Origin of the sequence: Enterobacter cloacae complex sp. P6RS (genome assembly GCF_014982245.1) — a bacterium.
Classification (GTDB): domain Bacteria; phylum Pseudomonadota; class Gammaproteobacteria; order Enterobacterales; family Enterobacteriaceae; genus Enterobacter; species Enterobacter bugandensis.
Genome location: NZ_JADCLB010000004.1, coordinates 173,015 through 227,685 on the forward strand (window position 1 = coordinate 173,015; position 54,671 = coordinate 227,685).

63 protein-coding genes and 1 tRNA gene (2 of these 64 running past the window's edge) are annotated in these 54,671 nt (G+C 56.3%); 21 read left to right on the forward strand and 43 right to left on the reverse strand.

Annotated elements, in window-relative coordinates; genetic code table 11:
- On the reverse strand, window positions 1–717 hold the 5' end (the start) of the coding sequence (gene glnE / locus INF73_RS03100; RefSeq protein WP_193540962.1) for a bifunctional [glutamate--ammonia ligase]-adenylyl-L-tyrosine phosphorylase/[glutamate--ammonia-ligase] adenylyltransferase. 2,139 nt of this gene lie to the left of the window's left edge; only the first 717 of its 2,856 coding nucleotides appear in the window; it begins with the start codon at window positions 715–717; the stop codon falls past the left edge of the window.
- Between the two features lie 21 nt (window positions 718–738).
- Window positions 739–2,040 (reverse strand): inorganic triphosphatase, encoded by a 1,302-nt coding sequence (locus INF73_RS03105; protein WP_193052560.1) that lies wholly within the window; start codon window positions 2,038–2,040, stop codon window positions 739–741.
- A gap of 229 nt (window positions 2,041–2,269) precedes the next feature.
- Here INF73_RS03105 and INF73_RS03110 point away from each other — a divergent pair, with 229 nt between their 5' ends.
- Together INF73_RS03110 and INF73_RS03115 are read left to right on the forward strand one after the other, a co-directional pair.
- Window positions 2,270–2,890, forward strand: coding sequence for a TIGR04211 family SH3 domain-containing protein (locus INF73_RS03110; RefSeq protein ID WP_028014457.1), 621 nt, complete (start codon window positions 2,270–2,272; stop codon window positions 2,888–2,890).
- Between the two features lie 60 nt (window positions 2,891–2,950).
- Complete coding sequence (locus INF73_RS03115; RefSeq protein ID WP_193540964.1) at window positions 2,951–4,192, forward strand: multifunctional CCA addition/repair protein; 1,242 nt, start codon at window positions 2,951–2,953, stop codon at window positions 4,190–4,192.
- 13 nt (window positions 4,193–4,205) lie between these two features.
- Here the strand turns inward: INF73_RS03115 and bacA are convergent, their stop codons facing one another.
- Together bacA and folB are read right to left on the reverse strand one after the other, a co-directional pair.
- A complete protein-coding gene (gene bacA / locus INF73_RS03120; RefSeq protein ID WP_028014459.1) occupies window positions 4,206–5,027 on the reverse strand; it encodes an undecaprenyl-diphosphate phosphatase in 822 nt (273 codons plus the stop codon).
- 107 nt (window positions 5,028–5,134) lie between these two features.
- Window positions 5,135–5,503 (reverse strand): bifunctional dihydroneopterin aldolase/7,8-dihydroneopterin epimerase, encoded by a 369-nt coding sequence (gene folB, locus INF73_RS03125; RefSeq protein ID WP_193540966.1) that lies wholly within the window; start codon window positions 5,501–5,503, stop codon window positions 5,135–5,137.
- 107 nt (window positions 5,504–5,610) lie between these two features.
- On the opposite strand from folB, the gene plsY reads away from it, so the two are divergent.
- Window positions 5,611–6,225 (forward strand): glycerol-3-phosphate 1-O-acyltransferase PlsY, encoded by a 615-nt coding sequence (plsY, locus tag INF73_RS03130; RefSeq protein ID WP_014833311.1) that lies wholly within the window; start codon window positions 5,611–5,613, stop codon window positions 6,223–6,225.
- Between the two features lie 92 nt (window positions 6,226–6,317).
- On the forward strand, window positions 6,318–7,784 hold the full coding sequence (locus INF73_RS03135; RefSeq protein WP_049000600.1) for an MFS transporter: 1,467 nt from the start codon (window positions 6,318–6,320) through the stop codon (window positions 7,782–7,784).
- A gap of 41 nt (window positions 7,785–7,825) precedes the next feature.
- Here INF73_RS03135 and INF73_RS03140 read toward each other — a convergent pair whose 3' ends face one another.
- The gene (locus INF73_RS03140; protein ID WP_193540968.1) at window positions 7,826–8,248 is read right to left on the reverse strand and encodes a MarR family winged helix-turn-helix transcriptional regulator; all 423 of its coding nucleotides are present in this window, start codon (window positions 8,246–8,248) and stop codon (window positions 7,826–7,828) included.
- Between the two features lie 143 nt (window positions 8,249–8,391).
- On the opposite strand from INF73_RS03140, the gene INF73_RS03145 reads away from it, so the two are divergent.
- The 9 genes from INF73_RS03145 to ureG all read left to right on the forward strand — a co-directional run bounded on the left by INF73_RS03145 (window position 8,392) and on the right by ureG (window position 15,022).
- Window positions 8,392–9,405: an alpha/beta hydrolase gene (locus INF73_RS03145; protein WP_193540970.1), complete on the forward strand. Its 1,014-nt coding sequence runs from the start codon at window positions 8,392–8,394 to the stop codon at window positions 9,403–9,405.
- 137 nt (window positions 9,406–9,542) lie between these two features.
- Window positions 9,543–10,370, forward strand: coding sequence for an urease accessory protein UreD (locus INF73_RS03150; RefSeq protein WP_193540972.1), 828 nt, complete (start codon window positions 9,543–9,545; stop codon window positions 10,368–10,370).
- A gap of 10 nt (window positions 10,371–10,380) precedes the next feature.
- Window positions 10,381–10,683, forward strand: a complete 303-nt coding sequence (locus tag INF73_RS03155; RefSeq protein WP_003862556.1) for an urease subunit gamma — start codon at window positions 10,381–10,383, stop codon at window positions 10,681–10,683.
- Between the two features lie 10 nt (window positions 10,684–10,693).
- Window positions 10,694–11,008 (forward strand): urease subunit beta, encoded by a 315-nt coding sequence (locus tag INF73_RS03160; protein ID WP_049000594.1) that lies wholly within the window; start codon window positions 10,694–10,696, stop codon window positions 11,006–11,008.
- Window positions 11,001–12,704, forward strand: coding sequence for an urease subunit alpha (ureC, locus tag INF73_RS03165; protein WP_193540973.1), 1,704 nt, complete (start codon window positions 11,001–11,003; stop codon window positions 12,702–12,704). The genes INF73_RS03160 and ureC overlap by 8 nt, the downstream gene beginning before the upstream one ends.
- A 9-nt stretch (window positions 12,705–12,713) precedes the next feature.
- Window positions 12,714–13,172: an urease accessory protein UreE gene (gene ureE / locus INF73_RS03170; RefSeq protein ID WP_045261142.1), complete on the forward strand. Its 459-nt coding sequence runs from the start codon at window positions 12,714–12,716 to the stop codon at window positions 13,170–13,172.
- Window positions 13,173–13,181: 9 nt separating this feature from the next.
- Entirely contained in the window at window positions 13,182–13,721 is a 540-nt protein-coding gene (locus INF73_RS03175; RefSeq protein WP_028014468.1) for a HupE/UreJ family protein, read from the forward strand.
- Window positions 13,721–14,395 carry an urease accessory protein UreF gene (locus INF73_RS03180; RefSeq protein ID WP_193540975.1) on the forward strand — a complete coding sequence of 225 codons (675 nt, stop codon included), beginning with the start codon at window positions 13,721–13,723 and terminating at the stop codon, window positions 14,393–14,395. The genes INF73_RS03175 and INF73_RS03180 overlap by 1 nt, the downstream gene beginning before the upstream one ends.
- Before the next feature lie 9 nt (window positions 14,396–14,404).
- The gene (gene ureG, locus INF73_RS03185; protein WP_022651876.1) at window positions 14,405–15,022 is read left to right on the forward strand and encodes an urease accessory protein UreG; all 618 of its coding nucleotides are present in this window, start codon (window positions 14,405–14,407) and stop codon (window positions 15,020–15,022) included.
- Between the two features lie 47 nt (window positions 15,023–15,069).
- Here the strand turns inward: ureG and tsaD are convergent, their stop codons facing one another.
- Window positions 15,070–16,083 carry a tRNA (adenosine(37)-N6)-threonylcarbamoyltransferase complex transferase subunit TsaD gene (gene tsaD / locus INF73_RS03190; protein ID WP_028014471.1) on the reverse strand — a complete coding sequence of 338 codons (1,014 nt, stop codon included), beginning with the start codon at window positions 16,081–16,083 and terminating at the stop codon, window positions 15,070–15,072.
- Window positions 16,084–16,319: 236 nt separating this feature from the next.
- Between tsaD and rpsU the strand changes: the two genes are divergently transcribed.
- The 3 genes from rpsU to rpoD all read left to right on the forward strand — a co-directional run bounded on the left by rpsU (window position 16,320) and on the right by rpoD (window position 20,394).
- The gene (rpsU, locus tag INF73_RS03195; RefSeq protein ID WP_001144069.1) at window positions 16,320–16,535 is read left to right on the forward strand and encodes a 30S ribosomal protein S21; all 216 of its coding nucleotides are present in this window, start codon (window positions 16,320–16,322) and stop codon (window positions 16,533–16,535) included.
- A 115-nt stretch (window positions 16,536–16,650) separates the two neighbouring features.
- Window positions 16,651–18,396: a DNA primase gene (dnaG, locus tag INF73_RS03200; RefSeq protein WP_028014472.1), complete on the forward strand. Its 1,746-nt coding sequence runs from the start codon at window positions 16,651–16,653 to the stop codon at window positions 18,394–18,396.
- A 153-nt stretch (window positions 18,397–18,549) separates the two neighbouring features.
- Window positions 18,550–20,394, forward strand: a complete 1,845-nt coding sequence (gene rpoD / locus INF73_RS03205; RefSeq protein WP_028014473.1) for an RNA polymerase sigma factor RpoD — start codon at window positions 18,550–18,552, stop codon at window positions 20,392–20,394.
- Between the two features lie 103 nt (window positions 20,395–20,497).
- Here the strand turns inward: rpoD and mug are convergent, their stop codons facing one another.
- Window positions 20,498–21,004 (reverse strand): G/U mismatch-specific DNA glycosylase, encoded by a 507-nt coding sequence (gene mug, locus INF73_RS03210; protein WP_023333460.1) that lies wholly within the window; start codon window positions 21,002–21,004, stop codon window positions 20,498–20,500.
- Window positions 21,005–21,128: 124 nt separating this feature from the next.
- Between mug and INF73_RS03215 the strand changes: the two genes are divergently transcribed.
- Window positions 21,129–21,204: transfer RNA gene (locus INF73_RS03215), tRNA-Ile, on the forward strand.
- Between the two features lie 181 nt (window positions 21,205–21,385).
- On the opposite strand, the gene INF73_RS03220 is transcribed toward INF73_RS03215, so the two are convergent.
- The 29 genes from INF73_RS03220 to INF73_RS03355 all read right to left on the reverse strand — a co-directional run bounded on the left by INF73_RS03220 (window position 21,386) and on the right by INF73_RS03355 (window position 42,655).
- The gene (locus tag INF73_RS03220) at window positions 21,386–22,072 is read right to left on the reverse strand and encodes a hypothetical protein (protein WP_193540977.1); all 687 of its coding nucleotides are present in this window, start codon (window positions 22,070–22,072) and stop codon (window positions 21,386–21,388) included.
- Between the two features lie 106 nt (window positions 22,073–22,178).
- Window positions 22,179–22,694: a terminase small subunit gene (locus INF73_RS03225; protein WP_193540979.1), complete on the reverse strand. Its 516-nt coding sequence runs from the start codon at window positions 22,692–22,694 to the stop codon at window positions 22,179–22,181.
- Between the two features lie 165 nt (window positions 22,695–22,859).
- Complete coding sequence (locus INF73_RS03230) at window positions 22,860–23,165, reverse strand: major capsid protein (protein ID WP_370551783.1); 306 nt, start codon at window positions 23,163–23,165, stop codon at window positions 22,860–22,862.
- A 762-nt stretch (window positions 23,166–23,927) separates the two neighbouring features.
- Window positions 23,928–24,419, reverse strand: coding sequence for a hypothetical protein (locus INF73_RS03235; protein WP_193031397.1), 492 nt, complete (start codon window positions 24,417–24,419; stop codon window positions 23,928–23,930).
- Between the two features lie 1,207 nt (window positions 24,420–25,626).
- Window positions 25,627–25,827 (reverse strand): ogr/Delta-like zinc finger family protein, encoded by a 201-nt coding sequence (locus INF73_RS03240; RefSeq protein WP_045631357.1) that lies wholly within the window; start codon window positions 25,825–25,827, stop codon window positions 25,627–25,629.
- Between the two features lie 66 nt (window positions 25,828–25,893).
- Window positions 25,894–27,042 carry a phage late control D family protein gene (locus tag INF73_RS03245; protein WP_193540981.1) on the reverse strand — a complete coding sequence of 383 codons (1,149 nt, stop codon included), beginning with the start codon at window positions 27,040–27,042 and terminating at the stop codon, window positions 25,894–25,896.
- Complete coding sequence (locus INF73_RS03250; protein ID WP_041908056.1) at window positions 27,039–27,503, reverse strand: phage tail protein; 465 nt, start codon at window positions 27,501–27,503, stop codon at window positions 27,039–27,041. Before INF73_RS03250 ends, INF73_RS03245 begins: the two co-directional genes overlap by 4 nt.
- Before the next feature lie 11 nt (window positions 27,504–27,514).
- Window positions 27,515–29,788, reverse strand: coding sequence for a phage tail tape measure protein (locus INF73_RS03255; protein ID WP_193540983.1), 2,274 nt, complete (start codon window positions 29,786–29,788; stop codon window positions 27,515–27,517).
- Window positions 29,781–29,900 carry a GpE family phage tail protein gene (locus INF73_RS03260; protein WP_041908052.1) on the reverse strand — a complete coding sequence of 40 codons (120 nt, stop codon included), beginning with the start codon at window positions 29,898–29,900 and terminating at the stop codon, window positions 29,781–29,783. Before INF73_RS03260 ends, INF73_RS03255 begins: the two co-directional genes overlap by 8 nt.
- Before the next feature lie 32 nt (window positions 29,901–29,932).
- A complete protein-coding gene (locus tag INF73_RS03265; protein ID WP_041908050.1) occupies window positions 29,933–30,235 on the reverse strand; it encodes a phage tail assembly protein in 303 nt (100 codons plus the stop codon).
- A gap of 56 nt (window positions 30,236–30,291) precedes the next feature.
- The gene (locus tag INF73_RS03270) at window positions 30,292–30,810 is read right to left on the reverse strand and encodes a phage major tail tube protein (protein ID WP_023309235.1); all 519 of its coding nucleotides are present in this window, start codon (window positions 30,808–30,810) and stop codon (window positions 30,292–30,294) included.
- Between the two features lie 11 nt (window positions 30,811–30,821).
- Window positions 30,822–32,009: a phage tail sheath protein gene (locus INF73_RS03275; protein WP_193540985.1), complete on the reverse strand. Its 1,188-nt coding sequence runs from the start codon at window positions 32,007–32,009 to the stop codon at window positions 30,822–30,824.
- 153 nt (window positions 32,010–32,162) lie between these two features.
- Window positions 32,163–32,783: a tail fiber assembly protein gene (locus tag INF73_RS03280; RefSeq protein WP_226839418.1), complete on the reverse strand. Its 621-nt coding sequence runs from the start codon at window positions 32,781–32,783 to the stop codon at window positions 32,163–32,165.
- Entirely contained in the window at window positions 32,771–34,444 is a 1,674-nt protein-coding gene (locus INF73_RS22015; RefSeq protein ID WP_227412996.1) for a phage tail protein, read from the reverse strand. The genes INF73_RS03280 and INF73_RS22015 overlap by 13 nt, the downstream gene beginning before the upstream one ends.
- Window positions 34,445–34,455: 11 nt before the next feature.
- Window positions 34,456–34,986, reverse strand: coding sequence for a phage tail protein I (locus tag INF73_RS03290; RefSeq protein ID WP_193540988.1), 531 nt, complete (start codon window positions 34,984–34,986; stop codon window positions 34,456–34,458).
- A complete protein-coding gene (locus tag INF73_RS03295) occupies window positions 34,979–35,887 on the reverse strand; it encodes a baseplate assembly protein (protein WP_136343796.1) in 909 nt (302 codons plus the stop codon). Before INF73_RS03295 ends, INF73_RS03290 begins: the two co-directional genes overlap by 8 nt.
- 5 nt (window positions 35,888–35,892) lie before the next feature.
- On the reverse strand, window positions 35,893–36,243 hold the full coding sequence (locus INF73_RS03300; RefSeq protein ID WP_045260135.1) for a GPW/gp25 family protein: 351 nt from the start codon (window positions 36,241–36,243) through the stop codon (window positions 35,893–35,895).
- Window positions 36,240–36,881: a phage baseplate assembly protein V gene (locus INF73_RS03305; RefSeq protein ID WP_193540990.1), complete on the reverse strand. Its 642-nt coding sequence runs from the start codon at window positions 36,879–36,881 to the stop codon at window positions 36,240–36,242. Before INF73_RS03305 ends, INF73_RS03300 begins: the two co-directional genes overlap by 4 nt.
- Before the next feature lie 103 nt (window positions 36,882–36,984).
- The gene (locus tag INF73_RS03310; RefSeq protein WP_136343798.1) at window positions 36,985–37,452 is read right to left on the reverse strand and encodes a phage tail protein; all 468 of its coding nucleotides are present in this window, start codon (window positions 37,450–37,452) and stop codon (window positions 36,985–36,987) included.
- Window positions 37,415–37,660 carry an Rz1-like lysis system protein LysC gene (gene lysC / locus INF73_RS22020; RefSeq protein ID WP_075202980.1) on the reverse strand — a complete coding sequence of 82 codons (246 nt, stop codon included), beginning with the start codon at window positions 37,658–37,660 and terminating at the stop codon, window positions 37,415–37,417. The genes INF73_RS03310 and lysC overlap by 38 nt, the downstream gene beginning before the upstream one ends.
- Window positions 37,548–37,973, reverse strand: coding sequence for an Rz-like lysis system protein LysB (gene lysB / locus INF73_RS03315; protein WP_045260133.1), 426 nt, complete (start codon window positions 37,971–37,973; stop codon window positions 37,548–37,550). The genes lysC and lysB overlap by 113 nt, the downstream gene beginning before the upstream one ends.
- Window positions 37,970–38,479: a lysozyme gene (locus tag INF73_RS03320; protein ID WP_193540992.1), complete on the reverse strand. Its 510-nt coding sequence runs from the start codon at window positions 38,477–38,479 to the stop codon at window positions 37,970–37,972. Before INF73_RS03320 ends, lysB begins: the two co-directional genes overlap by 4 nt.
- Window positions 38,463–38,684, reverse strand: coding sequence for an HP1 family phage holin (locus INF73_RS03325; RefSeq protein ID WP_045260131.1), 222 nt, complete (start codon window positions 38,682–38,684; stop codon window positions 38,463–38,465). The genes INF73_RS03320 and INF73_RS03325 overlap by 17 nt, the downstream gene beginning before the upstream one ends.
- Window positions 38,675–38,878, reverse strand: a complete 204-nt coding sequence (locus INF73_RS03330; RefSeq protein ID WP_193357149.1) for a tail protein X — start codon at window positions 38,876–38,878, stop codon at window positions 38,675–38,677. The genes INF73_RS03325 and INF73_RS03330 overlap by 10 nt, the downstream gene beginning before the upstream one ends.
- A 180-nt stretch (window positions 38,879–39,058) precedes the next feature.
- On the reverse strand, window positions 39,059–39,499 hold the full coding sequence (locus INF73_RS03335) for a DinI-like family protein (protein WP_041908026.1): 441 nt from the start codon (window positions 39,497–39,499) through the stop codon (window positions 39,059–39,061).
- A 109-nt stretch (window positions 39,500–39,608) separates the two neighbouring features.
- Entirely contained in the window at window positions 39,609–41,798 is a 2,190-nt protein-coding gene (locus tag INF73_RS03340) for a replication endonuclease (protein WP_193540994.1), read from the reverse strand.
- A gap of 1 nt (window position 41,799) precedes the next feature.
- Window positions 41,800–42,021, reverse strand: a complete 222-nt coding sequence (locus INF73_RS03345; RefSeq protein WP_193050875.1) for a TraR/DksA family transcriptional regulator — start codon at window positions 42,019–42,021, stop codon at window positions 41,800–41,802.
- Window positions 42,021–42,248, reverse strand: coding sequence for a DUF2732 family protein (locus INF73_RS03350; protein WP_193540996.1), 228 nt, complete (start codon window positions 42,246–42,248; stop codon window positions 42,021–42,023). The genes INF73_RS03345 and INF73_RS03350 overlap by 1 nt, the downstream gene beginning before the upstream one ends.
- 68 nt (window positions 42,249–42,316) lie before the next feature.
- A complete protein-coding gene (locus INF73_RS03355; protein WP_048958928.1) occupies window positions 42,317–42,655 on the reverse strand; it encodes a DUF5347 domain-containing protein in 339 nt (112 codons plus the stop codon).
- Window positions 42,656–42,882: 227 nt separating this feature from the next.
- Between INF73_RS03355 and INF73_RS03360 the strand changes: the two genes are divergently transcribed.
- Window positions 42,883–43,458 (forward strand): phage repressor protein CI, encoded by a 576-nt coding sequence (locus tag INF73_RS03360; RefSeq protein WP_193540998.1) that lies wholly within the window; start codon window positions 42,883–42,885, stop codon window positions 43,456–43,458.
- Window positions 43,459–43,651: 193 nt separating this feature from the next.
- On the forward strand, window positions 43,652–44,821 hold the full coding sequence (locus tag INF73_RS03365; RefSeq protein ID WP_041908017.1) for a DNA repair protein: 1,170 nt from the start codon (window positions 43,652–43,654) through the stop codon (window positions 44,819–44,821).
- Here INF73_RS03365 and INF73_RS03370 read toward each other — a convergent pair whose 3' ends face one another.
- Complete coding sequence (locus INF73_RS03370) at window positions 44,822–45,586, reverse strand: siderophore-interacting protein (RefSeq protein WP_193541000.1); 765 nt, start codon at window positions 45,584–45,586, stop codon at window positions 44,822–44,824. It lies immediately after the preceding gene.
- A 147-nt stretch (window positions 45,587–45,733) separates the two neighbouring features.
- On the opposite strand from INF73_RS03370, the gene INF73_RS03375 reads away from it, so the two are divergent.
- Window positions 45,734–46,228 (forward strand): PadR family transcriptional regulator, encoded by a 495-nt coding sequence (locus INF73_RS03375; protein ID WP_193541002.1) that lies wholly within the window; start codon window positions 45,734–45,736, stop codon window positions 46,226–46,228.
- Here the strand turns inward: INF73_RS03375 and INF73_RS03380 are convergent.
- Entirely contained in the window at window positions 46,225–47,784 is a 1,560-nt protein-coding gene (locus INF73_RS03380; RefSeq protein ID WP_028014479.1) for a methyl-accepting chemotaxis protein, read from the reverse strand. The two genes, INF73_RS03375 and INF73_RS03380, sit on opposite strands and share 4 nt — an antisense overlap.
- 336 nt (window positions 47,785–48,120) lie before the next feature.
- The gene (locus INF73_RS03385; RefSeq protein ID WP_193541004.1) at window positions 48,121–49,641 is read right to left on the reverse strand and encodes a PAS domain-containing methyl-accepting chemotaxis protein; all 1,521 of its coding nucleotides are present in this window, start codon (window positions 49,639–49,641) and stop codon (window positions 48,121–48,123) included.
- Window positions 49,642–50,076: 435 nt separating this feature from the next.
- On the opposite strand from INF73_RS03385, the gene ygjG reads away from it, so the two are divergent.
- Window positions 50,077–51,456, forward strand: a complete 1,380-nt coding sequence (ygjG, locus tag INF73_RS03390) for a putrescine aminotransferase (protein WP_052682963.1) — start codon at window positions 50,077–50,079, stop codon at window positions 51,454–51,456.
- 96 nt (window positions 51,457–51,552) lie between these two features.
- Here the strand turns inward: ygjG and lsrG are convergent, their stop codons facing one another.
- The 4 genes in view from lsrG to lsrD are tightly spaced (at most 11 nt apart) and all read right to left on the reverse strand, a layout consistent with a single transcriptional unit that may run on beyond the window.
- Complete coding sequence (lsrG, locus tag INF73_RS03395) at window positions 51,553–51,846, reverse strand: (4S)-4-hydroxy-5-phosphonooxypentane-2,3-dione isomerase (protein ID WP_047734751.1); 294 nt, start codon at window positions 51,844–51,846, stop codon at window positions 51,553–51,555.
- Entirely contained in the window at window positions 51,843–52,730 is an 888-nt protein-coding gene (gene lsrF / locus INF73_RS03400; protein WP_193541006.1) for a 3-hydroxy-5-phosphonooxypentane-2,4-dione thiolase, read from the reverse strand. Before lsrF ends, lsrG begins: the two co-directional genes overlap by 4 nt.
- Before the next feature lie 11 nt (window positions 52,731–52,741).
- The gene (gene lsrB / locus INF73_RS03405; protein ID WP_193541008.1) at window positions 52,742–53,743 is read right to left on the reverse strand and encodes an autoinducer 2 ABC transporter substrate-binding protein LsrB; all 1,002 of its coding nucleotides are present in this window, start codon (window positions 53,741–53,743) and stop codon (window positions 52,742–52,744) included.
- Between the two features lies 1 nt (window position 53,744).
- Window positions 53,745–54,671, reverse strand: partial view of an autoinducer 2 ABC transporter permease LsrD gene (gene lsrD / locus INF73_RS03410; protein ID WP_059358399.1) — the 3' portion only. 51 nt of this gene lie beyond the right edge of the window; only the last 927 of its 978 coding nucleotides appear in the window; its start codon lies beyond the right edge, outside the window; the stop codon is at window positions 53,745–53,747.

The following is a 54,671-nucleotide window of genomic DNA, read 5'->3' on the forward strand; positions in this document are numbered from 1 at the left end:
GGCGAAGCTCAGCACCAGCGGGCCGCTGTCGCCAAACGGGCGCAGGCGCATGTCCACGCGGTAAACAAAGCCGTCCTGCGTAGGCTGATCCAGCGCCTTAATCAGACGCTGCCCGAGTCGGGTAAAGAACTGGGCGTTATCCAGCTCGCGACGACCGCCTCGCGTGGCGCCATTCTCCGGCCAAGCAAAGATCAGGTCGATATCCGAGGAGAAGTTCAGCTCGCAGCCGCCTAGCTTGCCCATCCCCAGAATCAACAGCGGCTGCGGAACCCCTTCTTCGCTGCACGGCGTGCCCCACTCTTTACAGCAGGCGGCGTAGAGCCAGTCCCGCGCGGCGACAATCAGCGTCTGCGCCAGTTCGCTCAGCTGCTGCAAGGTGCTCTCTTCACTCACCAGCTCCAGCGCCTGCGCCCAGGCAATGTGCACCATCACCCGGCGACGGAACTGACGCAGAACGCGCATCAGCGTGGCTTCATCCGCCACCTCTGCCAGCGCGGTTTGCAGCCAGCCAGCATAGTGCCGCCACTCATCAGCCTGCGGCGGCGCGCTTTCCAGCTCTGCCAGCCAGTCAGGATTGGCGCTGACGCTCTCCTGCACAAAATCACTGAACGTGAGCACGCTTTTCGCCTGCTCGCTTAACGATGACGCGGGTAACGACTCGGGCAGACGTTCGCAAACGGTTTGCCAGTGCTGCTGTAACTGCGAAGAAAGCGGCATATCAGGGGTTCCTTGCCAGAATTAACGTTTTCCGCTGTGCAGCCAGTATGGATCCTGCGAAATGGCTTCGTTGCGGAAATGCTCGATCTCAATCTGCTGACGGGTCTCAATGGCATGCTTAAGCCCCTGCCAGTTCTCCAGCCAGGCCTGCGCCTTCACGCCCTCGTACGCTCCCGACAGAAGCAACATGCTGTCGATATTACGCGCCAGGCGGGGAAGCTGGTCGCCATACTGGTCGCCCAGCGGATGCGCGAAGGTGGTTCTCAGCTCGGCGGCGTGGCGGGAAAGATGGATATCCGCGAAGCGTTTAAAGTTGTCCGCGATTTTGGTCTGCGCTTTTGCATCGAGGAAGACGCGCCAGCCGCGCGTCACCAGAAACTCGGTCAGCGCCAGTTTTGCCGCGGCATTTTGCGGGCTATAAAGCGCGGTTTGCGCCGACACGTCGGAAAGCAGCAGCGTTTCGGTCTGGGTCAGCAGATCGCGTAAGTGAGCGCTAGCTTTACGCGGTACGATACCGCCAAACAGCGTCAGGGTATGACGCACCAGTCCAATAGCGGCCAGCACCTGTTTTTTGGCATTTTTGACGTTACGCGCCCACAGTTCTTCATGGTACTGCCATTGGGAGAGCGCCAGCTCCAGCGCCGCTTCCATGCCCTGCTCAATGCTGGCTTTCGGGACGACGCGCAAAATCGGAGTATCTCTCAGCACGCGTGGCGCATTTCCGGCAGCCAGGTGGTAGCCGCGCGCCGCTTTGCTCAAGCTGCCCTGACGTAAACCCGGCTGGCTTACCAGTTTGCGCGCCAGCTTCAGCACGTCGCTCGCATCCCCTTCCAGAAGTTCCAGCTCCAGCTCGCAGATCGGTTCCTGGAACTCACCCGCCTTCACCTCGCCTAAATCCAGCGCGATTTCAATGCGGCTCTTGCCTTCCGTCACCAGCCATTTCTCGCGAGCGAAATCGGTGCTGAACAGCGGCTGCACCTGCCCAGCCAGCGTGGCGGGCAGTTCGCCTTCCGGCCAGACTTCCGCCGGGAAACGTTCCAGCTCAAGTTCTGGCTTACTGATGTCGATATTGTATTCCGGGCGCTGATGCAAACCGCCGACCACGCGGCCGGCGATTTTCATCGTCATCTCGTAGCGTCCGTTCGCGCCGCGGATACGCAGCCCCATATCGTGGTTGCGCAGCCAGTTGTCCGGCGTTTCGTAGTAGATGTTGAGCAACGGTACGGGTTCATGGTGCTCGCCGGAGAGCGTATTCAGATGCTGACGGAGCGCGTCAACGCTGTCTTTTTCGACGATAAATTTTAATTCGATTTCCTGAGCCATAGCCTTGTACTTTTGCGGGCGTCACAGACGCGTCAATGAGGGCGAACTTCCTCGCCATTTGTTTGTCAGTACATAGTATTTTGCGCCAAATTGCCATGCAATGAGCAATTTGTCGGGCGTAAATGTGTAGAGTCGTGACACAGATGATTCTGATTGCTGATGAATGCTTTGCGTAGAGACACTGTTGCCACTACTATCGTTCCACTTTTTATGAAAATAACGACTAATGATGCTTAAATTACGCCTGATTGGACTTACTTTACTCGCTTTTAGCGCCGCAACCGCAGTGCACGCTGAAGAGAAGCGTTACGTTTCTGACGAACTGAACACCTGGGTGCGCAGTGGCCCCGGAGACAATTATCGCCTCGTGGGCACGGTGAATGCCGGCGAGGAAGTCACCCTGTTGCAGACCAACGCGGAGACCAATTACGGTCAGGTTCGCGACAGTTCCGGCCGTACCTCCTGGATCCCAATGAAAGAGCTGAGCACCGTGCCAAGCCTGCGCACCCGCGTGCCGGATCTGGAAAACCAGGTGAAGACCCTCACCGACAAGCTGAACAACATCGACGGGACCTGGAACCAGCGCACCGCTGAAATGCAGCAGAAAGTGGCGCAGAGCGACGGCGTGATCAACGGTCTGAAAGAAGAGAATCAAAAGCTCAAAAACGAGCTGATCGTCGCGCAGAAAAAAGTGAACGCCGCGAACCTGCAGCTTGATGACAAACAGCGCACCATTATCATGCAGTGGTTTATGTATGGTGGCGGCGTGCTGGGCGTTGGTCTGGTGCTGGGTCTGGTTCTGCCACATCTGATCCCAAGCCGTAAGCGTAAAGATCGCTGGATGAACTAATTCGTCTTCTCTGCCAGACTTACGTATCATTCTGGAAAAGAGAAAACGGGAGAGTTGGGCGTGAAGAGTTATCTGGTCGGTGGTGCGGTACGTGATGCGTTGTTAGGTCTGCCGGTCAAAGATAAAGACTGGGTGGTGGTGGGCGCCACCCCGGAAGAGATGCTCGACGCGGGCTACCAGCAGGTAGGCCGCGATTTTCCCGTGTTCCTGCATCCGAAAAGCCGGGAAGAGTACGCCCTGGCGCGTACCGAACGGAAATCCGGTTCCGGTTATACCGGCTTCACCTGTTACGCCGCGCCGGATGTGACGCTGGAGCAGGATCTGCTGCGCCGCGATCTCACCATTAACGCCCTGGCCCAGGACGAAAACGGCCATATCATCGACGCCTACGGCGGGCAGGACGACCTGCGCGATCGTCTTTTGCGTCACGTCTCCCCGGCATTTTCTGAAGATCCGCTCCGCGTGCTGCGCGTGGCGCGTTTTGCCGCGCGTTACGCGCATCTGAGCTTCCGTATTGCGGATGAGACGATGGCGTTGATGACGGCCATGACCGAGGCGGGCGAGCTGGAACACCTGACGCCGGAGCGCGTCTGGAAAGAGACGGAAAATGCCCTCACCACCCGCAACCCGCAGGTCTTTTTCCAGGTTCTGCGCGACTGCGGCGCGCTGAAGGTGCTGTTCCCGGAAATCGACGCGCTGTTTGGCGTGCCCGCACCGGCGAAATGGCATCCCGAAATTGATACCGGCGTGCACACGCTGATGACGCTGAGCATGGCCGCCATGCTCAGCCCTGAGGTGGACGTACGTTTTTCCACCCTGTGCCACGATCTCGGCAAAGGCTTAACGCCGAAAGAGTTCTGGCCGCGCCATCACGGGCACGGTCCGGCGGGGGTAAAGCTGGTTGACGGGCTCTGCCAGCGTCTGCGCGTGCCGAATGACATCCGCGATCTGGCAAAGCTGGTCGCCGAGTTCCACGACCTGATCCATACCTTCCCGATCCTGAAGCCCGCCACCATCGTGAAGCTGTTCGATAATATCGACGCCTGGCGCAAGCCGCAGCGCGTGGAGCAGATCGCACTCACCAGCGAAGCGGACGTGCGCGGCCGCACCGGGTTTGAAGCGTCCGATTATCCCCAGGGGCGTTTGCTGCGCGAAGCGTGGGAAGTCGCAAAAGCGGTGCCAACGAAAGACGTGGTTGAGGCAGGATTCAAAGGCCCGGACATTCGCGAGGAGCTAACCAAACGGCGGATTGACGCGGTTACCGCGTGGAAGGAAAAGCGTTGCCCTCAGCCGAAAGAGTGAGGGCAATCGGTTATCAGAAGAAGACCACGTACACCGCAGCCGCGACGATAAAGCGGTAGATCGCGAACGGAATAAACGAGATACGCTTAATCAGCTGCAGGAAGGTTTTGATGGCAATCAGCGCCACGATAAAGGCGGTGATAAAGCCCACGGCAAACATCGGAATATCGCCTGTGGTCAGGAAGCCAATGCTTTTGTAAAGGTCCAGCGCGGTGGCACCCATCATCATCGGCACCGCCAGCAGGAACGAGAATTCGGACGCCGCATAGCGGCTCACGCCCATCAGCATCCCGCCTGAAATGGTCGCACCTGAACGGGAGAAGCCCGGCCACAGCGCCAGACACTGGAAGCAGCCAATGATAAACGCCTGACGATAGGTCATATCGTCCAGGCCTTCCGCACGCGGGACTTTTGGCTTCAGCACTTCCGCGGCAATCAGCAGGAAACCGCCCACCACCAGCGCGTACATGACGTTAATCGGGTTAAACAGCGATTTAATGGTGTCGTGGAATACCAGCCCCAATACCACCGCCGGGATCATCCCGAGCAGGATGTGAATCAGCGTCAGGCGGCCTTTGCCCTCTCCTTCACGCTGCGGCAGACGGCCAAAATGGATGCCGATCAGGCCAAACAGGCGACGCCAGAACATCACCACCACCGCCAGAATCGAGCCCAGCTGAATTACCACCTCAAACGTCTTTGCGGTATCGCCTTCGAAGCCCAGCAGATGGCCAACGATAATCATATGGCCCGTACTGGAAACCGGCAAAAACTCCGTCAATCCTTCGACCACACCCAGAATTGCCGCCACCAGCAGCGAGTGCATATCGCTCATCTATAAACCCCTAAAAAAGATATAAAAAAACGGTCGCCCCTAACGGCTACCGTGAAAGATACAGCCTTAAGACCGATATAACCTAAAATGGTTTAGCAATTATGACGTTAAATCTTTCCTTTCAGATTTGTGCCACGCTCGATAATCACGCCTACGTTGGCCGCGCGCGCCACTGCCCCCGGCTTGCTCAGCTTAATGCGTACCCACGGTGAGTTGAATTTGGTCAGCAGCAGATCCGCCACCTCTTCCGCCACCCGTTCCACCAGCGCAAAACGCTTTCCTTCCACGTGGCCGATCACCGCTTCGCTGATGTCGGCATAGCTCAGACAGTCATTCACGTCATCGCTTTTTGCCGATTTGCGGTTATCCCATCCCATTTCGATATCGAACACCAGTTTCTGCTCGATGGTCTGTTCCCAGTCGTAAACACCAATTGTGGTGATTACCGAAAGTTGCTCTATAAATACAATATCCATCACGACCTGCCTGCTTTTTGGCTAAACCGGATACCACTTCCGGCGAATTATGCGTATTATCCACAGATGCTGAGAATACAGATACATTTTCAAAACGGAACAGCGTTATGAGTGCAATCGCGCCTGGAATGATCCTCCTCGCCTATCTTTGCGGCTCAATCTCCAGCGCCATTCTGGTCTGCCGCATTGCCGGGTTACCTGACCCGCGTGAAAGTGGTTCCGGGAATCCGGGAGCGACCAACGTGCTTCGAATTGGCGGCAAGGGAGCAGCCGTAGCGGTTTTGATTTTTGATGTTCTGAAGGGGATGCTACCCGTCTGGGGCGCCTATGCGCTGGGCGTCACGCCGTTCTGGCTGGGGCTCATCGCCATCGCCGCCTGCGTCGGCCATATCTGGCCCGTATTCTTCGGCTTTAAAGGCGGCAAAGGGGTGGCGACCGCCTTTGGTGCCATCGCGCCCATCGGATGGGACTTAACCGGCGTCATGGCCGGGACCTGGCTGCTGACCATTCTGCTGAGCGGCTATTCGTCGCTGGGTGCCATCGTCAGCGCGCTGATCGCCCCGTTTTACGTCTGGTGGTTTAAACCCCAATTCACCTTCCCGGTATCGATGCTCTCATGCCTGATCCTGCTGCGTCATCACGACAATATCCAGCGCCTGTGGCGACGCCAGGAAACGAAGATCTGGACGAAGCTCAAGCGAAAGAAAAAAGATCCCGAGTAGGCGGTTAGTTATGCCTTATAACCAAATGTGATTTTTGTCACCTTCTGCCTGTGGTAACTGTTAGAGACACAACACAACCACACAAAAAGAAAATGGCAGAAATCACAGACACAACTCCCCTTTCAACGGCAGGAATTCCCCCTGATGGCGACATTCAGTGGGTGCGCAGTGCATCGGACGTTTCACGTCTCGTTAATGACGGCTCACAGGGCCGAGCTAACGCCCGGATCGTGGTGGGTATCGCTCTGGGCGGGATTTTCCTCGATGCCTACGATCTGGGCGCGCTGGCGTTCGGCATTAAAGACATTACCCGCGAATTTAACCTGACGCCCGCCGGTACCGGCATGGTGGCCTCGGCGATTACCTTTGGTGCCATTGTCGGGGCGCTGCTCGGCGGTTACCTCACGGATAAAATCGGGCGCTACCGCGTCTTTATGGCCGACATGGTATTCTTTGTCGTCGCCGCTATCGCCTGCGCGCTGGCCCCGAATGAATATGTGCTGGCGGGCGCGCGCTTTGTGATGGGCCTTGGCGTGGGGATCGACCTTCCCGTGGCGATGGCGTTCCTGAGCGAGTTTGCCAGGCTGAAAGGGCCGGGCAATAAGGCCTCCAGCGTCGCGATGTGGTGCCCTACCTGGTATGCGGCGATCAGCATCTCTTACCTTCTGGTTCTCTTTTTCTACGCCGTGCTGCCGGAAAGCCACAGCGACTGGCTGTGGCGTTTGATTCTCGGCTTTGGCGCGGTACCCGCGCTGGTGATTATCGCCATCCGCAGCCGCTATATGAGCGAATCGCCGGTCTGGGCGGCGAATCAGGGCAACCTGAAAGAGGCGGCGTCCATTTTGCGGCAGTCGTACAATATTAACGCCCACGTCCCGCAGGATGCGCTCAGCCAGCCTGCGCCTGTCGTGAATAAAGCCAAATGGTCGAACTATCTGAACCTGTTCCGCGGCATCTATCTGCGGCGTACCACGCTCGCCACGCTGCTGTCCGTCGTCTCCTCGTTCGCCTATAACGCCGTGGCCTTTGGCCTGCCGGTGATTATTTCAAGCTTCTTCGTGCAGTCTATGCTGACCACTATTGTGATCTCGCTGGTGCTGAACCTGCTGTTTGCGTTTATCGGCGGATTACTGGCGGTGCGCTACGTGCCGCGCTTCGGCGCGTGGCGGATGTCGCTGGCGGGTTACGCCTGTCAGCTTGTGGCGCTGCTGGGGCTGGCGCTGATTGGCCGACCGGACGGTGCCTCTGAAGGGGTGCTTGCCGTGGCGATGCTTGCGCTTTTCCTGTTCGGTCAGGGATTTGGTCCGGGCGCGCATACCATGACGTTCGCCTCGCTGAGCTACCCGACCTCGCTGCGCGGCGTGGGCGTGGGTCTCAACCAGACGCTGATGCGCAGCAGCTCCACGCTGTCGCTGTTCCTGTTCCCGCTGCTGGTCGCGTCTCTCGACACCGCCGTGTTCTGGGTGATTGCGCTGGCGCCGTTTATCGGTCTGGCGTCATTGCTGGCGATCCGCTGGGAGCCGTCCGGGTATGATGTGGATGCGGAGGACTACCGGTAACGACACATCGCTTCGGTGGGTTCAGCCCCACCGAAGTGCGCTTACAAATCTTCCAGCAGCGTTCGGGAGAGTTTTTTTAGCATTTCCAGCTCATCATCATTCATCCGCATGCTGCAACGAATCTGGTCCGGCAGCGCCATCACCTGCTTTTTCAGTTCTTTCGCCTTATCGGCCAATACGACATTTTTCATCCTTTCATCCCCCACAACCGCGATACGGTTGAGAAAACCTTTTGCCTCAAGCTTCTGAACCAGCGGGGTCAATGTGCCTGAATCAAAATAGGTTTTATCGCTGAGATCGCGAAGCGGGATGTTGTCTTTCTCATAAAGCGCCATCAAAACAACAAATTGCGGATAGGTCAGATCCATCTCCTGCAGCAGGGGGCGATACTGGCGCACGAACGCATTGGTGACCGAGTACAGCGAGAAGCACAATAAATCATCTAGTGTTTTGTTTTCTTTCATTTTTCTATCAACCCTGAATCTGTTGTCTAAAAAAAATTATAAATAATGTTTGACTAAAAGTATCTTGCGCGCAAGTATTATACCAACAACTAAGTAGCGCACTATTTAGTTATCCAATCAAATACGTTAAAAGGGGTACCACCATGAAAACATTAACCGCCATCCTGATTTCTTCCGTCTTCGCGTCAGCCGCGGCATCCGCTCAAACCACCAATACTCCAGCCCCGACCGCAGGCGTACAGGCATTTATTGATGTCCTGAATGCTGGCAAAGGGAAACCGATGGAACACATGACCCCGCAGGAGGCCCGCCAGGTACTGATCGGCGCGCAGCAAGGAGCAAAATTGCCGCCCGCTCAGGTGACTGAAAAAACGATCCAGGTCAATGGCCAGACGATCGCCCTAAAAATTGTGAAGCCTGAACATGCTGCCGGTACGCTCCCGGTATTTATGTTCTTCCACGGTGGCGGTTGGGTGCTGGGTGATTTTCCAACCCACGAACGTTTAATCCGCGATCTGGTTCGCGCATCAGGCGCCGCAGCGGTTTACGTTGATTACACACCGTCACCTGAAGCCCATTTCCCGGTGGCAATCAATCAGGCCTATGAAGCGACAAAATGGGTAGCCGAGCACGGCCAGGAAATTGGCGTGGACGGCAGCCGTCTGGGCCTGGTTGGTAACAGCGTGGGCGGCAACATGGTGGCTTCAGTGGCGTTGCAGGCCAAACAGTTTAATGGGCCAAAAATTCGCTACAACGTGATGCTCTGGCCAGTGACGGACGCCAGCTTTGATACGGCTTCCTATCACCAGTTCGAAAATGGCTACTTCCTGTCAAAAAACATGATGAAATGGTTCTGGGACAACTACACCACCAGCGCTGCCGATCGTAACAATATCCTTGCCTCTCCGCTTCGCGCCAGCACTGCACAGTTGAAAGGCTTCCCGGAGACGCTGATTCAGACAGCTGAGCTGGACGTTCTGCGGGATGAAGGTGAAGCATTCGGGCGTAAACTGGATGCGGCTGGCGTCCCGGTGACCGTCACGCGCTATAACGGCATGATCCACGATTACGGCCTGCTTAACCCGCTGAGCCAGGAGCCAACGGTTAAAGTCGCCCTTGAGCAGGCAGGTGCAGCATTGCATGACCACCTGAAATAGGATCGTCATGCTTCACACAGAGCACGGCCCCGGGCCGTGCTTTTTAATTTCCTCTATCCATAAGCGACTCATATGACAGCCTTCATTTCCGCCAGGGCATACTGAAACGACCCCGATGATGCGCAGATGGAAGCAGCATGTTAGCAGCTCAGGTCACTGATAATACGTATAAAGGCTGGCAGGCGTCGCTTGCCCTGCAGTTTTGTCACGCCCCTGAGAAAACCCTCCTGCGTTCCGCTCGACACGTCGGGCCGCTCACCGTACAACGTCCGTTTTATCCCGAAGGAAAAACCTGCCACCTCTATCTGCTGCACCCGCCCGGCGGCGTCGTGGGCGGCGATACGCTGGATATTTCCGTTCGGCTCGATGCCAAAAGCCACGCGCTTATCACCATGCCCGGCGCCAGCAAGTTCTACCGCAGCAGCGGCCCGCAGGCGCGTCTGAGCCAGCACTTTTATCTTGATGAAAACGCCACGCTGGAGTGGCTGCCGCAGGACACCATTATCTTTCCCGGCGCGAACGCCGCGCTGCGTTCCATCTTCCACCTTAAGGCCTCCAGCACGCTGCTGGCGTGGGAGCTGTACTGCCTGGGCCGCCCGGTAATCGGTGAGACCTTCAGCCACGGCACGCTGGAGAGCCGCCTTGAAGTGTGGGTGGATGACGAACCGCGCCTGATAGAGCGCCAGCACCTCGGCGACGGCGATCTCACGCCCGTTGCCGGACACCCGTGGATCGGCACACTGCTGTTCTATCCGGCCCGGGAAGATCATCTCGACACGGTGCGCGCGCTGCTCGCGCCTCTGGGCCATTTTGCGGGGGCAACGCTCACCGACGATCTGCTGTCGGTGCGTTTTCTCTCCCACGACAACCTGATTTGCCAGCGGGCGATGCGCGACATCTGGCAGTCGCTTCGCCCGCTTCTTACTACCAAAACCGCCTGTTCGCCGCGCATCTGGCAGACATAAGAGAAACGTTATGGAACTGACCCCCAGAGAAAAAGACAAGCTGTTGCTGTTTACCGCCGCGCTGGTTGCCGAACGCCGCCTTGCGCGCGGGGTAAAGCTCAACTACCCGGAATCGGTCGCGCTGATCAGCGCCTTCATCATGGAAGGCGCGCGCGATGGCGAAACCGTCGCCTCGCTGATGGAGGCGGGCCGCCACGTCCTGACGCGCGATCAGGTGATGGAGGGCGTGCCGGAGATGATCCCGGATATTCAGGTGGAAGCCACCTTCCCGGACGGCTCCAAGCTCGTCACCGTCCACAACCCGATAGTGTAAGGAGCACGTGATGATCCCAGGTGAATACCAGATCCAGCCCGGCACTATTGCGATCAACGTCGGGCGAGACACTCAAAGCGTGATTGTGGAAAACCACGGCGACAGGCCGATCCAGGTCGGATCGCACTACCACTTTTACGAGGTCAACCCGGCGCTGAAGTTTGATCGCGAAGCCACCAGGGGCTACCGGCTGAACATTCCGGCGGGCACCGCCGTGCGCTTCGAGCCAGGCCAGAAGCGAGAGGTGACGCTGGTGCAGGTGACGGGCGCGCAGCGCATTTTTGGCTTTCGCGGCGAGGTCATGGGCGAGGTGAAACATGGCTGAAATTTCACGTCAGGCGTATGCCGACATGTTCGGCCCCACTACCGGGGATAAGGTGCGGCTGGCGGACAGCGAGCTGTGGATCGAAGTGGAAGACGATCTCACGGTCTACGGCGAAGAGGTCAAGTTCGGCGGCGGGAAGGTGATCCGCGACGGCATGGGTCAGGGGCAGATGACCGCTGACGGCTGCGTGGATCTGGTTCTCACCAACGCGCTGATCGTCGACCACTGGGGGATCGTGAAGGCCGATATCGGCGTGAAGAACGGGCGGATCTTCGCCGTCGGCAAAGCCGGGAACCCGGACATTCAGCCTGGCGTGACGATCCCGATCGGCGCCGCGACGGAAGTGATTGCCGCCGAGGGGAAGATCGTCACCGCCGGCGGGATCGACACCCACATCCACTGGATCTGCCCGCAGCAGGCGGAAGAGGCGCTGGTCTCCGGCGTCACCACCATGATTGGCGGCGGCACCGGTCCGGCGGCGGGCACCAACGCCACCACCTGCACGCCGGGGCCGTGGTATATCGCCCGCATGCTGCAGGCCGCCGATACGCTGCCGGTGAATATCGGTCTGCTCGGCAAGGGTAACGGCTCCAACCCGGACGCCCTGCGCGAGCAAATCGCCGCGGGCGCCATCGGGCTGAAGATCCACGAAGACTGGGGCGCGACGCCCGCGGCGATCAACTGCTCGCTGGAGGTGGCCGAAGAGATGGATATTCAGGTGGCGCTGCACAGCGACACGCTGAACGAGTCCGGGTTTGTCGAAGACACGCTGGCGGCTATCGCCGGGCGCACCATCCACACCTTCCACACCGAAGGCGCGGGCGGCGGCCACGCGCCGGATATCATCACCGCCTGCGCGCACCCGAATATTCTGCCCTCTTCCACCAACCCGACCTTGCCCTACACGGTGAACACCATCGACGAGCACCTCGACATGCTGATGGTTTGCCATCACCTCGACCCGGATATCGCCGAGGACGTGGCGTTTGCCGAATCCCGCATTCGCCGGGAGACCATCGCTGCGGAAGACGTGCTGCACGATATCGGCGCGTTCTCGCTCACCTCGTCAGATTCGCAGGCCATGGGCCGCGTCGGGGAAGTGATTATCCGCACCTGGCAGGTGGCGCATCGCATGAAGGTCCAGCGCGGCGCGCTGCCGGAAGAAGTGGGCGATAACGACAACTTCCGGGTGAAGCGCTATGTCGCCAAATACACCATTAACCCGGCGCTGACCCACGGCATCGCCCATGAAGTGGGCTCGATTGAGGCGGGCAAGCTGGCGGATCTGGTGGTCTGGTCCCCCGCCTTCTTTGGCGTAAAACCCGCCACCATCGTCAAGGGCGGGATGATCGCCTGCGCGCCGATGGGCGACATCAACGCCTCGATCCCCACGCCGCAGCCGGTGCATTACCGCCCGATGTTTGGCGCGCTGGGCGCCGCACGTCACGCCACGCGGCTGACGTTTGTTTCTCAGGCGGCCCACGCGAACGGCATCCCGCAGCAGCTTAACCTGCAAAGCGCCACGGCGGTGGTAAAAGGCTGCCGGACGGTGAAAAAGGCGGACATGCTCCACAACGCCCTGCAACCGAACATCACCGTCGATTCGCAAACCTACGAGGTGCGCGTCGACGGTGAACTGATTACCAGCGAACCGGCCGACGTTCTGCCGATGGCGCAACGCTATTTCCTGTTTTGAGGAGTGAAGATGATCTATTTGACCCAACGCCTGGACCACGCGCATCCGACTACCGCCAGCGTCACGCTGCCGATTGACGTGCGGGTGAAAAGCCGCGCTCGCGTGGCGCTTAACGACGGGCGCGAAGCCGGACTGATGCTGCCGCGCGGCCTGCTGCTGCGCGGGGGCGACCTGTTGACCACCGACGACGGCAGCGAAGTGATCGAAGTGATCGCCGCCCCGGAGTCGGTTTCCGTGGTGCGCTGCGCCGATCCGTTCCTGCTCGCCCGCGCCTGCTACCACCTGGGCAACCGCCACGTACCGCTGCAGGTCATGCCCGGCGAGCTGCGTTATCACCACGATCACGTTCTCGACGACATGCTGCGCCAGTTCGGGCTGGAGGTAACCTTCGCCAGCCTGCCGTTTGAACCGGAAGCGGGCGCTTACGCCAGCGATGCCCACAGTCACTCTCACGCTCATTCACATTAAGGATCAATCATGCGTAAGTATTTACCGCTGTTACTGCTGGCTTTTTCCGTTCCCGCGCTCGCGCATCCCGGCCACGGCGCCGACAGCTTTCAGGCCGGTTTTCTCCACCCGCTGACCGGGCTCGATCACCTGCTGATGCTGACCGGGGCTGGCGTACTGTCTGCCCTGAGCGGCCGCAGGCTGCTACTGCCTTTAGCGACCCTCGGCATGATGCTTGTTGGCGCCGTTGCGGGCAGCCTGCTCGGCGGCTTTAGCGGCATGGAGATGCTGATTATCGCCTCGCTGGCGGTCTGCGGCGTGATGATGTTTAAAACCGAAAACCGCCTGCTGCTGGCGGTGCCTGCCCTGGCGATGTTCCACGGCTGGGCGCACGGCGTGGAGATGTCTGGCCACAGCTTCTGGCTGTTCACCAGCGGTTTTATGCTGGCCAGCGCGACGGTGCTGTGCGCCAGTTTCGCCGCAGGCTTGCTGCTGCGCCGCCACGACGGGCTGCGTAAAACCTTCGGCGGCGGGCTGATCGTCTCCGCCCTGCTGGCGCTGATGAGCTGATGGAGCACGCCCGCCAGCGGCTGCTCCTGATGCAGCTCTCCAGCAGCAGCCTGCCGGTCGGGTCGTTTACCTGGTCGCAGGGGCTGGAGTGGGCCGTAGAGGCGGGCTGGGTTACGAGCACCGACGCCTTCAGACGCTGGCAGATCCAGCAGATGGAGCAGAGCTTTTTCTGCGTCGATCTGCCGATGTTTATCCGGCTGTTCCGGGCCTGCGAACAGCAGGACGTCGCGGCAGCAAAACGCTGGACGGCATATCTGCTCGCCTGCCGGGAAACGCGCGAGCTGCGCGAAGAGGAGCGCAACCGTGGGGCGGCCTTTACGCGCCTGATTAAAAGCTGGGAGCCGAACTGCCCGGCAGAGTGGCTGCCGCTGTTTGCGCAGAGCCAGCTCTGCGGCATGGCGTGGCTCGGCGTGCACTGGGGCATTGGCGCGCGCGAGCTGGCGCTGAGCCTCGGCTACAGCTGGATAGAGAGCGCAGTGATGGCGGGCGTCAAGCTCGTCCCCTTCGGACAGCAGGCGGCGCAGCAGCTGATTATCGAGCTGAGCGACCATTTTGCCGCCGGGTTTGAACAGGCATTTTTACGTGGCGACGACGCGCTGGGGGCAGCTACGCCACTGTCGGCCATCGCCTCCGCGCGCCACGAAACACAATATTCACGACTATTCCGTTCCTGAGGAGTCAACATGGCTGATTACAAACATCCCCTGCGCGTGGGCGTGGGCGGTCCGGTAGGATCGGGCAAAACCGCGCTGCTGGAAGCGCTCTGCAAGGCGATGCGCGACACGTATCACCTAGCGGTGGTGACCAACGATATCTACACCAAAGAGGATCAGCGCATCCTCACCGAGGCGGGCGCGCTTGAGCCGGAGCGCATCGTGGGCGTGGAGACGGGCGGCTGCCCGCATACCGCCATCCGCGAAGATGCCTCAATGAACCTCGCGGCGGTAGAAGCACTCAGCGAGAAGTTCGGTAATCTGGATCTGATCTTCGTTGAAAGCGGCGGGGACAACCTGAGCGCGACCTTCAGCCCGGAGCTGGCGGACCTGACTATTTACGTGATCGACGTGGCCGAAGGGGAAAAAATCCCGCGCAAGGGCGGACCGGGGATCACCAAATCCGATTTCCTGGTGATCAACAAAACCGATCTTGCGCCCTACGTCGGTGCGTCGCTGGAGGTGATGGAGCGTGATACCAACCGCATGCGCGGCGAGCGCCCGTGGACCTTTACCAACCTGAAGGCGGGTGACGGTCTGGGGACGATTATTGCGTTTCTGGAAGAGAAAGGGATGCTGCGGGTGTAGTCGTAAATTTCCCTCTCCCTGTGGGGAGAGGGTTAGGAATGAGGGGGTTACGCCTCAGGCAGTTCCGCCAGCGGCCAGCGCGGACGCACGGACACGCTCAGGTCGGACGTTGCGCCCGCATTCAGGCGCACCATGCCGGCGTAGGCGATCATCGCCCCGTTATCGGTACAGAATTCCGGACGCGCGTAGAACACTTCTCCGCGACGCTTTTGCATCATCTCCGCAAGCTTCGCGCGCAGCGTGCGGTTGGCGCTGACGCCGCCCGCCATCACCAGACGCTTGAAGCCGGTCTGATCCAGCGCACGCTTGCACTTGATCATCAGCGTATCCACCACCGCATCTTCGAACGCGCGGGCGATATCGGCGCGGGTCTGGTCGCTGTCGTCGTTATTGCGGATAGTATTCGCCGCGAAGGTTTTCAGCCCGGAGAAGCTGAAGTCCAGCCCCGGACGGTCGGTCATCGGGCGCGGGAAGACAAAGCGCCCTTCCGTTCCCTGCGACGCCATTTTAGAGAGCATCGGGCCGCCAGGGTAGTCCAGGCCCAGCAGCTTGGCGGTTTTATCGAAGGCTTCACCGGCGGCGTCATCGATCGACTCGCCCAGCAGCTCGTACTTGCCAATACCCGTTACGCTAATCAGCTGGGTATGCCCACCGGAGACCAGCAGCGCCACGAACGGGAATTCGGGCGGATTCTCTTCCAGCATCGGTGCCAGAAGATGCCCTTCCATGTGGTGAACCGGAATGGCGGGAACGTCCCACGCGAAGGCCAGCGAACGCCCCACCGTTGCGCCGACCAGCAGCGCGCCGACCAGGCCCGGACCGGCGGTATAGGCTACGGCGTCAATATCGGTTGAGCTTAATCCGGCCTCTTTCAGCGCCGCCTGAATCAGGGGCACCGTTTTACGCACGTGGTCACGAGAGGCCAGTTCAGGTACGACGCCGCCGTAGTCAGCGTGCAATTTCACCTGACTATACAGCTGGTTGGCCAGAAGCCCTTTTTCGTCGTCGTAAATGGCGATGCCGGTTTCATCGCAGGATGTTTCAATACCCAGTACACGCATGACTTGTTTTACCTCGTTTCAATACCGCGCAGTGTAGAGCCTGGGCGGGTTGATGTAAAACTTTGTTCGCCCCAGGAAGAAGGCTCGTGTATACTCCTCACCCTTATTAAAGTCCCTTTCAAAATCGCATCGGTGCTTTACAAAGCAGCAGCATTTGCAGTAAAATTCCGCACCATTTTGAAATAAGCTGGCGTTGATGCCAGCGGCAAACCGAATTTATTAAAGGTGAGAGTTACATGCCGGTAATTAAAGTACGTGAAAACGAGCCGTTCGACGTAGCACTGCGTCGCTTCAAACGTTCATGCGAGAAAGCAGGTGTTCTGGCTGAAGTTCGTCGTCGTGAGTTTTATGAAAAACCAACGACCGAACGTAAGCGCGCTAAAGCTTCCGCTGTGAAACGTCACGCGAAGAAACTGGCTCGCGAAAACGCACGCCGTACTCGTCTGTACTAATCTATTGAGGGCCAACGCCCTCAATTGACAGACAGAGTAGTAGTCGTAAGGCCGTGCTTCCGGAAGGAATGCGCGGCTTGTTTTCGTTTATAAGTCGCTTAAATTTTTGGGGCATATGGCCGGAAGAATCCCACGCGTTTTCATCAATGACCTGCTCGCCAGAACCGACATCGTCGATCTCATCGACGCGCGGGTAAAGCTGAAAAAGCAGGGCAAGAACTACCATGCGTGCTGTCCGTTCCATAACGAAAAAACCCCCTCCTTCACCGTAAACGGTGAAAAGCAGTTTTACCATTGCTTCGGCTGTGGCGCACACGGTAATGCCGTCGATTTTTTAATGAACTACGACAAGCTCGAGTTCGTTGAAACCGTCGAAGAGCTGGCGGCGATGCATAATCTTGAAGTGCCGTATGAAGCAGGCAGTGGGCCAAGTCAGATCGAGCGCCATCAGCGGCAAACGCTGTATCAACTGATGGATGGCCTGAATTCGTTTTACCAACAGTCTCTTAAGCACTCTGCGGCTGAGCCTGCGCGTCAGTATCTGAACAAGCGCGGACTGAGCGACGATGTGATTGCGCGTTTCGCTATTGGTTACGCCCCGCCCGGCTGGGACAACGTGTTAAAGCGTTTTGGCGGCAATAGCGAAGATCGTAAATCCCTCATCGACGCAGGCATGCTGGTCACTAACGACCAGGGACGAAGCTACGACCGCTTCCGTGAACGGGTGATGTTCCCGATCCGCGACAAGCGTGGCCGGGTAATTGGTTTTGGTGGTCGCGTATTGGGTGATGCCCTGCCGAAATACCTAAACTCTCCGGAAACCGATATTTTCCATAAGGGCCGCCAGTTGTACGGTCTTTATGAGGCGCAGCAGGACAATGCGGAACCTCCGCGTCTGCTGGTCGTCGAAGGCTATATGGACGTCGTTGCGCTGGCGCAGTACGACATTAACTACGCGGTTGCGTCGTTAGGTACGTCCACCACTGCCGATCATATTCAACTGCTGTTTAGGGTGACCAACAACGTCATCTGCTGTTACGACGGTGACCGAGCCGGACGCGACGCCGCCTGGCGAGCGCTGGAAACCGCGCTGCCGTATATGACCGACGGACGTCAGCTACGCTTTATGTTCCTGCCCGACGGTGAAGACCCGGATACGCTGGTGCGTAAAGAGGGCAAAGCGGCATTCGAAGCGCGGATGGAGCAGGCACAGCCGCTCTCCACGTTTCTGTTTAACAGCCTGATGCCGCAGGTGGATTTGAGTACCCCTGACGGGCGCGCGCAGCTCAGTACTCTGGCGCTGCCGTTAATCAGCCAGGTGCCCGGCGAAACGCTGCGCATCTACCTGCGTCAGGAGTTAGGCAACAAGCTCGGTATCCTGGATGACAGCCAGCTTGAACGTTTAATGCCTAAACAGGCTGAAAACGGCACGGTTCGCCCCGCGCCTCAGCTAAAACGCACAACCATGCGTATACTGATAGGGTTACTGGTGCAAAACCCCGAACTTGCTCCGCAAGTGCCGTCGCTGGCGGGTTTGAACCACGAAAAGTTGCCCGGACTTGGCTTATTTTCAGAACTGGTCAACACTTGTTTGTCTCAGCCAGGTCTGACCACCGGACAACTTTTAGAGCATTATCGCGGCACAAAAGAGGCCGCTACCCTTGAAAAACTGTCGATGTGGGACGATATAGCAGATAAGGAAATTGCAGAAAAAACGTTCACCGACTCGCTCAACCATATGTTTGATTCGATGCTTGAGTTGCGCCAGGAAGAGTTGATAGCTCGCGAGCGCACCCATGGCTTAAGCAGCGAAGAACGCCGGGAGCTCTGGATGATTAACCAGGAACTGGCGAAGAAATAAAAAATTTAACGGCTTAAGTGCCGAATATCGATCGGGAAGCCCCCGGCAGCCGCACTGAGAGGCAGCGGCAAAAATATAAGTACGCCCTCGCTTTAAAGGTTGGCAGCACCATCGCCGACACCAATCAAACGAATTAAGTGTGGATACCGTCTTATGGAGCAAAACCCGCAGTCACAGCTGAAACTTCTTGTCCAACGCGGTAAGGAGCAAGGCTATCTGACCTATGCCGAGGTCAATGACCATCTGCCGGAAGATATCGTCGATTCAGACCAGATCGAAGACATCATCCAAATGATCAATGACATGGGCATTCAGGTGATGGAAGAAGCACCGGATGCCGATGATCTGTTGCTGGCTGAAACCTCCAACAACACTGACGAAGATGCGGAAGAAGCTGCTGCACAGGTTCTGTCCAGCGTGGAATCTGAAATCGGGCGTACCACTGACCCGGTCCGCATGTACATGCGCGAAATGGGTACCGTTGAACTGTTGACCCGCGAAGGCGAAATTGACATCGCAAAACGCATCGAAGACGGGATCAACCAGGTTCAGTGCTCTGTTGCCGAATACCCGGAAGCGATTACCTATCTGCTGGAGCAGTACGATCGCGTTGAAGCGGAAGAAGCGCGCCTGTCTGACCTGATCACCGGTTTTGTCGACCCGAACGCTGAAGAAGATATGGCGCCTACCGCCACTCACGTCGGTTCTGAGCTGTCTCAGGAAGAGATGGATGACGACGAAGATGAAGATGAGGAAGAAGACGACGACAGCGCGGACGATGACAACAGCATCGACCCGGAACTGGCGCGCGAGAAGTTTGCCGAGCTGCGTACCCAGTACGAAGTAACGCGTGACACCATCAAAGCGAAAGGCCGCAGCCATGCCGCCGCTCAGGAAGAGATCCTGAAGCTGTCTGAAGTATTCAAACAGTTCCGCCTGGTGCCAAAACAGTTCGACTACCTGGTAAACAGCATGCGCGTGATGATGGATCGCGTACGCACCCAGGAACGCATCATCATGAAGCTGTGCGTTGAGCAGTGCAAAATGCCGAAGAAGAACTTCATCACCCTCTTCACCGGCAACGAAACCAGCGAAACCTGGTTCAACGCGGCTATCGCGATGAACAAGCCGTGGTCTGAAAAACTGCACGACGTGAAGGACGATGTCTATCGCGGTCTGCAGAAGCTGCAGCAAATTGAAGAAGAGACCGGCCTGACCATTGAGCAGGTCAAAGACATCAACCGTCGTATGTCCATCGGTGAAGCGAAAGCCCGCCGTGCGAAGAAAGAGATGGTTGAGGCGAACTTGCGTCTGGTTATCTCTATCGCTAAGAAATACACCAACCGCGGTCTCCAGTTCCTGGATCTGATTCAGGAAGGCAACATCGGTCTGATGAAAGCGGTAGATAAGTTTGAATACCGTCGTGGTTACAAGTTCTCTACTTACGCGACATGGTGGATCCGTCAGGCGATCACCCGCTCTATCGCGGACCAGGCACGCACCATCCGTATTCCGGTTCATATGATTGAGACCATCAACAAGCTCAACCGTATCTCCCGCCAGATGCTGCAGGAGATGGGCCGCGAGCCGACGCCAGAAGAGCTGGCCGAGCGCATGCTGATGCCGGAAGACAAGATCCGTAAAGTGCTGAAGATCGCCAAAGAGCCAATCTCCATGGAAACACCGATCGGTGACGATGAAGATTCGCATCTGGGGGATTTCATCGAGGATACCACCCTCGAGCTGCCGCTGGACTCGGCTACTACCGAGAGCCTGCGTGCCGCCACGCACGACGTTCTGGCTGGCCTGACCGCCCGTGAAGCAAAAGTGCTGCGTATGCGTTTCGGTATCGATATGAACACCGACCACACGCTGGAAGAAGTGGGTAAACAGTTCGATGTGACACGCGAACGTATCCGTCAGATCGAAGCGAAGGCGCTGCGTAAGCTGCGTCATCCAAGCCGCTCTGAAGTGCTGCGTAGCTTCCTGGACGACTAATCCTGGTAAACAGCAAAAAGCTCCCAATCGGGAGCTTTTTTTTTGTTTATTCCCTCTCTCTTTGGGAGAGGGTCAGGGTGAGTGCAACAGTCCGCAGAAGCCCCTAAAGCCCCCGCACCATCAGCGCCTCATCCAACTCCCTGTAGGCCTCCACCAGCTTGTCCAGCGTCGCTCTGTTGAGCCCGCTAGGATTCGGCAACACCCACACCTGCGTAACGCCAATGGTGATGCTCTGCTTACCCCACTTAGCCCCGCGCTGGCTGAACGCCTGCTCGTAGGCCTGCTTACCGAGGATCGCCAGCGCGGCCGGCTGGTAGTCTTCAATCTTCTTCACCAGCTCCCGCCCGCCGCTGCGCAGTTCATGCAGGTTGACCTCGCTTGCCTGTACCGTCGGCCGCTCGACCAACATGGTGATCCCGCAGCGCGTATCCAGCAAATGCTGCTCCTCTTCCGGCTTGAGTAACCTGTCGGTAAACCCGGCCTGGTAGATCACCTTCCAGAAGCGATTGCCCGGATGGGCGAAGTGAAAGCCGGTGTGCGCCGAGGACTTTCCCGGGTTGATTCCGCAAAATACCACCCGCAGGCCAGGGGCCAGAATGTCGTTGATCATCTTTACTCCCACTGATACGTCGTTATGGAAGTATAAAGGATTGATAATGCGTTGTTTATAAAAACAGCAGGCAGGTGTGAATGGCTGGATTGCTGCGGGGAGTTACTTTATAATTCACCGCCACGGCCCCTTAGCTCAGTGGTTAGAGCAGGCGACTCATAATCGCTTGGTCGCTGGTTCAAGTCCAGCAGGGGCCACCAGATACAGCAAGGGCTGAAGAGAAATCTCCGGCCCTTTCGCTTTTCTTGGGGATACTTCGGGGATACTTTCTACAGGTAAACTTAGTGACCAATGGGTCATAATCGCTTGGTCGCTCTAGCGACGCCCTAGAACCTAAACGTAAAAAAAGCCGCAAACGCGGCTTAAATAAATCTGACGGCTTTAAAGACCCAGGCTTCTTTTCACTAACTCACCAACGATCGGCCACATAACCGGTTGTACTGATTCCCATACAGGGCCACAAACCTTAGCCAGTAACGATTTCGCTTCCTTCCCATCTCCTTCGTTAGCTGCAGCTACAGCAGCCGCAATATCCCCGCGCTGACTGGAATCAATAGGCTTCCCCTGAGCTTCAAGGATAGAAACCAGTTTCGCAACGATTTCGGAATCAGACGCAGTAGAAATATTTAACGATTGAGAAACAGTCTCACCTTGTCCGAGTTGAGTGTTAGTGAATTGCCCGCCAGTAATTGTCAGATTATTTACTATCCGCTGAACTTTTTGCGGCCGATTAGGTGCCTTTCTTGACTCCTTATAACCGGCTTCAGTTAAATAAACAAATTCTCGTTTGCTATAAGAGGCGATGATAATAACAGAACTATTCCTATCATTATCGTACATGGCCATCGGACCCGTTTTTATCATCTTTGCTTTTTCAAGGTCTCCAAATGCAACCTCAAAATCAACAGAGGTGAAATCTGCAACACTACATACCGCAGTAGCCAAAGCTTCAATGTTAGGCCCTTCATATCCCTTCTTTAAATCTTGAGCGGTCAATCCCCTATCGGTGAAATCAGCCAAAAGAGTACCCAAAATTTGTTTTGCTGCTTCATCTAATTGTCCGGCCATTTCCATTACCTTATGATTGACTAGTCATTACAATAAATATGGTCTTTTTCTCAAATAGCAACTAGCGAACTTAACATTTTCAGTGACCTGCAAGCTGGTTCACACTTTAAGCTTGCTCACTTTGATACGTAGCGATGTATTCAGCAGCCAGCTCCGGCAGACGTTCGCCCACTCCGGCGGCACGGTTCGACGCTTTGGCTATTTCTTTGCGCAGCCTCTCGAGCTGGTTATCTGGCATCTGCGGAAAAGCGCGGTCCATGGTCAGCGGCAGGCCGTCCAGAATTGAGGAGATTTCCCCGGCCAGCCGGGAAAGCGCCCAGATGATAAACTCCGTGTCGATAACCTTCCCGTTCTTACGCTTGGTCTTCAGCTCATGCATATCAGCCTGGGCGTTAGTCAGCCGGATCCGAGCCTTAAGCAGCTCCTCGTCGTCAGCGTCCACGGGTTCCGGCTCCGCCTGGCGCAGCTGCGCATTCAGCAGACGGTTACGCAGGACACTGGCCACGTCGTAGAACGCCTCACGCCCTTCTCGCCGGGCAGGCTCCACGCCCCATTTATCAAACGCGCTGACGCTGACATCACAGCTTTTAGCCATCGTTTTTTTGTTAAGTAAATGCTGCATCTTTTTTCACATCTCTTTAACGTTATTTTTTGTACAGGTTGTTGTATTTAACCTGGATTATTCATTTAAATCATAATGTTAACAGCAACAACAAAACCACCACCACCCCTCTCAGAAAAAGGTCGTATATAGCGGAAACCTGCGGGTTGCCTGACATATCAGTCATCACCTCGCTCGGCCAGCGTGGGACAAGTTTCGAAACGTCGATCTCTTTTTTGGCTTGAGGTAGCCCGGAGTGAATGATTTAGTCTCGTAGCCTTTGTCACGCATTACACGGCTGCCAACCATAGGCGAGCAGAACGCCGCCATAGGCACGTCAGAGGAATCAATCAGGTCGAGAGCGATATCACGCGCCGGTGAAGTTACTTCCTGACGGAAGAACAGGCTCAGGAAAAGGTTGGTTTTAGTTTTATCCGCCGTAGTGATTACGGAGATGAGTTCTGAGGGAGTGTAGGGAATAATTTCTGCCACTGTTATTTCTCACAAAGCTAAGAGTGGAGAAAGTCTAATCAGGGTGTGCCAGGGTGAAAATACGGGCGCGGGGTTTCGCTTTGTCATAGTGCATCAGCGTTAAAATTACTCGTTACGGCTGGCGCTCAGTGGCACATCGGAGAGGCGTGCGGTGCCGGTTTGACGGTGCAAATCAGTCAAGGCTGCTATCTGATTGATATTTAGCCGCAGGTTTTTGAGCTCTTTATCCATGATGGTGAACACTAATTATACAAATCATCATCTTCGAAATTTATCAACTAACAAAATCAATAAATTAGCCAGATGATGATGTCGCTTAAAACCGAAAAATTAGTTTTTTTTCCACGCTGTTACCGTCCCGTGGTTTTCATTTCATCCGGGAGAACCTATGAGGAGGGTTGTAAACGATACGAAAAAACCCAGCCGAAGCTGGGTTTGATTAGCGGTCTTCTCAGCTGCAAACATTGCAGAGAGGGATGACAAAAACTTTACCACGTTTAGGGTAAATGACTTTGCCTGACGGGTCTTTCTTGTTAGCTCGGAAAATAACTTCACAAGAATTACCACAACGTGGGCAATATCCAGTAGCCATGACGTTTATCCTGTTCATATACACAGCTGTAATCCTATCCAGCCTTGTGTATGCCCCGGTTAACCGCTATTCTTAAGTTCTCACGCAAAAGAGTTACAGTTAACCTGTGCTCTGGAAGAAAATCCGTTTTCTTCCCCCTAAAGCCCTGCTGGAAAGCAGGGCTTTTTTGTTTAGTCGCTTGCTGAATTAGGTACGGCAAACGACTCGACAATATTACTGATTCTTTTCGCCTCGTCTTTAGTCAGATCACGAGGCAGATTACTAATCATAACGATCAGCTCTTCACGGAGCGGAATAGGCAATTCAAACGTTTTTGCAGCATTACTCATTGCAATAGCCATAGGAGATTGCGTAGTTTTTACTGGCGATCTGCGCTGTTTAACCGTCACGTCTTCACCTTTCTCATGAGCGATAAATTTTGCTACAGCTCCGTTAAAACGACTGATGTAAGATTTATGAGTATCATCTGCAATACCATTGAACATGACGTAAGTATCGATAATATCGACCGTATCCCAATGCTCTGCTGGCTGATCATCAGATATTAAATCTTTGACCAGATAGCAAACGCTACGAACGTTGCCTGCAGTACTTGGTGAAGCCCCAGTTATCTCAGCATACTGGTCTATAAATTTGTAAAAGTTAGCTTTGGACAAGTCCATAACTCTAACCTCCTTAAGCTAGCAGAGCTCAACATATAGTCATAATGGCACAACAATCCCAACCGCGCAAGATCACAACACACAAGATCTTTAAAGATCTGTAGGATTAACACACTATTTTGGATTGGAGTTGATTGGAGTGAGTAGGAGTTAATAGCAATGATGCGTTATGAGCAAGGGAGAAGCAAAGTATACGTTGTATGGTGCGTGATGTTGTCGAATTACATATGTTATCCATCCCACCTCGCGCATATCTTGCCGCACTTATTTGGATTTCAAAGGGGTGACTTCGGCCATTACATCCACTTCAATCACCCCATCACGTACCAGCTTCTCAAGCCATCTACTGAAAGATTTTTGCGCCTTATCTCCCAGTAAAGCGATCATGTCGTCACGCAGGACAGAACGGTTACAAGGTTCACCTTTGGCTTTCCGGCTGCGGATAGACTGCCAGAGCGCGGCATGGTTCCCGGTCAGGTGTTTAACCTCTGCCAGCTCCGGATCGGGTTCCTGAGGTTCGCGTGGCGTGTCGCGCAGCTCATCGATGCCACCAACTCGCCGTCGCGGTCTGTGAATAATTCCGCTTCCCTCAGATTAAACGCTGCCGGCCGCGGTTCCTCAGCATCCTTCATCTTGGTGCAGGTCAGGATAATTGCGCCGCCCTCACCCAGCGTGCGGAAAGCAAGTTCTCTGGCCTAGTCTATGGTGAGATCGGGAAATTTCCCCAATGTTACCCGGTAAATTTTTCCGTCACGTTTTCGAACAACACAAAAACTACGGGTGCAGTTAGACGTGATCCTCAGTCTTAAGCCGTTTACCGCGGCATCGGCATACTCTGCTCGTTTCCCCTCAGCGGGGATCGGCAACTCCAGTAGGGCCGCTTTGGTGAACCTGAAGGTGTTCATTAAAAGCACTTTCCTAAAATGATCGTTTGGTCGCGTCCGGGATTCCGGGGATACTTCGGGGATACCGCAGACGGGTAATAATGGGTCATTTTAGGTAATCAAAATGGTCAGACCAATACATTAAGTGCTTGTTTTTCATTATCAATGATTTATGGGTTAAATCCGGTCGCCTGACTCATAATCGCTTGGTCGCTGGTTCAAGTCCAGCTGGGGCCACCAAATTTTAGATGTAGAATCAAAGAATTAAGCCACTCGATTGAGTGGCTTTTTTATTGGTTTTTTATGAGCCGGTGGCACCGCCGTTAACCGTGGCTCATCGAAGCCGTTCGGACACGTTCAGAGGCGCCAGGAGTTGCAATCAGACGCTCTACGGATTCCATCGTCACGAACGTACAGCTGCAGTCCACATTGGTGCACTGATGATAGCGCTCTTTGGTGTTTTCACTTAAATAGCGACTGGTACGCGCATGCGCTGAATGCTTGCACTTAGGACAATGAAACATACACCCTCCGTTTAATTCACTTTATGTGAATTAATAATACTCAAAAACAACGTAATGGCAAATGAATTACTCTCTATCCACAGAAAATTTTTCGTCGGTGACGTTCAGCTCAAGGTTCAGCTGCGTGGTAAATCCACTCCCGCTCAGCGTATGAACCACTTCGCTGATGATCCACGCCTGCTCGTCAATGACTCGTTTAAAGCCGTTAACCAGCACCGGCGTTTCGGGAAACAGATCGGCTCGCCCCAGCGCCAGCTGGATAGAAAATTTCACGGTTCCCCGCTGAAGCGCGCGCCACTTCGCCTCCGCAGCCCTGAGCGCCTGCTCTTCAGACGCATACACCGTAGCAAGCTCAAACACGTTCTCCGCCGATCCCACCAGCCTCTCTTGCGGCTTCGGCTCCATGCCTTTAGCTCCCGACGCGGCGGCATCCGAATGCTGTAGCACCTCTGTGGGCTGCCCCCCAATCTGGCGATTAATACTCAATTGAGGATTCTGCTGTTTTGGATCGCGCGTTTGCAGCCATTTGGCCGTCACGCCGGAATAACTTTCACGGTCGGCGACGGAAAAAAGGTGCCGATCGCCATCCCCACGTTCAATCATCATTAAGGGAATCGCTGTGCCGCTGGCCGTCACGGCCTGGCCCGCTTTCATGAAAATGACCTTCCCGGCTTTGATGGAAACAAATGCACCATTGCGTTCGGCCAGGCGGGTGAGAAACGCCGCGTCAGTCTCCTGAGACTGGTCAATATGAGAAATGGCAATGGATGAAAGCCCAGCCGCAACGCTTGTGGTCAACTGGTTCCGCTGAGCGATAGTAGTGACTATCGCGCCGATCGTCGTGTCATGCCAAGACTGTTCGCGCCGCACGTTTAGCTTCCCACGAAAATCCGCGCTGCATCCCCGAATGGTCAGGGTGTCCGGCGCCCCCCGAAATTCAATTGTGTCGATCGTGAAGTTCCCTTTCGGCTGGAGCGGAGCTCCCTCCCACCCCAGCCATAAGGAGAGCGTTGCTCCCCGGGCTGGCAGGTCTAATAGCCCATCGGAATCATCCAGTTGAATATCCAGCTGATCGGCTTCCAGCCCACGTTTGTCGGTCATGGATAAACTGATAAGGCGGTGGCTGAAATTTTGCGTGATATCACGGTCGTTAAGCTTAAGCATAAAGTCAGGGGCGATTTTGCCGCCCGCCCGGATATTCATCTCGGCGATCATCCCACCAGCCCTCCAATGCTATTACGTGCGCTCGTCACCAGCTCTTCAGCCTGCGTTCTCAGATCGCCAAACATCTTCATCAGCGATTCGTCCACGCGTTTTAGCGACAGGGAAAATTCAATTTTTCGCGCGGTACCATCACTGTAAAAATCCGAATGCGTGTGCGTGACTTTCTCAATGATAAACATGCCGTGAATGATGCCGGTACCATCTATCAACGGCCATGCCCGCCCTTCATTCGCCATCAGCTCAACCGCCTTGAGAGAAAGCCGCCCTCCCGTGAGCTCCGGGTAAAGTACTCCGGTGAGGCTAAAGGAGGTCTCACCTTCGCCAAGATATTGCCAGGCTTTGGGCTTCCCGATGCGATCGTTGGACGCCCAGCGGTAGTCCTTTGTAAACTGCATTGTCTGATACGGTAAGGTTCGTCGTTCAAAGACAAACAGACCCAGCACCATTAACATTTTCTCTCTCCTCAACCATACATAAAGCTGGATTGCTGCCGTCTCGCTTTATCTTGTTCAATGTTATCTATTGCCTCCCGGATTTGACGCGTCAGATCCATTCCGGAGGCCGTGCCTCCCTGCAGCGTAATGTTGTACTCGCTTTTACTCTGATCGACGTAAGAGCGTCCCCCTGTGGCGATGGTTGGCTGATACCCCTGGTAACCGCCATAGGTCCCCGTACCCGGAATATAAGAGCTGCCCACAGGAGAGGATGCCGCTTCTGCTTTTGCCGCAGCGGAGTCGAGATTCCCCGACTCGTTTTTGATAAGACCGAGTTTCTCCAGTAGCCAGCTGGCCTTGCCGCTCAGGCTGTTAAATAGATCAAGCGGTGCCGTTAACGCATCGCCCAACGCCTGCCCAAAAATCACGCCAGCATTTTTACAGCCATCCAGCGTTTCCTGCGTCGCCTTGATCGGCGCAACCAAATCGGTGAACCATTGCCAGATACCGCCCAGCTTCTCCGAGATAGCATCAAATACCGTTATCACCGGTGAGAATATCGCCCCCAGCGGTGCGAAGGCCGTCGAAAGCCCTTCCATCACCCCGCCAAAGAAGGCGCTGATGGGTTCCCAGTATTTAAAAATCAGCAAGGCTCCGGCGGCAATCGCCGCGCCAAGGGCAATCACCGGCCAGCTAAGGGCACCCAGCACCGTCATGATGGCGCCCCCCACTACGCTGAACACCGTTCCCAACATCCCGGCCGCGGTAATAACCATATTGACGCCCGTCAGAACCGGGGCGATAACCGTTCTTACGCCGCCCAGTACGCCAGCAAACGCCTGCGCGCCGACAACAATGCTGGCCAGGGTCTGCGTCAGCTCAGGGTTGGCATTCACCCAAAGGGTGGCCGTGCTGAGCCAGCCGGTTGCGGTTGTTATCAGGTTGCGGAGAGCGCCATCTGCTTTATCGAACACGTCAATCTTCAACCCGCTCCACGCGGCCTGGAATCGGTTGATATCGCCGTCAAGATTATCGGTCTGAACGGAAGCCGCGAGCGCGGTACTGCCCTTTGCCCCCTGCAGCTGCTTACGTTTTTCATCAAGCGATCCATCACCCGCGGCGGACGCCCCTGCGGCTTTTATGGCATCCGGAGTCTGAACATGGCGCAACATCGCGCTGAGCGCGTCCCCGGCGGCAGCACCGTACATCCCCTTTTCCGCCAGAACGCCAAGCCGCGCCGTTGTCTCTTCAAGCCCGATACCGGCGGCGTCTGCGGCTGGCGCAGCGGCGTTCAGGGCCGCCGCCATCTCAGCGAGGCTGGTATTTGAAGAGGTAGAACCGCGCGTAAGCACATCTGCGATGCGTCCCGCGTCCGCATCGGCCAGGCTGTACGCGGCCTGCGTGCTGCTGATAATATCGGCCGCTTTTGCCGCGTCGACATTCCCCGCCAGGCTGAGGTTGACCGTTGGCGCGGTGGCCGCAAGCAGCCCATCGGCGTCATAGCCTGAACGGGCCAGTTCGCTCTGTGCCCGGACGACCGTATCTGCAGGTACTCCGGTCCTGATACTGACCTCCCGCGCCTGCTGGCGAATGGCCTCAAGCCGGGAATCCCCCTTATCCAGACCAAGGTTTGCCTGAATGGCAGACATCTGCTTTTCAAAGCTGATGCCAGGCGCCATAAAGCGGGACGTCTGGTCAAAGCCCGCTTTTGCTATGCCTACACCCGCATTAGCCAGCTGCTGCACCCGCGCGACAGCGCGCTTGCCTGACTCGTAGCGGTTCTGAACGGTACTCAGCCGCTCCTGCTGCTGGTTGACGCGGGCCAGCGCATCCCGCTGCCGGTTAAGCTGCTGCGTTTTTTCGCTGATGTTGGTTCGTAGACGACGCTCGTCCGATGAGAGCGTACGCGTGTTTATTCCCGCCTGTGCGAGCTCAGCACGTTGACGCTGTACCGAGTAGCGTAAGCTGTTGTACTCAAGCTTAAGATCGGCTGCCGATTTTCGGGCCGCGGACAGCGCATCAGCCTGTGCCTGGGTGGGGTTTTGCGTGTTTTTAAACTGCACCGCCAGGGCCGCTGCCTGCTGTTTCGCCTGAGCAAGGGACTGCTCCGTCATGGCGAGCTGGCCGTTTGCTTTCCTGAAGCCGTTGATACGCCCCGCCTGCTCATCGAGTGCCCCGAGCGCCACCTGCGCATCGCGGATATCGTTCGCGAGAGTGAGGCTGGCGTTATGGAGAGCGTTAAGCGGTCGGGTTGCCCGGTCGACAGCCTTAAGCAATTCCTGAAGTCTGACATTATTACTCATGGTGGTTTCCGCTTCGCTGCAGCGCTTTTTCGCGCCATAAGAGGAGTTCGGTCACGCTCAGGGTGTACAGCTCTGACGGCGGCCAGTGAAATATCACCGCGATATCCGCCATCAGATCGTCGACCGACAGATTTTCAGGAAATTTCAGCGAGCCGAAGCCGGTGACAAAAAACCGATCACCTTGCCAGCAAAAGAGAGCAGATCGCAGGCATCCAGGCGCGCAACCTCATGCTCGGTCAGGGCTGGCGAGGTCATTCGCGGCAGCACCTTGATCAGCGCATCTACGTCAGATTGCGCCAGCGACGCCAGAGATACCCCTCGTAGGGTCCCTGCATTCGGTTTTGAAACGGTCACCTTTTCAATTTTTTGCTCACCTCGCTGAACGGGGCTATCAAGCGTGACGATATGTGGATTTTCGTTCATGGCGATCTCGTTGGTATTTTCCATTTCGTTACTCTTCACAAAGTTAACTTACCGGCCGGCGATCCCGGCCGGTTAAAGGGTTACAGGCCGATGGCCTTACGGTGTTCTGCCAGGCGATCGACACCATCGACTTTCAGCACCATGTTGATGATGTCGATTTCGATGATCTCTTTGCCATCAATGGTCAGCTGGTAGTAGGCGCACTCAGTGGACATTTTGGTGGTGCCGCTCTCGCCCTGCTTGTTTTCACCACCATCAAACTCTTTATGACGACCGCGCATGACGATTTCGACGGCGGAAATTTCGCCGGTGTCATCGCGCTGATAAGAGCCGGTAAAGCGCAGCGGCACGCTGTCCGCGCCCGGAGAGGCATACTGCGCCCACAGCGCGGCGTCCGGCAGACCGCCAACGGTCCACTCCAGCGCCAGGGCATCATCGTCCAGGCCGAGATCGACAGAGACCGAGCCGGGCATACCGCCGCCGCGATACTTCTCCAGCTTGCGAGTAAGCTTCGGCAAGGTGACGGACTCAACAACGCCCATGTAGCTCAGGCCATCGTTGAACATATTCAGATATTTCAGTTTGCGTGGTAACGCCATGCTTCAGCTCCTTAGCTATTAACCGAATCTGACAGGTCTGCCAGATAGGTATCGGTGATGCGCTGGCGAAGGGTCAGATTTTCCAGCGGCGGGACAGGGGTGTAGTCATAATCGATATACAGTTTCCCCGCTTTCAGGCTTGATGCGTCGTTCGACTCAGGGTCATACCAGCAGGAGCCGTCGACGATATAGCCGTTGGTTTTCAGCTCGCGGAACTTGGCATTAATACCGGAGACGATGTCGCGGATAAGCGTTGGCGTGATGGGTTTATCCATCGCCCACGCGTGCGCTTCCGCCATGGTATCGGCCAGCACCTGCGCGGTACGGGTGTAGTTTTCAAAGACGAATAACGGATCGTCTGAGCAGGTGCGGTTACCCCAGAATTTGAAGCCGTCGTTGCGAATCAGCGTGGTGACGCCAGCCTGGTTAAGCAGGTTCGCGTCGGTGGCCTGTTCCTGCAGATCCCAGGAGACCGAAGCGCTTACGCCAGTGACGCCGTTAACGCCAACGTTTGACAGGGTTTTATGCCAGCCCATTGTCTGATCGATTTTGGCACGTAGGCCAAGCGCACGGGCGGTCGCCCAGGCCATTGTCGTCGCATTCGTAGTGGTATCCCACGCCAGAAAATCAGGGTGGATAACCATCAGCTCGCGCTGGCTAAAGTTTTTGCGGTAGTTGATCGCCTCAGAAATGGTTTTGCACCCCCATGCGCTGACATAGCCAAACGCGCGCAGGCTCTGGCACGTGGCGGCCAGAGCGGTCGCGACTTCCTGAGAGTCCAGCCCCGGTACGCCGAGAATGCGAGGCTTAACGCCGGTCACCGTTTTCGCCGTGAGAAGCGCCTTCAGACCGGTGTATTTACCGTTTTCATCGGTGGTACCGATGATGTTGGAAACGGTCTGTTTGCGGGCCTCTTCCGGGGTCTCTGCAATGCCTTCAGCCACGCGAACAACCACGACAACCGGTTTACACTGGTCGGCGATCGCCTGCAGAGAAGCGGACAGCGTCCCCGCCTTGCCGGCTTTCGCAATCGCAGTTTGTACGTTGGTAATGAGCACGGGCTGGTTTAAAGGAAATGTCTTGTCGTCAGCATCGCTGGCCGTACAGACCATGCCGATGATTGCCGTCGAGACGGTGGAAATGGTGCGGGTGCCATCGTTGATTTCGATAACTTCCACGCCGTGGTGATAGTCGCCCATCCGGTTAACTCCTTCGTTTAGTGGTGAGGCTATTGTCTGTGGAGCGCGCGATTGATGCGACGTATTGGGGTTGGGGAAAGGATTACACAACAAACGAAAAACCCTCCGGATGGAGGGCTCAGGCCATTCTGGCAAAAAGCACGGCGTATCGATTTATAATTTTGTTTCAGGCAGAGGCGGCCAGACCGGTTTATCAACATCGACCCGACTCAGAAGCACACGGTATTTCTTCCACTCCTGCAAGTTCGCTGTTTCTTCCTCAGTCGCCATATCCAGCTCAACCGCATCCTGCAGCGTGGCGATGACGTTATTTGCCTGAGTCAGCAGCTCCAGTTTATTGCGTTGTGCTTCTGCTGCATAATCCACCGGCGCGGCAGTAATTTTGCCATCAACAAAAAGAAACGCACCGCCTAATGCTTTCTCACCCGCAGCGGTAAATACATCCGGTACACTCTCTGGCCCGATTTCAACGACAATCTGATTAACCGGAAAAATCGTGCTCGCATCATAAGAGAAATGAACGATTTCTTTCGAGTCAGGATTGAAAGAAACTTTCAACGTTTCTTTTGAAAGTTTCTTAAGCCACTGATACCAGTCATTGCCATTTTCATCTTTCAGAAAAACAACATTCATTTCCGGTGATTTAGCAACATAATATAATTCGAGCTCCTCCGGCGTAAGTTTTGCCACTTTCGCTGGAGTATATTTTCCCCATTTTTCTAATGGGTCATATTTTTTAAATACACCTGATTGCATTGTCATTAAGCCACCCATGCCGTATACCAGTTTCCGCCGATGTTATATTGGACATAACGATATAGCACCGCTGTGTAGTTTGTCTTTTGCTGCACAGCGGTGACAACAGCACCATCTGGAGCATATGCAAACGTGTTATCGTTATTCCCGTTGGTTGCCGTTCCTGATGAAGCCAGCCTCATTCCCCCTTGCAGAAAGTTAGCGACAGTCCAGGCTTGTGTTGAAAAGTTCCCGTTGACCCATGCAGTAGTTGCATAAGGGCTCAAATCCTGCTGGGGCGGCGGGTTATTAGGTGAGTAGACTCGCACACCTGGAGTATCGAACAATCCACTCCCAGCCTGAATTAACCCTTTACTGCTAATATTGCGCTCAGAACGCAAATCTCCGGATGTTTGTACGTAATTTGAATAAATACTACCTACAGTAACTAAATTACCTGCAACTCCAGTATTCCCGGAAGGGTCAATATTAAAAAGATTCTTATTATTCAGCCAAATCGAGAAACCTGTCGCGTCAGTGCTATTACCTCTGGTAAGGCCAATAGCCATTGAATTATCGTACCATTCAAACATAGCACCAGAGACTATTCCTCCCGCACCAGATGGCTGAGCGCTAATAAGTTTCGCCGAGTTTCTTTCTGTTGGCACGGTTCCTACACTACCAAACCGGAGAACGCCATTGTAATCTCCCCCTTGTGCAGATACCGCACCGATTTCAGCAGGTGTGGGTTTGTGGTCTGCGTCATACTGCATTCTCCAGCCTGACCAAACACTGTTGTAAAACGTACGGATGTAGGAACCGGAATTAGAATATATCCGATAAACCTGTGTAATACCTGCATGTTTGTAAACTTCAAGCGAACCAGCGGCAGGTTCTGGATAGTTCTTCCCGGAAGCAGCCTGAACATTTGCAGTTTGATAGTAAAGCCCTGGTGTTGTCAGAGTATTGAGATCTATGGCATTTCCAATGCTAACAGCCTGACCATTAAAAATATCTTGCGCGGTAATACTAATATCTTCCGTCAGCGGTCGCCCGTTAACCTTCCTTCCTGATGGCACGCGACCATTAGCATTGTCATTCGCCGCCTTAACCGCTTTCGGCGTTGCCGCCAGCGCTTCAGAGGAGCTATCAGTCGCACTACTAAGCTGAGTAAACCCTTTAGCCGTTAGCGTTGCATCAGGATGGCGACGAGACTGCTCATGTTCTTCAAGCTTCTCATCAACGTACTCCTGGGTCGCCATTACCGTAGACGTATCTATCGAGAGTTCGACTGACTCAATGTCGCTTACCATGATGACCATACGCACGGTCTGCGCACGTCCGGAACCTTCCGCCAACAACGGCTTATAGCTTTCTGCCATGTTCCCAACGGCAATCAGTGTCCCCGTGTCATCATAGAGGCCCATTTCTCGCATCCAGAAACCACCGGTTTCAGGCGGAATGAGCAGCTCCGCGATCACATAATTTTGATGCTTGTTATCCTGGCTGATTTTATTAAGCGCGTGGCGCCAGACTTCATTAACCAGCTTCGTCTGCCCGGCATCAGGCACCGGCAACGTGCCCCCACCGTCACCCACCGCCATCGCCGTAAAATTCACTTTCTTGCCGTTCGGGACGGTCGCTGCAGCCAGTTTTTCGGCACCGGCTTTGGTGATAACCGTTTTATATTTCACTGTCATTGTGCTCTCACTTATTCGGGATAAACCGTGATGATGTCGCCGTCATAGGCCAAGGCGCCGGTATAGAGATAACCCGGAATGTCCTGGATGATATTCAGGCCAATAAGGTGGCGGCTGGCAGGCTTTGCATCAGCAACCAGCCTCTCCATTTCGTAATACATTTCCTCGTTAATACCGGTGTCCAGCACGCCAATATCAAGGCGAAAGGTGCCGGGCGGATCGTTGGTTTCCCACCACTCGGTGACGTTGATCAGATAGCCAAGCGGCTCCACCACGCGACGCACGGCGCCAATCGTCCCTTTGTGGGCATGGATAAACCACGCCGCGCGGATCACGTCCCGCTTGGTGGCTTCCGGCCAGCTCTCGTCCCAGCGGTCAACCGAAAATGCCCAAGCCAGCCACGGCAGCAGATTCGCCGGGCAGGTGTCCGCGCTCCAGAGATGACGCAGCGGAACGGGCGTATTTTCGATGTCCGCACAGGCGCGCGCTGCCGCCACTTCAAGCGGCGATGAGCCAACCGGTAAAAGACGGGTGTTACTCATCGTTGCCTCCCACGGTTACGCTGTAGTGGCTGCACCATGAGGCCTGGGTTTCATCAAGCACGATGTCAGCCGCGGGTGCGGTCAGTTCCACCCGCTGCACCCCTTCCACGTGAAGAGCGGCGTAAATGGCAGATTTGCGAATATCGCGTCCAAGCCGATGCTGAGCCGTGATATAGGCCTGTAACCGGGCTCTTGCCGCATTGAGTACCGGCTCGCTTTCGGGGCCGGGAAAAAGAAAAAGCGATGCTTCAATGCTGTAGTCAACTATTTTGGCCGACTGGACGGTAACGCGGTCGGCAACCGGCCTGACGTCTTCATCGTTTAGGGCGTTACGAACAATAGCGATCAGCTCTTCAGACGCTATGCCGTTATTCTCCCGGGAGAGTACGGAGATCGTGACGTTCGCCGGCTGCGGGCTGATGACGGAGATGTCCGCTACCCGCCCATCGGCACTGCGGCCATGGAACTGGTACGCGCCAGTCGAGCCCGCGACACTCAGCCCTTCCGGGGCCTGCTGGATGCGCAGACGAAAATCGGTATCGGACTCCATCACAGCCGGCGTGGGCGGAAATGTGGTGTCGTCGGCAGGGGCGATCACCAGACGCGCAAGGTTAGCGTTTGCCCCAATCTGGTCCAGATCGCTGCCCGCTGCATAGGCCAACATGACCGCACGCGCGGCCTCGTTAACCCGCTGACGCCACATGACTTCCCGGTAGGCATTCTCCTGCAGGAGCTTCACAATCGGCTCTGACTCCAGCGTCAGCGTCCGCGCAATCGCCTCTCGCTCCTCTTCCGGATAGAGCGAGACAAAGGTGGCCTTTCGTTCTGCCAACAGCGTTTCATAATCCACCTCCTCCACGACATCAGGCGCGGCGAGCTGGCTCAGATCAACAATAGCCATAGCGTTTAACTCAGTGAAATGGTGATAGAAAAGGATTGTCCGGAGGTCGGGCGCGTGCCGGTGATATCAACATACAGCGTCCCGTCGTTCTCCGAACGCTCGAAAGTGATGGCCGTCAGGCTTATCCGCGGCTCCCATTTCTGGATGGCGGAATAGCAAGCGGACATGATTTGCAGGCGCAGCGCCGGGTTCTGCGGCCTGTCGATCATCGCCGCCAGCAGCGAGCCGTAGTCCCGGCGCATAACCCGCGAGCCAATCGGCGTGACCAGAATGTCGCGCACGCTCTGCCGGATGTGTTCAGCCTCTGAAATACTCAGCCCGGTCTGCCTGTTCATTCCCCTGTATCGCACCGTCATTGTGTCCCCTTAGTCCAGCTTCCGCCGCTTTGCACGCTGCCGTGCGCGTGGTTGTCCACCTGCACCCCGTTGGAGGTGAATTTACCGCCGGAATGCTCAATATTTCCGGCCATCACACCGCCCTGCTGCACTTCAAGAGAGGCGGTAATTAACTTGTTGGTACACACCACTTCAGGCGTATCCAGCGTGATGCGGGAAGTTGACGTCACCCGCACCTCCGGCACGGTGGCGGTGAGCGATTCAGAGGCGGTAATATCGGCCGTTTTAATGCCTGCAACCGTCAGCGCCCCGCGACCGGGTTCGTACTCAATCACCGCGCCGTCAGGAAACGAGACGTGGAAGGCATCGGGCGACCCGGACGGCGCCGGATGGTCGTCAGAGAAAATGCCGGGCAGCACAAAGGCGGTATCAAGCTCGCCTCCGATGGCCAGCAGCAGCACCTGCTCGCCCTCGGAAGGCGCCCACCAGACGCGCGAACGTCCCGCACGACAGGTTAGCCAGTTCAGCCAGGTAGTTTTCATCCCGCCGGTCTGGACACGACAAAGCCCTCTGTTGAGGTCAACCTCGGTCACAACACCGATACGAATCAGATTGCGGATCGCGCGAGCGATACCGTTCATGGAAGTTAATGTATTCATGAGAAGAGAATGCCGTTCAGAGAGAACGGCAGCAACGAGACGGGGTTTTATGCGGGATGAAACAACACGCTGTACAGACAGCGAGCTCTCGGCGCGGGGGAACTTACGCCTCCCACTGGCTGACCAGCTCACCGTTGATGTACAACGACGTCGGACGTGTGACGGGCTCCGGCAGCGGCGGCTCCGGGGAATACGTCGCGTACAGAGCGCTCTGATCCTGGGCAACAAGCATGCGCTCGGTTAATTGCAAACTGATGCTGATATCCATCGTATCGTCATCGTTTAAGACGATCGTGAAGGAACATCCGTTTTTACGGCCTTCATCAAGGGTAAAAATGTCCGGCTGGTTTTCCCGAAGCCAAGCCAGCACGGGAACGAACAATCCCTCGCTGTCGCCGGTGAAACCGCTGACCTTTGCATTCAGTTGATAGTGTTTTTCAAAGGAGAGCGAGGAGGCCAGGCGGGCGTCAATATGCCCGCTTCCGACCGACATCTGCAGGCGTTCCGGGCTAGCGTTCAGTTGGGGGATCGCGTCAATTAATGCCTGGCGCAGGCTCTTGAGTTTGTGCATCGAATTTATCCTGACAGTTTTTAATGGTTTCAACCTGCAGCGCGCAGGCGATAAGGGCATACTCAAGCCTGCGAATATCCGCGCTGAGATCGCCGTTAGTGGCGGGTTCGCTGCCCGGCATCGGGCAGAGGCTCACCTTCGGGCAGGCGTGGTAAACAATGGGCTGCGGAGGCGCAGGCGGTGCGGGTGTGCAACCTGCGGACAGCATCAGGCAGCCGAGCGTTATACCAGCGGCGTAACACTTCATTTTCATTAAGTAATCTCCCGATAGTCGCTTCCCGTTTCGCGCTCTCCTCACCCGCAGTGACAAGCGCCTCACGGAGCCTGACCTGGGCGTTTTCGTTTGATCGGGCAATCCGTTGCGACAGGGACAGCTGATGGTTAAGCGTGGCGAGGGCATTTTTTTGCTCGCTGGCGACCCGGTTAGCCGTAGCTAAAGAACGGGACAGGGTCAGGTTGTCATGACGGAGCCACAGCGTGATGGCCAGCAGCCCGGCCAGCGCCAGCATGAGGGCTCTCATGGCAACCCCTTCGTGCACCATGCCTTCTCGCGGACACGGCGATTTTCGAGCCCGGTATTTTTAACGCCGTTGACGTACACCCAGCGGGTAAGCTGCTCGCACGCCTGCGACCACTGTTTACGCTTGATAAAGGACACCAGCGTCGAACGGCAGGCAGCGCCTGCGCCGACATTAAACGTGAAGCTCACCAGCGCGTCGTAGACCCGAGGCGGCATCTCCACCGGCGCGCACGCCGCCAGCCGCCGCTCCACGTTGAGCACATCAGCGACCAGGTTTGCCGCGGCCTCGCGTTCGGTAATATCCCGCGTGGGCACAACGTTTGCCGTGTGGCCAATGCCTGACGTCCATACGCCGGCGCTACACCGGTAGGGCGAGAGGCGGCATCCTTCGAGATCGGCAATCAACGCCAGCCCATCCGGGGAGGTTTTCAGTAACCGAAAATCAGGCATCAGCACCGCCAGGGCCAGCACGCCGGCGACGCTGCAACGCTTAATGATTGAGTTCACGAATGCTCTTCTTATCGAGGCCAAGAGATTTGAGATAGCGCCAGGTTTTTCGCTTAAACCAGTAATTCGTCAGCGCGGTAAAAATGGCGCAAAGACTTCCCACGTACAGCGCGACTTTGTCAGGAGACATCGCCCCGAACCAGGCCAGCGCCACGGCCAGCCAGTAGGCGATAAACGTGGTGATTTTCTCCAGGCTCAGTCCCATAGGTTTACGGATTCTTTTGTGGGGGCGCTATCCACCTCCGGTATCTCTACCGGCGTTCCGTGAGGCAAGATAACCCCTAACTCCGCGAGACCAGAGTTGGCCTTCAGAACGGCTTCAACGACGCCAGCCGTGCGCCCATAAAAGCGGGCGCAAACGGCATCAAGCGTGTCCCCCTGCATTGCATAGATCTTCATCAGTCGCTCCCAACATCCGGTTTCCAGGTACTGAAGAGTTTCCCGGGCCAGCAGGCTTTTCGCTATCGCTGACGGATGGACGCTCGCGGACACAACAAACCATCCGAGGGAAGCGAAGCGCGGTTCAATGGGAACGTAAAAATCTAATGAGGGTGTTCGGTCCGGGTAACAAAACCGGGTTTAGCGCCAGCTCTCGTCTTCCCAGACTTCCCGGAGAATAGTGTCCAGCGCCTCGCGATCGGCCTCTTTTTCAAGCCCCTGGAGCTCTACCCCCGTCACCGAGCCTACTCTCACGGTCACCCTCGTTGACGGAAACAGGGACCCTATTCTGCGGGTCAGTTCGCACTGAAAGGCTTCGGCGACGGACTGGCCAGCCAGCCGATCTTTATCGAGAGTAATGTTCACCCGAACGTTACTCTCTTTTTTGATTCGTTCCGGAACAGGCGATGCCGAGAAAACAACGGTAAAGGCGTTGTTCTTGATTAAATTTCCCCGCGCAATCTCAGCAATCAAATTCAGGGCAATCTCACGATCTCTTTCCTGACACGTTCCTTCTGTCGTCAGCCGAGCAATCATCTCGACTCGTTCAATCATGACCTGCTCGTTCAACTCTCTGTCCACACAACCTCCACCACGAGATACTGTATAAACATACAGTAGCATGTATTCATAAAAAGAGTGAAGCGAAAAATCAGAACATTTAACGGTATGTACATGATATCGATAAAGATTAGCGTACTCGACTGGTTAACAGATCCGTTAAATACCCAATACGTTCAAGGATTTTCCGCGCCTTTTCCTGATAAGAACACGCTGCAGGAAATAGCGTTCCGTCAGCTGCGCCCCTGCACCATTTGTCGTTAAAACGGCTAACGCCTCCGGCCATAAGATGCAGGGCCTCGCCCCGGCTGATGGCTATCCCGGTGGCGAGCCGTATCTCGTCAATCACCTTCTCTGGTACCCCGTTCTGCGGGTCGCTCGCGAAAACGATGGGCGACGTAGCGCCGGGGCGGATGAATTTGATGCGTTCGGTTAATGCCCGTCTCGCACGCCGGCTTAGGGGCTGAGACAGATCGTCCTGCGTACAGTTATTGACAGAACTCCGAGAGGGCTCAGGCGCATTCTTAATTTCCGAGGCCCTCTTCGGCACAATTTTCCACTGGGTGAGCCGGGTGACAATCGGGCTGCCCGCGCCGACGGCGGAGTCGTACACGCCACGAATACGGACCGTTTCCTCGCCGTACTGGTTAAACCCGGCGCGCGGTCCATACAGCGTGCGCACCTGTAAATCATCGCGACGGACAAACGGCCCTCCCTGCGCAGTAACGTAACCCGCCCAGTCACCGGCGTCGGCGGCATCATGGACGGCGGCAAACTCAACGCTCAAGCCGCGCGCGGCCTCAGTATCCGCCATACGTCGCAGCTCGCGGTAGACCGTTACCGGCGCGCCGCCGATGAACTGAAACTGACGAATGTGCCAGCGTCCCGCCCAGGCCGAAACGGCGGACGCCGTCTCCTTCAGAAGTCCGCCGCTTTCGTTATCGGTCTCGCCATCGAGCGCATAGCCGTCGATATTCTTTGAGATGTATTTGGCTATGTAACCGGTAGCACTGCCTTTCTTAGGATCGATCGCTTCCGCGTGAAAGCGCGCTCTTATGGCACTTTCGCTCTGCAGCTCAACAGCATCCTCCTGCCGCGCGTAATCCCCGATAATCTGGCGAACGCAGTCAACATCTTCCGGCAGCATAAACATCAGCATGTGCCAGTGGGGCGTACTGTCGTGATGGGGTTCCGCAACGCGGATACCAAAAATACGTCGCCCGTCCCGGTGGAGTTTTGCCCGGATACGTGCCCAGAGACGGGTAAAGTAGCCTTGCGTATCCGCCGGGCTGGCTCCGTTCCACTTAGCGTTGGGGTAGCCCGACTTCACGGTCGCGTGATACTGCGCGGGCGCGGTTAAGGTATAGAACTCGCCCACGTAGCCCAGCGCCTCACAGATATTTTCAAAACCGCGGATGCGGGTCATCAGTTCACAGCGGCGTATCGCCGGGTTAGACACCGAGGTATCGTATTTTTCAATCAGGCTGATGCGGTTGCCCTCTTCATCTTCAAGCTCCATGCCCTTGAGAAATTCGCGGGTGCGGCGCTTCTGCTCGCGCCACTCGGTCACGCAGCGCCTGCTCGCATACGCCGTTCTCTTTTTGCTGACGTTGCCGAGGGCAATCTGCAAATGCTCGCGCCAGGCCGCCGCGATACGGCGCAGGCGCCCGCGCCACCACACCTCGGAAAACATGCGGATCACCGCCGAGGCAACGTCATCTTTGTTGAAAAACGTCTTTGACACCCGTTCCCAGTGGGGAGGCGAAACGTTGAACTGCCGGGCGATCAGTCCGGCGCGCTGGTACCAGACGTAAAGCGTCCGGTATTCGCCCATCTCAGCATCGTTAATATTCGCCAGCTCGCCGCGAATAAAGCTGGCGATATCTGCGGCCAGCAGGTCGATGTCCGCGCGGGACATATCCGGAAGACGGTTATAGCGCGTAACCAGCTCAACCATCCTCGAAGCGAGGTATTGCAGAATCTGGGTGTCGAAATGGTCATTAAACACGGCCCTGGAGACCGTATTGTGCAGGCCCTTGCAGGCATAGCGTTCAGAGACCAGACGCAGGCGGGGCAATATCCTTTTGCAGAAGCGGATCGAGAAAGCATTAGCCTTCAGGCTGCCCTGATGCTGCTCGAGGGCGTCAATCGTGCGCCAGACCTCGAAGCGCACGCAGTCAGGCTGCTGTGAGAGGGCAATTCTTGCCTGCTGCAGCGCCGCGAAGAGGCGATCGCGACGCTGCTGTTGGGTGTGCGTGAGGTAAGGGCTGGCAATGGCCGACCGTGGAGCGTTCCACGGATAAGCAAATGACGTCGCCAACTCATCCTCCCCGGACGTGTTTATTTTTCATCTCCGCGATCTCCTGGCATGTGATGCACAAGGCCACTCCAGGTACCGCCTTTCGACGCGCCTCAGGTATCGGCGCATCGCAGTCCTCGCACAGAAAACGCGAAGGCAATGCGGGTCGCCTGCGGGCACTGTTAATGTGGCGCTCTCTGTCTTCCTGCTCGCGCGCCTGCGCAAGATCGATAAAATCGGCCATCAGTGCAGCTCCTGTGATTCACGCTCGTAGCGGGCTGCCTCGTGGCACAGCAGTTCGGCAACGCCCTCTCCGCTCATGCCGGTTTTGCAGATATGGCTCGCCAGCGCCTCCAGGCGCAGGGAGACCGCGAGGGCTCGCGCGCATCGTTCCTCTGTTTTAGCCTCCATCAGCAGGCGTTTCAGTTCTTCACTTCCGATCGGATATGGGCGGTTTTCACTGTTTCGCATCACGCGTTCTCCTTAATTTCAGGCAATAGGCTGCCCGGCGGGTTTACGCCATTAGTTTTTTGGTTGGGTTAAATCGGCATCGTCAGCCGTTCAGGAAATAAACTCACAACGGCACGAAAATGATTCATGGCGTTAATTAGCGCCCGTTTCTCTTCGGTCGTCAGCTCGCTGATATCGCACTCATGACGGGCTACGGGTAATCTCGCCAGGTAAAAGATGGCGGCCAGCGCCCTGCTGTTCTCCTCAAAACAGGGATCGCGCTTATCGCGCAGCTCGGCCATAAACCGTGCCAGCTCTTTTCCGCTATCGCTCCCGTATCGGGCGCGCAGTTCAGCGACGTGGTTAAGCCCGTTAAGACGTGCTCCCACGCTAAGTGGAACCCTTGCATGGGCAGCTTCTATCGCCATATCTCCCCTCGCATAAATTCACGCACGCTAATGTGCTGAAAACGCTCATAGCACGGCATTTTCCGCCGTTTGATGATTGCGATTTCACAAACCATGCTGCAAAATTCCCATTTTGATAATGTCTGCAATCATTAGCCTCTGTTTGCCAACTTCTGCCGCTGATTGCTCGAATTTGCAATGATATTAATACCCAAATGAGTATTAGTAAACACCCAAAGGAATATATTTTGATGCTGGATTCTCAAGTGAATAATGAAGAGTTACTCGATAGAATCTGTCAGGTATATGGTTTCACGCAGAAAATCCAGCTGGCCCGGCACTTTAATATCGCCGCCAGCTCGCTTCAGAACCGCTATGCGCGCGGTACCATCTCTTACGACTTCGCGGTTCAGTGCGCGCTGGACACCGGTGCCAGCCTGCGCTGGCTGATGACCGGGCAAGGTGCGCAGTTTGAAGGTAACCCCGCATCGGGCGATCCGGTTTCAGTTTCGGCATTCACACTTAGTGATGGTAAGCTGGAAGAAAATACCATTTTGAGCATCGATACCAGTTTCTTTAGCAAACCGCTGGCTCGCGGCATCGCTGTTCGGGCGGAGGGAAAGCTTCACTTTATCGAAAAAGAGGCGTCGTTAACCGACGGCCTTTGGCTGGTCGAGATTGAAGGCACCGCCAGCATCCGCGACTTAACGCTGTTACCGGGCAAAAAACTCCACGTAGCGGGCGGTAAAGTTCCGTTTGAGTGCGGTATCACTGAGATAAAAACGGTGGGTCGCGTGGTGGGGATCTACAGCGAGGTTATCTAAGGGACAGAGCAGGAAACAGTGAAAACGAAGCCATTTTGCGTATTCGCTTTCCTGCTCATATCTCATACCTCACAAACTGCAAATCTAAAGAAATCCCCCATCGCGCCGATCATCATCCGTGTGTATTATTTCCTGTAGCTTTTACAACAACTACCCTTAACTCAAATACTTAAGCGCCAAAGCGAAAGGCATCATGAGCACACCGATCAAACGGCTAGAAATCATTAAAAATGCCATTGAACTGGAAGATGACGACATCATCCAGAGCCAGCTGACACGCCTGAAAAATGAAGCGTTTGACGATGAGCTACAGGCAATCGTCGTGGCGCTTGAGGAAAAGAACTATACCTCGGCCATGGCGGCCATAACCGCCTGGCTGCAGGGCCAACGCGCCGTGACCCAGTGGCGTGACCCACAAGTAGCCGCCAGCAAGCTGGAGCTGAAAGCGCTGGAAGAGCGTCTGCGCGATCTGATTGACCGCCGCAACGCGCGCGTGCAGCAGCTTGATGAGTTCAACGATCTCTATTTCTCCCGACTCGGACCGCTGATGCAGCAGATCCTCGCCCTGCGTAAAACGCTGGCGGAGCTGAACCTGCGTCGTCAGCAGGCAGAGGCACGTCGTCGCGAGGAGGATTACCGCCGCTGTCAGCGCTATATGGCGCAGGCGGTGGAGGTGCTGGCGACGCTTACCCAACGCTGGCGCGATCTCCCGGCTGACTCCGTCCAGGCCGCTCAGGCGCGTAAGCATCTGGAGCAGCAAAGCAATCTGATTGCCAACCTGCTGGCCGAAGCGCTCGAACTGGAAAGCGGCTTAACGCGCGAAGAGGAGCCAGCGCGTCAGGCGCGCGACGAGGCCAACGAAGAGTACGAGAAGTATCGCGAACAGCATCACGATGCCGAAGTGCGGCTGCGCAAGGGCAAGCATCTCTCGGAAGAAGATCAGAACGAACTCAAGCGCCTCTGGCGGCAGGCGAGCAAGCTCTGCCATCCGGATTTAGTCGCAGACGATCTGAAAGAGGAAGCCAACGCGATGATGGTGCAGCTCAACCAGGCCAAACAGCGCGGCGACGTCAAAACCATTCGCTCGCTGGTGGCCCGCCTGCAGCAGGGGTTCGAGCCATTGATGGCGAGCGACAGGCTGAACGATCTGGAGCGTATCCGCAAAAAAATGGCGCAGGTCCGCGAGCAAATCGACACCTTAGTGAACGAGCTGGCGGAGCTGGAAAAAGAGGAGTCCTGGCTGCTGGTCTCGTCGCTGAGCAATATGGAAGCGTACTTTGCTCAGCAGGAGAAAGCGCTAAAAGAGGTATGCGCCTCGCTCGAACACCAGGTTAACGAAGCGCAGATGGATTCGGCAGCCTGATTATTTAGCGTGCCAGTATGCGCTGGTACGCACCAGATGCTGGTCAATTGCGTTGGTTTCAAACTGGCGGCTCAGGCTTTTTACCACCTTCCCTTCTCCGGTCAGCCAGATAAAGTAATCCTCCGCCGGCACGGCCAGCGCCGCCAGACGGTCAGCCACCGCATGCTCGCTGTGGCCCACCACCCAGGTGATGTTGAAATCACTCAGGTGCGCCAGATAGTCCTTATAAGATTCGTCACCTACGGTCACCACCGCGTGAATCTCCGGACAAACCGGCAGTTTAGCAATGCTCTCTAAACGTCGACGCAGCGCCGGCATGCCGGACTCGTCGCACACGTACAGCTGCCAGGCGTAATCCTCCGGCACTACCAGCGAACCGCGCGGGCCGCCGATCGTCAACCTGTCGCCCACCTTCGCCTCGACTGCCCAGCCGCTGGCAATCCCGCCGTCATGAATGAAGAAATCGAGCGCCAGCTCATGATTTGCCTCATCGTACAGCGGCGTATAGTCGCGCGCCTGTGGACGTACGCCGTCGCCCCAGTCGATGCCTTCATCGGTGACCTTCGGCGGGACAAACGTGGTGCCAGGTGCAGGGAAAAAGACTTTGGTGTGGTCGTCGAAGCCGCGGGAGCTAAAGCCCTCCAGCGCCTCGCCGCCTAAAACAATGCGCTGAAAGCCTGCGCTAATGCGCTCAACGCGGCGCACCGTCAGCTCGCGAAAGCGCAGGTCATTACGCACGCGCTGTGGGTAACGGGTAGATGCCATTTTTAGCCTCTTCTCTGGTGAATACGATATATCGGAATTGATTTTCAAATGATAATGATTACTAATCAGTAAAAAAGCAAGATTTTTTAGATTGCATCTGAATATATCTTAGATATAGTTTAGATATATCAAATTAAGAGACATAACATGCGACATGAACACGACGGCGGTGGACGCCGACCGCGCTTTTTCGGCCACGGTGACCTGCGACTGGTGATTCTGGATATCCTGACCCGCAGCGCCAGCCACGGCTATGAGCTGATCAAAGAGATCGAGAATCTGACCCAGGGGAACTACACGCCGAGCCCCGGTGTGATCTACCCGACGCTGGATTATCTGCAGGATCAAACCCTTATCACCATTACGGAAGAAGAGAGCGGTCGTAAGAAGATTGCGATTACCGCTGAAGGACAACGCTGGCTGGACGAAAACCGGGAACAGCTGGAACAGATCCAGGTGCGTATTAAGGCGCGCAGCGTCGGCTTTGAGCTGCGCAAAAACCCGCAGATGAAGCGGGCGCTGGATAATTTTAAAGCGGTGTTAGACCTGAAGGTAAATCAGGGAGAGCTCAGCGACGCGCAGCTCAAGCAGATTATCGGCATAATCGACCGCGCGGCGCTGGAGATCTCCCAGCTGGATTAAGCCGGCGCGTGCTCGCTCACTCGGAATACGCGTACCAGCTCTTTCAAGTGCATCGCCTGCTCGTTAAGGGATGCCGCCGCCGCGACGGACTCCTCGACCAGCGCAGAGTTCTGCTGGGTGGTGGCATCAATCAGGCCAATCGCGCTGTTGATCTGCGAGATCCCCTCCGTCTGCTCGTGGCTGGCCTGGCGGATCTCGCGCAGGATCGTGTCCATCTCCTCCACGTTGCCGACCATGCCGTTGATCAACGCGCTCGCTTTTTCCACCAAATTCATCCCATCCTGGGTCTGGCTGGTGGAGCTCTCGATCAGCTCGCGAATTTCACTGGCAGACGACGCGCTCTTCTGGGCAAGCTGGCGCACTTCCCCCGCCACGACCGCGAAGCCGCGACCATGTTCACCGGCACGGGCGGCCTCCACCGCTGCGTTGAGCGCCAGAATGTTGGTCTGGAACGCAATAGCGTCGATCAGGTCGATAATGTCGGACATCCGGTTCGACGTCTCGTTAATCAGGCGCATTTTGCTGGTCACCTGCTTCATCATCTCCCCGTTGTTTTTGACCACCGTGGCGGCATCTGCCGAGAGATTAGTCGCTTCCCCGGTGTGCGAGGCGGTGTTTTTCACCGTCGCGGTGATCTGCTCCATCGAGGCGGCGGTCTGCTCAACGGAACTTGCCTGCTCCTCGGTGCGCGCGGCAAGGTCCTGGTTACCAGCGACAATCTGCGCGGCTGCGCTGGAGATATTCTCCGAGCCCGTTTGCACCTGCTGCACAATATCCAGCAGGCGGTTTTTCATCTCCATCAGCGCGTGCAGCAATAGGCCCGTTTCGTCTTTGCCGTGCGGCGTGATGCTGCCCGTCAGGTCGCCCTCTGAAATGGCATTGGCAAAATTCACCGCCTCGCCGAGTGGGCGGGTAATAGCGCGCACGATAAACCAGCCAATCAGGCTGCCAGCGGCGACGCTAAAGAGGGTGATCAGGATCAGCAGCAGTCGGCTAGACCTGAAGTCTCCTTCCACCTGCGCCCCCGCGCTCTGCATCTCATGGTTCTGAATCGCAATCAGCTCCTGCACTTTAGCTTTATAGGCCTGCTGCACGGTGAGGGTATGGGTCATCATCTCCTGGATAGCACCCGCACGGTCATTATTCTGCACCGCCTGCAAAATGCGATAGCGCGAGTCCAGATACTGCTGACGAACGTCGCGGATCTCGGCAAGGACCTGCTGCGATTTCGGGTCCTGCAACACCGTATTCAGCTCGCCCAAAATCACCGTGATATGCTCGCTGATCTCTTTAAGATGCTGCTGCGACTGTGCCGTGTACGTTCCCTGTTCATCCAGCAGCATGAGCTGCTGAGTGCTAATAAATTCCTGGAAGTTGTCGATTAACTGGTTCGCTTTTACCGTGGTGGGATAATCATGGGTAATGATGGATTGCATCCCGTTGTTAGCCCGGTTCAGGCTCAGTAAGGACATACTGGCGCTGATCACCATCAGGACAATAAAGAATCCAAACGCCAGAAATAATTTCGTGCCGATCTTTACGTCATGTAAGAACATATTTTCTCCATCGATGTGATTATTTCTCAGACGATCGCTGTTATCGGTAACGAATCCGCTAACTTTATGACTTTGATCGTTTTTTTATTTCATAACCATCACAATGGATAGGTAGAGGCTATTAATTCCGCCCCATCGATCGTTACCAGACCACCAGAACAGGGTTTTGCAAAATAGCATCGGGGAAAACTGACTTAGGCAGGGATAAATAACTGAGGCACTTTCTTTAGTTATTTAATATCTCATTAACAATAAAAAACATTAATAGTCACAACCACAAATAAAAAAGCCGTTTATTCCTTACGGTATAAACGACTTTTCCGGAACATTACTGGCTCAATGGAGCACCGTCACCGCATCCTTAAGACGCCCGGCGCGGTGTTTCACCATGGCAGAGATGTGCGCGCTCTCCTCGACCAGGTCGGCATTTTTTTGCGTAATGCTGTCCAGTTCCGCCACCGCGCGGGTTAGCTCTGACAACCCGGTCGCCTGTTCGGACGTCGAGTGGCTGATCTGCGCGATGAGCTGCGTGACGTTTTTCACCTGCTCGACAATGTCATCCATCGTGCGGCCTGCGGCGTGCACCTGCTCCGAGCCGGACTGTACCCTGCAGGCGCTGGCATCAATCAGCTTGCGGATATCGTTAGCCGCATTCGCGCTGCGGCTGGCAAGGTGGCGAACTTCCCCCGCGACCACGGCAAAGCCTTTCCCCTGCTCGCCGGCTCTTGCCGCTTCAACGGCCGCATTCAGCGCCAGGATATTGGTCTGGAAAGCGATGTCGTTAATCAGGGAGGTAATCGAGCCGATGCGCTGCGTGCTATCGGCGATGTCATCCATCGTTTTCACCACGGTCTGCATCGCGTTGCCGCCTTTCGTCGCCGCGCTGCTCGCGGCGACGGAGAGTTTGTCCACTTCGGCGGCGGTTTCTGAGTTGCTCTGAACGGAAGCGGCCATCTGGTTCATCGTTGCGACGGTCTGCTGCACGTTCGCCACGGTCTGACGCGTACGATCGTTCAGCGCTTCGTTCCCCTGCGCCAGCCTGTCGCTGCCGTCACGGACGCTCATCACCTGGCTTGAGACGTCATTGATGAGCCAGCGGCACATCAGCCCCAGCTGTCCTACCGCGCGCAGGGTCAGCCCCAGCTCGTCGCTGCGGTTCAGATGCTGCACGCTGTTGCGCTCGCCGGTCGCCACCTTCAGCGCCTGATGCGCGACGTTTTCGATCGGGCGGACAATTTGCTGCTCAAACAGCAGCGTTCCCAGCAGCGTTATTACGGCGGCCGCTGCGAGCGGCACCCAGCCTGCGGAGGTGGTCACCAGGGTAGCGGCAAGCGCGGCAAAGAGCGCCGCCATCACGCTGCGTACGCGCCAGCGTAGCGGCATGGAAGGAAGTTTACCCAACCAGCCCTTACGCACCACCAGTCCTTTTTGGATGCGTTTTTTACAGCTCCCGTTATTCAGCGCCCGGTAGAGCGGCTCTACGGCAGCGATCTCTTCCTCCGTGGCTTTGGTGCGGATCGACATATACCCCGTCACCTGCCCATTCCGCACCATCGGTACCGCATTCGCGCGCACCCAGTAATGATCGCCATTCTTACGTCGGTTTTTGACAATGCCACTCCACGGCTCACCCTGCTGCAGGGTGTACCACATATCGGCAAACGCCGCTTTTGGCATGTCGGGATGGCGCACCAGATTGTGCGGCTGGCCCATCAGCTCATCAAGCTGATAGCCACTCACCTGCACAAAGGTGTCGTTTGCATGGGTCATATAGCTGTGGACGTCGGTGGTCGACATTAAGGTGGTGTCATCGTCCAGAGGATAATTATTCTGGGTAACACAGGAAGGTGAAGACATGACGGGCATTCCTTGCAGGTTATTCGAATGTTAATTTTGTGGTTTATTGTTTTTTCGGCGGTAAACAATTTATCTTTAGTTGTTAAACTTGATGGAGATCGCACATTTCACTTAAACCGCACTTTTTGTGAGATTTTATAATTCATTGATTCCAAATACTTTCGTAAAGAAATTACCTATAAAGCATGACCTGTTAACGCCCACTTAAGCCGCAAGCCATGCACTCCTTTAGTGCAATTGCCTTTTTGTGCACCTGAGAATGCGGGTTGCCCTGTACCCCTAAATCCCGTTTCGATTGCTCCGGCATGATTAAATATTGCGCAACATAATTTTAACCTGGCGTTTATCCCGATTTTCGTTAAGTCATCTGAAGTGGCGTAATCCCTGCAATACTTAACTCAGTATCATGTGATACGCGATCCCCGGGAGCATATTTTGAACAGGTTACCTTCCAGCGCCTCGGCTCTTGCCTGTACCGCGCACGCACTGAATCTCATTGAGAAGCGAACGCTCGATCATGAGGAGATGAAACAACTTAACCGAGAGGTCATTGATTACTTTAAAGAGCATGTGAATCCTGGTTTTCTGGAGTATCGCAAATCTGTTACCGCCGGCGGGGATTACGGAGCCGTAGAGTGGCAAGCGGGAAGTCTCAACACGCTTGTCGACACCCAGGGACAGGAGTTTATAGATTGCCTGGGTGGTTTCGGTATCTTTAACGTGGGGCACCGTAATCCAGTAGTGGTTTCCGCCGTACAGAATCAACTTGCGAAACAACCTCTCCATAGTCAGGAACTGCTCGACCCGCTTCGCGCCATGCTCGCGAAAACGCTGGCGGCCTTAACGCCCGGCAAGCTGAAATACAGCTTCTTCAGCAACAGCGGCACCGAGTCGGTCGAGGCGGCGATCAAGCTCGCCAAGGCGTACCAGTCGCCACGCGGGAAATTCACCTTTATCGCCACCAGCGGCGCGTTCCACGGGAAATCCCTGGGGGCACTGTCTGCGACCGCCAAATCCACCTTCCGCAAACCGTTTATGCCGCTGCTGCCGGGCTTCCGCCACGTGCCGTTCGGCGACATTAACGCCATGCGCACCGTGCTGAGCGAATGCCGTAAAACCGGCGATGACGTGGCGGCGGTGATCCTCGAGCCGATTCAGGGTGAAGGCGGCGTGATTTTGCCTCCACAAGGCTACCTGCCCGCCGTGCGTCAGCTGTGCGATGAGTTTGGCGCGCTGCTGATCCTCGACGAAGTGCAGACCGGGATGGGGCGCACCGGTAGGATGTTTGCCTGCGAGCACGAGAACGTTCAGCCGGACATTCTGTGCCTGGCGAAAGCGTTGGGCGGCGGCGTGATGCCGATTGGCGCGACGGTAGCTACCGAAGAGGTTTTCTCGGTGCTGTTCGACAATCCGTTCCTGCACACCACCACCTTTGGCGGTAACCCGCTGGCATGTGCGGCGGCGCTGGCCACCATCAACGTGCTGCTGGAGCAAAACCTGCCCGCGCAGGCGGAGCAGAAAGGCGACATGCTGCTGGACGGCTTCCGCCAGCTGGGCCGGGAATATCCGGACCTGGTACAGGAAGCGCGCGGCAAAGGGATGCTGATGGCAATCGAGTTTGTCGACAATGAAATCGGCTACAGCTTCGCGAGCGAGATGTTTCGCCAGCGGGTGCTGGTAGCCGGCACGCTCAACAACTCGAAAACCATCCGCATTGAGCCACCGCTGACGCTGACGATTGAGCAGTGTGAGCAGGTGCTGAAAGCGGCGCGCAAGGCGCTGGCGGCGCTGCGAGTGAGCGTGGAGGAAGCGTGAAATACGCCGGGTGGCGCTACGCTTACCCGGCCTAAAAAATCAACACAACCCCGTACCCGCAGGCCCGGTAAGCGTTAGCGCCACCGGGCAAATCCGCTACTCCGGCAACAGCCCCACAAAACTGCGTTTTTTGCGCGGCTCTGACATCAGCTCCTCAAGCTTATCCACGCACGCCAGATAGTGCGGAGTTTGCTTATGCGCCAGCACCGCCGCTTCGTCCTTATAAGCCTCGTAGATAAAGAACCGGGTTTTCACCCTCGGGTCCTGCAACACGTCAAAGCGCAGGTTTCCCGGCTCCTTGATTGCTCCCTCGTGGTTGGCGCGAAACACCTCCAGGAACTCGTCCACCCGCTCGGGCTTGATGTTAATCTCAACCAGCGTCACGTTCATTTTGCTACTCCCTGTTTCTCGTCCTGCCAGAACTGGAACGCCTCCCGGGCGCTCACGTTCTCGTGAACCACTTTTTTCACCGCTTTCAGCATGGCGAGCGGCGCGCTGGACTGGAAGATATTGCGCCCCATGTCCACGCCGGACGCCCCCTGATCAATCGCCCGCCAGCACATCTCCAGCGCCTCGAGCTCCGGCAGCTTTTTGCCCCCGGCGATCACAATCGGCACCGGGCAGCTGGCGGTCACTTTTTCAAAGCCCTCGTCCACGTAGTAGGTTTTGACGAACTGCGCCCCCATCTCGGCGGCGATGCGGCTGGCGAGCGAGAAGTAGCGCGCGTCACGCGCCATCTCCTTGCCGACGCCCGTTACCGCCAGCGTTGGCATGCCGTAGCGTGCCCCTGCATCGACAAGCTTGATGATGTTGTTGATAGACTGATGCTCAAACTCGCTTCCGATATACACCTGCGCCGCCACCGCGCAGACGTTCAGGCGCAGGGCATCCTCCATCGCCACCGCCACGCACTCGTTCGACAGCTCGCCCAGAATCGAGTTACCGCCGGAAGCGCGCAGCACCACCGGTTTGTTTGTCGCGGCGGGCACCTGGCTCCTGAGAATGCCACGGGTACACATCAGCACGTCGGTTTCGCCAAACAGCGGGGCGATGGAGAGATCGATACGCTCAAGGCCGGTGGTCGGCCCCTGAAAGTAGCCGTGGTCAAAGGCCAGCATTACCGTGCGGTTGCTCTTCGGGTTAAAGATGCGCGCCAGGCGGGACTGCATGCCCCAGTCCAGCGAGCCGCAGCCCTTGAGCGTGAACGGCACATTCTGCTGCGGCGTGCCGATGCCAAAATCCTTGCCGTCTTTGATGTCGTCTAAATCAGCCATTTGCTCCCCCGTCAGAAATCGTATTTGCTGATGTTCTCTTTGGTGAACACCACCCGCTCCGGCAGCAGCACGATGCCGTTGCCCTTCGCCTCATACTGATAGCCCTGCACGCTGTTCGGCTCCACCTTCAGCGCGCCGATCTCTTTTACGTCCACGCTGTCGCCAGGGTTAAGATCGCCTTTTTTCAGCAGACGATCGGCGACATTGACCGCAATTTTGCCCTGTTGTACGACATCCCACAGGCCGAAGGCTTTCACCGTCCCGCGCTCAACGTATGGACGCATGACGTTCGGCGTGCTGAAGCCGACAATCGCCACCCCTTCCCGCTTCAGGTTTTCCGCCGCCTGCGCCGCCGCCGGCAGGGCGTTGGCGTCCGGCGCGATGATCGCGTCCAGATCCGGATACGCTTTTAAGATCCCCTCGGCGGTCTGCAGAGATTTGGTGGCGTCGTTATAGCCAAACTGGGTGGTCACGATCTGCCACTGGGGGTGATCTTTCTCGATTTTGGCCTTCGCCTCTTTCACCCACTGGTTCTGGTCGGTGACGGTTGGGCTGGAGTAGAAGAACGCCACTTTGGCATTCGGCTTGGTGACCTGTTTGCCCGCCATCTCCACCAGCAGGCCGCCGAGCTGTTCCGGCGTCCCCTGGTTGATATAAATGCTGCGGCACTCCGGTTTGGTGTCGGAATCCCAGGTCAGCACCTTCACGCCGCGCTGCATCGCGCGCTTCAGCGCCGGGCAGAGACCGTCCGGCGACACGGCGGAGACGATAATGGCGTTATAGCCCTGGTTGACGAAGTTGTTGATGAGCTGCACCTGGCCGGAAACGCTCGGCTCTGTCGGGCCGTCGTAGGTCACGTCCACGCCAAGATCTTTCCCCGCCTCTTTCGCGCCGTTGCCGCCGCTGGTGAAGAAACCCACGCCCACCAGCTTGGGGATAAAGGCAATGCGGTCCGCCGCCTGCGCCGAAGCGAAGCTGAGGGCCATTGCCAGGACGAGCAGTTTTGTTTTCATCTTACGCTCCGGATAGTTTTCTGAAGAGAGACCGCACCCATTCGCGGTGCAGACTTAGCGAACGTCCCATCACCACCACAACCAGCAGCGCCCCAGACAGCGCGCTCGACACCTGGTTGGGGATGCCGACCATCTGTAATCCCTGCTGGAGATACCCCACCAGCAGCGCCGCCAGCGCCGTACCTAGCACCGACCCTGAACCCCCGTAAATATTTGCCCCGCCGAGTACGGCGGCGGTGAGTGCGGGCATCAGCAAATCGCGCCCCAGATCCGAACGCGCAGAGCCGAAATAGGAGACCATCACCAGCGCGGCCACCGCCGACGCCACGCCCACCAGACCGTACAGCGCGTAGGGCATGCCGTTCACCGACAGCGCCGCATAGCGCGCCGCGCGCGGATTCTGGCCGATTAAAAACAGATGGCGGCCAAAGCGCCCGCGATGGGTAATCAGCCAGAAGAAGGCGGTAATCACCGCGAACAGCACCAGCGGGATCGGCAGCCCCAGCACCGTGAGGTTAGCGAACGCGGTAAAACCGTCCGGGAAGCCGCCGATGCCCTCGTAGCCCGTCGCCCCTGCCACACCGGAGAGCAGCAGCGCGCCGCCGCCGTAGAGGTAGAGCGTGCCGAGGGTAATGACTAAAGGGCTGATGCCGGTGTAGTGGATCAGCGCCGCATTCACCAGCCCACACAGCAGGCCAAGCAGCAGCGTTAGCGGAACGGCGATCGTCATGGGCCACCCCGCCTGCATCATCACCCCCAGCGCGATGGCGCACAGGCCGATGGTGGAGCCCAGCGAAATGTCGATCCCGCCGCTGATAATCACCAGCGTCAGCGGCAGCGCCACGATGCCGATGCAGATGAAATCGCTGGTGCTGAACAGCAGCATATTAACGTCGAGCATGCGCGGGTTAATGGCGCCGAAGAGCAG

Excerpts from the sequence above, each read along its gene's own strand:
- INF73_RS03105 (WP_193052560.1), bottom strand. The coding sequence starts at position 2,040 with ATGGCTCAGGAAATCGAATTAAAATTTATCGTCGAAAAAGACAGCGTT.
- INF73_RS03110 (WP_028014457.1), top strand. The coding sequence starts at position 2,270 with ATGCTTAAATTACGCCTGATTGGACTTACTTTACTCGCTTTTAGCGCC.
- bacA (WP_028014459.1), bottom strand. The coding sequence starts at position 5,027 with ATGAGCGATATGCACTCGCTGCTGGTGGCGGCAATTCTGGGTGTGGTC.
- folB (WP_193540966.1), bottom strand. The coding sequence starts at position 5,503 with ATGGATATTGTATTTATAGAGCAACTTTCGGTAATCACCACAATTGGT.
- plsY (WP_014833311.1), top strand. The coding sequence starts at position 5,611 with ATGAGTGCAATCGCGCCTGGAATGATCCTCCTCGCCTATCTTTGCGGC.
- INF73_RS03135 (WP_049000600.1), top strand. The coding sequence starts at position 6,318 with ATGGCAGAAATCACAGACACAACTCCCCTTTCAACGGCAGGAATTCCC.
- INF73_RS03140 (WP_193540968.1), bottom strand. The coding sequence starts at position 8,248 with ATGAAAGAAAACAAAACACTAGATGATTTATTGTGCTTCTCGCTGTAC.
- INF73_RS03145 (WP_193540970.1), top strand. The coding sequence starts at position 8,392 with ATGAAAACATTAACCGCCATCCTGATTTCTTCCGTCTTCGCGTCAGCC.
- INF73_RS03150 (WP_193540972.1), top strand. The coding sequence starts at position 9,543 with ATGTTAGCAGCTCAGGTCACTGATAATACGTATAAAGGCTGGCAGGCG.
- INF73_RS03155 (WP_003862556.1), top strand. The coding sequence starts at position 10,381 with ATGGAACTGACCCCCAGAGAAAAAGACAAGCTGTTGCTGTTTACCGCC.
- INF73_RS03160 (WP_049000594.1), top strand. The coding sequence starts at position 10,694 with ATGATCCCAGGTGAATACCAGATCCAGCCCGGCACTATTGCGATCAAC.
- ureC (WP_193540973.1), top strand. The coding sequence starts at position 11,001 with ATGGCTGAAATTTCACGTCAGGCGTATGCCGACATGTTCGGCCCCACT.
- ureE (WP_045261142.1), top strand. The coding sequence starts at position 12,714 with ATGATCTATTTGACCCAACGCCTGGACCACGCGCATCCGACTACCGCC.
- INF73_RS03175 (WP_028014468.1), top strand. The coding sequence starts at position 13,182 with ATGCGTAAGTATTTACCGCTGTTACTGCTGGCTTTTTCCGTTCCCGCG.
- INF73_RS03180 (WP_193540975.1), top strand. The coding sequence starts at position 13,721 with ATGGAGCACGCCCGCCAGCGGCTGCTCCTGATGCAGCTCTCCAGCAGC.
- ureG (WP_022651876.1), top strand. The coding sequence starts at position 14,405 with ATGGCTGATTACAAACATCCCCTGCGCGTGGGCGTGGGCGGTCCGGTA.
- tsaD (WP_028014471.1), bottom strand. The coding sequence starts at position 16,083 with ATGCGTGTACTGGGTATTGAAACATCCTGCGATGAAACCGGCATCGCC.
- rpsU (WP_001144069.1), top strand. The coding sequence starts at position 16,320 with ATGCCGGTAATTAAAGTACGTGAAAACGAGCCGTTCGACGTAGCACTG.
- dnaG (WP_028014472.1), top strand. The coding sequence starts at position 16,651 with ATGGCCGGAAGAATCCCACGCGTTTTCATCAATGACCTGCTCGCCAGA.
- rpoD (WP_028014473.1), top strand. The coding sequence starts at position 18,550 with ATGGAGCAAAACCCGCAGTCACAGCTGAAACTTCTTGTCCAACGCGGT.
- mug (WP_023333460.1), bottom strand. The coding sequence starts at position 21,004 with ATGATCAACGACATTCTGGCCCCTGGCCTGCGGGTGGTATTTTGCGGA.
- INF73_RS03220 (WP_193540977.1), bottom strand. The coding sequence starts at position 22,072 with ATGGCCGGACAATTAGATGAAGCAGCAAAACAAATTTTGGGTACTCTT.
- INF73_RS03225 (WP_193540979.1), bottom strand. The coding sequence starts at position 22,694 with ATGCAGCATTTACTTAACAAAAAAACGATGGCTAAAAGCTGTGATGTC.
- INF73_RS03235 (WP_193031397.1), bottom strand. The coding sequence starts at position 24,419 with ATGGACTTGTCCAAAGCTAACTTTTACAAATTTATAGACCAGTATGCT.
- INF73_RS03240 (WP_045631357.1), bottom strand. The coding sequence starts at position 25,827 with ATGTTTCATTGTCCTAAGTGCAAGCATTCAGCGCATGCGCGTACCAGT.
- INF73_RS03245 (WP_193540981.1), bottom strand. The coding sequence starts at position 27,042 with ATGATCGCCGAGATGAATATCCGGGCGGGCGGCAAAATCGCCCCTGAC.
- INF73_RS03250 (WP_041908056.1), bottom strand. The coding sequence starts at position 27,503 with ATGTTAATGGTGCTGGGTCTGTTTGTCTTTGAACGACGAACCTTACCG.
- INF73_RS03255 (WP_193540983.1), bottom strand. The coding sequence starts at position 29,788 with ATGAGTAATAATGTCAGACTTCAGGAATTGCTTAAGGCTGTCGACCGG.
- INF73_RS03260 (WP_041908052.1), bottom strand. The coding sequence starts at position 29,900 with ATGGCGGATATCGCGGTGATATTTCACTGGCCGCCGTCAGAGCTGTAC.
- INF73_RS03265 (WP_041908050.1), bottom strand. The coding sequence starts at position 30,235 with ATGGAAAATACCAACGAGATCGCCATGAACGAAAATCCACATATCGTC.
- INF73_RS03270 (WP_023309235.1), bottom strand. The coding sequence starts at position 30,810 with ATGGCGTTACCACGCAAACTGAAATATCTGAATATGTTCAACGATGGC.
- INF73_RS03275 (WP_193540985.1), bottom strand. The coding sequence starts at position 32,009 with ATGGGCGACTATCACCACGGCGTGGAAGTTATCGAAATCAACGATGGC.
- INF73_RS03280 (WP_226839418.1), bottom strand. The coding sequence starts at position 32,783 with ATGGGTGGCTTAATGACAATGCAATCAGGTGTATTTAAAAAATATGAC.
- INF73_RS22015 (WP_227412996.1), bottom strand. The coding sequence starts at position 34,444 with ATGACAGTGAAATATAAAACGGTTATCACCAAAGCCGGTGCCGAAAAA.
- INF73_RS03290 (WP_193540988.1), bottom strand. The coding sequence starts at position 34,986 with ATGAGTAACACCCGTCTTTTACCGGTTGGCTCATCGCCGCTTGAAGTG.
- INF73_RS03295 (WP_136343796.1), bottom strand. The coding sequence starts at position 35,887 with ATGGCTATTGTTGATCTGAGCCAGCTCGCCGCGCCTGATGTCGTGGAG.
- INF73_RS03300 (WP_045260135.1), bottom strand. The coding sequence starts at position 36,243 with ATGACGGTGCGATACAGGGGAATGAACAGGCAGACCGGGCTGAGTATT.
- INF73_RS03305 (WP_193540990.1), bottom strand. The coding sequence starts at position 36,881 with ATGAATACATTAACTTCCATGAACGGTATCGCTCGCGCGATCCGCAAT.
- INF73_RS03310 (WP_136343798.1), bottom strand. The coding sequence starts at position 37,452 with ATGCACAAACTCAAGAGCCTGCGCCAGGCATTAATTGACGCGATCCCC.
- lysC (WP_075202980.1), bottom strand. The coding sequence starts at position 37,660 with ATGCTGTCCGCAGGTTGCACACCCGCACCGCCTGCGCCTCCGCAGCCC.
- lysB (WP_045260133.1), bottom strand. The coding sequence starts at position 37,973 with ATGAGAGCCCTCATGCTGGCGCTGGCCGGGCTGCTGGCCATCACGCTG.
- INF73_RS03325 (WP_045260131.1), bottom strand. The coding sequence starts at position 38,684 with ATGGGACTGAGCCTGGAGAAAATCACCACGTTTATCGCCTACTGGCTG.
- INF73_RS03330 (WP_193357149.1), bottom strand. The coding sequence starts at position 38,878 with ATGAAGATCTATGCAATGCAGGGGGACACGCTTGATGCCGTTTGCGCC.
- INF73_RS03345 (WP_193050875.1), bottom strand. The coding sequence starts at position 42,021 with ATGGCCGATTTTATCGATCTTGCGCAGGCGCGCGAGCAGGAAGACAGA.
- INF73_RS03350 (WP_193540996.1), bottom strand. The coding sequence starts at position 42,248 with ATGCGAAACAGTGAAAACCGCCCATATCCGATCGGAAGTGAAGAACTG.
- INF73_RS03355 (WP_048958928.1), bottom strand. The coding sequence starts at position 42,655 with ATGGCGATAGAAGCTGCCCATGCAAGGGTTCCACTTAGCGTGGGAGCA.
- INF73_RS03365 (WP_041908017.1), top strand. The coding sequence starts at position 43,652 with ATGAGCACACCGATCAAACGGCTAGAAATCATTAAAAATGCCATTGAA.
- INF73_RS03370 (WP_193541000.1), bottom strand. The coding sequence starts at position 45,586 with ATGGCATCTACCCGTTACCCACAGCGCGTGCGTAATGACCTGCGCTTT.
- INF73_RS03375 (WP_193541002.1), top strand. The coding sequence starts at position 45,734 with ATGCGACATGAACACGACGGCGGTGGACGCCGACCGCGCTTTTTCGGC.
- INF73_RS03380 (WP_028014479.1), bottom strand. The coding sequence starts at position 47,784 with ATGTTCTTACATGACGTAAAGATCGGCACGAAATTATTTCTGGCGTTT.
- INF73_RS03385 (WP_193541004.1), bottom strand. The coding sequence starts at position 49,641 with ATGTCTTCACCTTCCTGTGTTACCCAGAATAATTATCCTCTGGACGAT.
- lsrG (WP_047734751.1), bottom strand. The coding sequence starts at position 51,846 with ATGAACGTGACGCTGGTTGAGATTAACATCAAGCCCGAGCGGGTGGAC.
- lsrF (WP_193541006.1), bottom strand. The coding sequence starts at position 52,730 with ATGGCTGATTTAGACGACATCAAAGACGGCAAGGATTTTGGCATCGGC.
- lsrB (WP_193541008.1), bottom strand. The coding sequence starts at position 53,743 with ATGAAAACAAAACTGCTCGTCCTGGCAATGGCCCTCAGCTTCGCTTCG.